Here is a 57671-nt window from a genome sequence, read left to right as displayed (position 1 = left end):
GCAACTAATCCGGATATGAACAAGTTCTTTAGACTCTGGGGACCTGAGAAACCAAAAGATTATACTGCATTAGGTGATGCAACAGATACCACCAATAGAGCGAAAGATGGACGTTACTCTATGGCAAGAAAAGATATCAATGGTACGGATGGAAAAGTACACTTTACGGGTGGACCGTTCTATGGACCGTTTGGTGTCACAGGTATCTCCAATGAGAATGAAACTGATGAGACAAACAGATCAGCCTATATTAATCCAAACTTTGCCGATGCACATTTGAACCCTGCATTCAGTGGTGATGGTTCAGAGTTTAATCACTTTGCAGATCATGGAAAAGCGTTATGTCTCTCTTGTCACCAAAGAAGTGCGGGTGCAGCAGTACCAGGTGGAGAAGATGGTGCTGGAAAATTTATGGAATTATGTTCTACATGGAATGCAGTCACAACAGGTGGTGATAACAATATGGATGACACGATGAGCTCTCCAAAATGTCAAAAGTGTCATATGGAGAAGATCGAAGGTACGGTACTTCACCAATGGGCACGACCTGACAAGCTGTTCACCCTTGCAGATAACCCTGCCTTAACACCACACTTTGACCCGGCAGATCCGGAAAACCTAAGGGATGAAAGTCCGGTAGTTGGTAAATGGTTGAATTCACATGGATTCCTGGGTGCTTCAAAGACAGGTGGAGACAAAGTTGCAGCAGTTGCAAAAATAAAAAGTGGTTTTGATGCAAGTGTTAATGCTTGGCAAGTGGGAGATATTTTGATCGTTTCAACAACATTATCAAATAAAACAGGTCATATGTTTCCAGGAGCACATCCTATGAGAAGAGTGCTTACACGTCTCATTGTTACAGATGCAGAAGGGAATAGACTCACACCAACATCTACAAGTGGTATATCCACATTCACAGATGCTACTAATACATTAGCAACACTTACAGGTAAAACACTGGATAACTCACAAGATCCAACTGTCACAGTAATGGAAAACGGAAGTGCAAACCTTGACTTCCCAGGAAAAGTAGCTGATCTTGACGGTAGTGCTATTGCTTCTCAAAACTTTGCAAGTTATGAGACAGGTAAGGTAACTATTTCAGCTACAGATGGAACTGTAAAAAATCAAACAGTTACTGATGGTAAAACCACAGGAACAGTGTTTAATGCAGCGATCGTAGATGCTTCAGACACGACGAACTTTACACGTATCTACGGACATGAAACAGGTAAAAAATATGACCTAGATAGTGATCCTAATACAGATCCTGTATTTGTAGTGCGTCCTGGATTTGACTCTAATTTAGTTGACAAAGATACACGTTTAAGTCCTAATGAGACAGAGACCTATACCTTTACCTATGATATCTCTGGTAAAACAGGCGTAAACGCTACGTATAAAGTCTACTATATGCAAAAAGGTGCCAATGGTCAATTCATCGTTGATCCAGCAACTGGATTCTTAGACCAGGCAGCAAGCGATGCTGCAAAACATCTGGTAACAGAAGTAGGAAGTTATACTGAAACGCTCTAGTGAAACTTCTTTATTCCACCCTCATATGGGTGGAATGAACTAATAAAAATCTAACATTTTTAAATCCTTACATATCTTACCTGTAATACATAAAACAAAAAGCGATCATACTTATTTTTAAACATGTATCTAGTATTGATAGCAAAAATAGAAAAATGATTGTAATGGAAAGTTAGGTCAATAGAAAAGTTTTAAAAGCTATATGCTAGATAAGTGTAGTTCATAGCATGATACAAACAGCATAATGCTATGATTAATCGACGTCAAACTACGGAATAAAAAAAGCCAAAACAGCACCAACAGTTACAAATAAATATGCACCGATGGACCATAGTTCAATGGTCGTAGGTACCTGTTCTACAGAGAGAAAGTTATTGATCGACATGCCACCATAGAAATAAAATAAAAAGTAACTAATAACAAATCCCAGTATATAAGGGAGAAAGACAATAGCCAAAAGTAAAGAAATTTCTGTATTTTGCTTAATAAGATCTGTCAATTCATTTTTTAGAGTAAACTTCGCGCCTATTTTTTGAATTTTGGCATGGTTATTCAAAAATATTTTCTTTTTCTGAGGGATAGGCTCTTGAGCAGCTTCCTCTTTCATATCTTCGATAAGTTTATCTTGATTATCTTTTGATGTTTCTGTAAGCTCACCCCAATCTAAATTTTCTTCTTCTATGGTCTCATTTCTTACGTACATGATAATCCTCTACTGTAGATATTGCATTTTTAAAAATGCTTCTAAAATGTCATACATTCTATGATACGGGTCATTTTTGTTAGAACAAAAATAATTTTAAATTTAATAAGATTTATGCATAAAAGAGGAAAGAAGAACTGCACATAACATATACATATGAAAATGTAGCAACTTGGCGATCTTATTTCATAAGACCCATAGCTTTCCGTCCCTGCTTCACAACAAGTTTGGCTCAATCAATACTATTTAAAAGTAATTTTTCGTGGTTCATTATATTGGATATTTAATTAAATAAATCTTACGCAACCATCTAATAACAAGTAGCATTTGTAAAGCAAATAATTATATTTATGATCTATTATTTTATCGATTTATATAACAATTTAAGATGCATATCAAACAAATAGCGTTCATATCTACACCTGTCTTCATTATTTTTAAAAAATATAGACATCTATTCTTAAAATTTATAATATATTGTATAATATTAAAAGCGAAGGAAGGTGTATGATAGAGATATTGAAAAAACTATTTGGTAAAAAAAAGGAACAAACAGATGTTCCGAATCCTCCTGGGAGAACTTTCAATAGAGTGCTCACAGGAAGATATTTTGGCTGTGAGGATGTCAATGCAGATGAAGAGACCATTGCCAAAGCAAAGCAGGAAAAAATAGACCAGATCAAAGAACTGGAACTGGTACCGATGTTTATAAGATATGCCTACGAGAGCAAAAAGAGAAAAGAGGTCGATACGGAAGAAGATCATCCTACATCCGTTCATGTTGCATTCCAAAAAGAGGTATTTGCCGAAAAATGGAACATGGTTCATGTTACAGAAATTTCATTCACCGTATTATCTGCTGATTTTGAAGAATTTGAAAGAATGGCAGGTGTGAGCCTCAATGATGACTTTAGAGATCTAACCTCTACTACATTCAATGATACAGAGAGAAGAAAAGAGAGTAGAAAAGCATAATATACACCTTTAGTTGCTTTATCTTAGCTAGAGACTTTTTCTCTAAAACCATCTTTTAGAGTCTGTACAGACACTTCCACTTAAAATCACAAACATCTCTTTAGTTTAAATACATTAAAGTTAAGAATAAACTATTATAATCTATAATAATCACTTTAAGGGCTTTTAGTAACAATACATATTCATATACATAGCTGGATAACATGTTTAGAAAAATCTTCGTTGTATTACTTTTATCTGCAGTGACATCGTATGCCACAGTCACACTTACCGATGAAACAGATAAATATGACCACTTTACACTCCGCTATTTTTATGATGAGAGCAGTACTCTGGGTATTCATGACATTGAAAAGATAGAGTGTACAAAGGTCATACCCAATCAATTTTCTCAAGGATATTATTCGGGAACAGCATGGTTAAAACTCAATGTGACCAATCATAGCGACAGTAAAGATTATGTCCTTTATTTTACAGAACCTTTTTGGTCAACGTTGGACCTGTATACTAAAATGAATGATACATGGACTATACAAAAAAATGGTCTCAAAGTAAGCCTTCAAGAAAGAAGTATTCAAAACTATAATCCCGCCTATAAACTACATATCTTACCGGGTGAAAGTGTGACATACTATATAAAAGGTCAGACACTTTCCGGACATATTGGTGAATTTATGATCTTCACTGAAGACGAGTTTTTTAGACCCAACCGTATCGATATTACTGACATCTACATCATCTATGCTTCTATCTTATTCATTATAATCCTCTTCAGTATGTATAACCTGATCGTCATTAAAAATCGTATCTTTGCTTATTACATTGCATATATACTCTCTTTTATTGTCTTTATCGCTATGAAAAGTGGGTTTTACTTAGAGTTCGGTTTTCCCGGCTGGAGTCAAGGTCTGCATGTCGTAGGTACGATCGTTGTATTCTTTCTGGTACTATTCTCAGGCCGTTTTTTGGAGTTAAAAACACGTATGCCAATGATCGATAAGCTCTTTAGATTATCTGCAGCCATTTTTTTACTGTTTGCACTGCTGATATCACAGGATACCCCTTTTGCCTGTTTAGCATTTAACATCTATTCATCATTGTTCTTTACCCTCCTCCTTGTGGTTGCGGTCAAAGCCTTGTATCAAGGTCTTATCGGTGCCAGATACTATCTCATTGCACTGATCATCTATATGCCTGCTATGGGTATGATGACTTTGACCTTTAATGGTCTCTTGGACAATACAGACATAAATAGATACGCTTTTCTTGTAGGTTCTTTTATTGAGATTATCTTCTTTACAATTATCTTGACCAACAAGTACCGTGAACTGAATCTCAAGAAGTTACAAAAACAAAAGATACTTTTAAAAGCAAAAAAGAGCAATCAAAAGTTTTTAGAAACGAAGATCCAACAAAAAACCAATGACCTTCTTAGTATAAATCAACAATTATTAAAGAAAACGCAAGAGCTTGAGATCACTAAAGAGCAGTTGACCAGAGATATACAGGAACGTACAGAAGCTGAAAAAGAAATAGAAAAACAAAAAGATATCTTACATCACCAAGCCAATCATGATTCACTTACTGGACTTCCTAACCGTGCACTATTTAACATTCGCTTAAAACAAGGGATCAAAAAGGCAAAAAAACAAGAGAAAGGGTTGGCACTCTTTTTTATCGACTTGGATAAATTTAAAGAGATCAATGACTCCTTGGGTCATGATGTGGGAGACAGAGTACTAAAAATCATAACGGCCATACTCAAAAGTTCCATCCGAAAAGAAGATACACTTGCCCGTTTGGCCGGAGATGAATTTACGATCATCATGGAAGATATAACCTATTCAGAAGATGTATCTAAATTAGGACATGCCATTCTCAATATGTTTGCTAAACCCATACATGTTGATGAGCATGTATTATATATAACAAGCAGTATCGGTATCAGTCTTTATCCCCAAGATGCAAATAATGAGAAAGACCTTCTAAAGTATGCTGATACGGCAATGTATAGGGCAAAAGAAAGCGGACGTAACAATTTTCAGTTCTATAGACCTGAAATGACTAAACATGCTCTGGAACAAATGCAGATGAAAACCAGTTTACGTCAAGCCATTGACAACGAAGAGTTTATAATTCACTATCAACCGCAGGTCGATATCGCTACCGATACATTGGTGGGGATCGAGGCACTGTTGCGATGGCAGCATCCAAGCAAAGGTCTGCTAACACCTAAAAAATTTATTTCATTGGCAGAAGAGACTGGTATGATACTTGAAATTGATGACTGGGTAATGCATACAACTATGAAACAGGTTTCCAAATGGTATCATGACGGTTTAGACCCAGGGAAACTTGCATTAAATATTTCCATGAGACACTTAGAAGCTCCTAATTTCATCTATAGAATTCAAAACACTATGGACAGTTATGGTTTCAAACCAGAGTGGCTGGAATTGGAAATCACAGAAGGTCATATGATGAAAAATGCTATGGAGATCATTAATAAACTCAAACAGGTCAGTAAACTGGGAATCAATATTTCCATCGACGACTTCGGAACAGGATACTCCTCCTTGTCTCTTTTAAAGCGTCTACCCATTAACAGACTTAAGATCGATAAATCATTTATTGAAGATATCCCTGAAGATGAAGAGGATCTTACTATTATTAACTCTATCATAGCACTTGCAAAGAGTCTAAATCTTAAGGTCATAGCAGAGGGTGTAGAGACGATAGAACAGATCAATTTTCTAAAAAGTAAAAAGTGTAAATATGTACAAGGACACTACTATTTTTACCCTATGTCTGCAGATGAACTGCAAGAGATACTTTTAACCAATAATGAATAGGAGCTATCAGCATTACAATCTTCACGGGAAGTAATCATTCAGTTTCTTGTTTCAACTTATCATAAAAATAGTTGGTGGCTTGCACAAAACCGTCGACACTCCCACAGTCAAAGCGTTTCCCTTTAAACTTGTAAGCCAATACCATACCTTTTTTGGCATGATTCATCAAAGCATCAGTAATTTGTAATTCACCGTTCTTACCGGTTTTTGTCTCTTCAATGGTTCGAAAAATATCAGGTGTGAGAATATATCGTCCAATGATCGCCAGATTTGAAGGAGCATCTTCAGGGTCTGGTTTTTCCACCATATCGGAGATCATAAAAACATCATCCTGGATCTCTTTTCCATCGATCACACCATATTTATACGTCTCTTCTTTAGGCACTTCCTGAATGGCAACCACACAACATTTATACTTCTCATAGATCTTTACCAATTGGGCTAGAACATTGTCCCCCTCCTCATTCACACAGAGATCATCTGCCAAGATCACACCAAAAGGCTCATTACCTATCAAAGGCTCACCTTTTAAAATCGCATGGCCAAGTCCCAACATCTCTTTTTGTCTGGTAAACGTAAAGGTACATTTATCCATCATCTCCCTTGTACTCTTCAGTAGATCTTCTTTGGAACTTCCTTTGATTTGATGCTCCAGCTCATAAGAGATATCAAAATGTTCTACCAACGCCCTTTTACCACGCCCTGTAATGATCGCCATGACATCCATACCGGCATCACTTGCCTCTTCTACCCCATACTGTATCAGTGGTTTGGTCAAGATAGGAAGCATCTCTTTTGGTGTGGCTTTGGTCGCAGGTAAAAAGCGTGTACCGTATCCGGCAGCGGGAAATAAACATTTTTTAATCATTTTTCTTTTCTCCTTCTTTTAATGGTTTCAGCCACAATATCTCATAGGGTTGCATGATAAATTTTCCTTCTAATATTTGTCGATGAGAAATAATATCCATCAGGACACCTTCTTTATAGGGTGAAAGATCCACTTCAACTTCCGTTTTTTGGAAATTGTGCAGTGCGATAAGAAACTCATTACTCTCTTTACCATAATGTTTTATAGCGAAGATCTCTTTGCCAAGTGCCAAAAATTCGAACTTGGCAAAAGGGTCAAAACAGGGTTCATGAATACGTATCGAAATAAGTTGTTTATAACGTTTAAACAAATTATTTCGTAGACTCCCCTCTTCACTCAGCTCCTCTTTGATATTGTCAAAATTTAATTTCTCACGATTGATGGCTCGGTTTCGTCTCGTTTTTCTTACTGCTTCATGATAATTTCGTGATCCTACAAGTGAATGAAAATAGATACCTGGAACCCCTGGCATTGCCAAAACAACGGCTTGAGAAAGGATCATACGTTTGAGTCGCAATGTATCATCCTCATCAGGACTGGTTAAAATATCTATATAGCTACAGTTTAACTCATAAGGAGATTTCTCCTCCCCACCCACACTACGATACGAAACTAAACCACCATGTGCTTTGCAAGAGTTGACCAAAAAGTTTAATTCATCCTTATCAAGAATATTACTCACTGCTCGTACACCGATACCATCATGACTTGCTGTAAAATTAAAAAAACAGACCATGTCACTTGGAAGTTTTAATGTCTTGGCCCAGGCTGTCAATTTAGTCGTGTCTCCTGATAAAATAGAAAAGGCCAAGAGCGGAGGCAGGGCAAAGTTGTACACCATATGTGCTTCATCAGATCCATTGCCGAAATAGGAGATATTTTCATCGTGTGGTACATTGGTCTCTGTAATGATAATGATCTCAGGAGCCACTGCATGGATCACCTCGCGCATCATTTGTATCAATTCATGGGTCTGTGGTAGATGCACACAGTTTGTACCTATCTCTTTCCAGATAAAAGCAATGGCATCAAGTCTTATCAGCGATGCACCTCTTTCTATATACGAAAGTAATACATCGAGGACTTTTAGTAATACTTTATAGTTCGCATAATTCAAGTCTACTTGATCAGCACTGAACGTTGTCCAAACATGACGAATACTCCCTTCATCATCAATGAACTCGGTGAGCAGAGGAGTAGTTCGGGGGCGTACCACCGCCGATAGATCGAGTGAAGGATCAAGTTCGGTAAAAAAGTCATAATATTCAGGATCATTGGCTAGGAACTTCTCAAACCAGTGACTCAGTTGGCTCATATGGTTGATCACACCATCAAACATAAGACGGTGATCCTGATTCAGTGCTTTAATATTTTTCCATGAACCTTTTAAGGGACAGACGGCCTTGTAATCAACAATTGAAAAACCATCATCACTGGAGTAAGGGTAAAATGGCAAAATATGTACACTGTTAATGCAGTCTTGTACATACTCCTTTAAAAATCGGTGAAGTGTAGCTAATGCCGTTTCTCCTTCATGAAAGATCTGATCACCGTAGGTGATGAGTATCACATCTTTTTCACTCATTACATAAGGTTTACTTTCAACTTTCCCTTGGTACTCCTTGATCAGTGTAACTACAGCATCATATGCCAAAGCGGCATCTGCTTGGCTGTAAATATTCTCAAGAGAATATTTAATGAGGTTCAATCTTTCTTTACTATCTCTTTCTAACATGAAGCATTATCCTTATTGACAGTTGCTTTAAAGCGTTCCGATATCTCTGGACATACAGAACGTATACTGGTCCATGCTGAAAGGGAAGGAACCCCAAGAGGATCAGCAAGAAAACTTTCACATGCCTCTTTGAGTGCGGTATCAAATGTCTCAACGGCATCTATCTCTTTTTTCCTATCAAAATTCAAAGCATTGAATTTCGCTACAGCATCATAGCGTGAGATGGCTTTTCTGCTCTCATGAAAAAATGAGCTTCGTAGTGTGGTGAGTGACTCTTTGGAAAATGTCACCCCACTCTGCGTCATAACCCTGAAAATAGTTTGGGCAATATCTATGGCCATCTTTGCTACACCGCCTTCAAGCTCTTGGGCAGGGTTTTCTCCTCTGAGTTCCTGGTGTTTATGCTCATAACTATCCATGATCTCTGTCTGACAAATACGTCGTACAGAGGTTTTATCATAGACTTCACTCAGTGTTGAGACCTCTAAGCCCCAAGTAGGAGAGATACGAATACCCCTCGCAAGTGTACGTGTAAAGGCAAATTCTCCTGAGAGTGCATACCTGAAACTATCCATATAGTTTAAATAGGCACTCTCTCCATAGGTATTTTTAAGTGCTTTGATCAGCGGCGTATAAAAGAGTCTTGTTACACGTCCATGCAGTTTGTCTGTCACACGTGAGTAGTAGCCTTTGTTAAATTCAAAATCCAATGCCGGGTGAATGATCGGGTAAAAAAGTCGTGCAGGCACTTCACGACTGTAGTTAACAATGTCACAATCATGCAGTGCAAAGGCAAAAGCATTTTTATCTGCAAGGGCATAACCCAACATTGTCCATACATTTCGACCTTTTCCTTTGATCTTAATACTGTTAAACCCCAGATCATTAAACTCATGGTAGAGTTTTTGAACGTTAGGACCATCATTCCAAAGTACATCTACCCTCACATCAAGGGTAGCCATGATCATTTTGACATTTTCAAACTCCTCTTTCGTTGCCCTGTCCAAACCCAAAATGATCTTATAAAGATATTTGACCCCTTTCAGTTCTTTAAGGATCTGTTTCATAGCAGGTGTTTCAAATTCAGAATAGAGCGCAGGCAGAAGTAGTACCATATTGTGTCTTTGTGAGAATTTTTCTAGTTCAGCCTCCATCTCTTCAAGTGTTCTGTTTGAGAGGTTTTGTAGTGTTGTGATCAATCCGTTCTGAAAAAAATCTGCCATTGCATTCCTTTATTTTTTTAATATAATGATAAAATCCATAACATTCGTTCCTGTAGGACCTATGGAAAAGTCAGCATCCAGTGCGTTAAAAAACGTGTAACTGTCACTGTTTTTTAAATAGATTTTCGGATCCAAGCCCTTTTTTTTCATTTTTTTGTAGATATCAGTTTCTAAAAAGGCTCCTGTCGCAGGTGAATTCCCATCGATACCGTCACTTCCAGCGATCAAGATCGAGATCTTCTCCGAGACCAAAACTTTGTTCAGTAGTCTTAGAGCTAATTCCTGGTTTCTACCTCCTTTACCCGTTCCCTTCACCTCTGTGGTTGTCTCTCCGCCAAAAAGCAAACAAAAAGAATCATATTTCTTGTCATATGCTTCTATTTTCTTAGCAAGATATTTAGCAGCCCCCTTAGAGGTTCCATTAAGTGTATTGGTGACTATCTTGACCTTATCCACTTTGGATCTGATATATTTTTTTGCCTCGTTTAAGCCAATCGTATTGTTCCCGATAATATGGTGAGGTACTTTGCCGTTCATCATCGGGGCCGAACCAATAGTATTAAGGTCATCACCGATCACATCACTCAATACTAGAACCACTCCTTTAGCCTTTGTATGATCAGCCAGCTTGCCGCCTTTGATCTGAGATATGGCTTTTCGTACACTATTGAGTGTCTGAATATCAATACCTGATCCCAGTAATGCGGAGGAAATTTTTTGAAAGTTCTCTAAACAGATACCCTCAATCGGTTTCTCGATCATAGCTGAAGCCCCACCTGATAGACAAAAGATGAAAAAATCATCTTTGCCCATTGTCTGCATTGCTTCGATCAATTTATTTGCGCCCTCTATACTCTTTTGTGAAACCAAAGGATGGGTTGAAGTATGATGTTCAATGAAGCTGCATTGACCTTCCTGATGTGAAATGGCTACACCTCCTTGTATCAGAGAGCCTAAGATCTTCTCTGCAGCCTTTGCCATACCCAATCCTGCTTTCCCCACGGAAAAGAGGTACAGTTTGTTGATCTTTTTCAAAGGATAGGCAGTGTTGCAAATGGTGAGATCTTTTTCATTCAGGGTGATATTGTTTTGAATGATCGTATCAGCTTTTACCGCTTTAAGTGCCTGGTTATAGATCTGTGTGAGTAATTTTATATTAGACATATTTTAATACCATCTCATTCCAACCTTTACTGCCTTGGTAGCTTGACTTTTGTATATGGGGTACATTCGTTTCAAGGTAGCTTCCGTCATATTTTTGAATCAAAATGGGTATATCAACATGTTCAAGCATAGCAGTATCGTTTTGACTGTCACCTAGAGCGATCGAACTGACTCTCTCATGATATAGATCTTCAAAAAGTTCTATGGTTTTGATCACAGCAATTCCCTTATCCTGAAATTCACTCATAATGTGATAGAATCGTCCGCCTTTCGTGATTTTTAATCCATAAGTGTGAGCCGACTTCTTTAATGCCTCTAATTTTGTCTTATCTTTGAGAATAAATGGTTCCGTAAAGTCACGCTGTTTTGCGAGGATCACATCTCTCTGGTTCAATCCGGTTAAATGTACAATTTCTTCATCAGACATATCACTCAAACCAGCCATACTACATCTCTCTTTGTAGCGCCTATAGAATTCTAAAATTTTTGTATATGATTTACCAAAGACCATGATTCTCTTATCATCATACTTTTCTAGAAATGACAGATCAAATCCTTGATACCCTTCAGGTATAAAAAGTGCTGCGCCATTCTCAACAATAAAAGGTTCGGATATACCAACTTTTTCTTGTAGATATTCAACTTCAGCTTTCGTTTTACTGGTTGTAAAAATAAGAGGGACCCCTGCTGCTTTGATTTTTTGCAGTGCCTCGAAAGACTCTTCAAAGGAGTAATTATGATGATTTAAAAAAGTACCGTCCAGATCGGTAAATATTAATCGTTTCATACTCATACTATAACATATTAATAAAGTATCATTCATAAATTATTGTTTAATATATATACAATTTAAAATTATTTTTATAATACTATATAATTATAAACAATACACAGTGTATGATCCTGACACTTATTACGCTAATCACAATTCTTGCAATTTACTCTTCAGAATAATTTTTCCTGCTTCTACGCCCGGCTGATCATAGGTATTTACATCTATCAGTTCTCCCACCAAAGATGTAAGCAGTTCATAATAGAAGATCAAAGAGCCGATATTTGACTCTGTCACACTTTGAATAGTGATCGTATCTAAAGGGATATTATTTTGATCCAACAATGCTTCGATCACAGAATCACACTGCATATTGATCAGTTTAGAAAAAGGAAGATTGTTTAGAGTGTCAAGCATTTCCAAATGCGGTAGTGTAATGTCTGGTATTGTGGTATCGTCATGAAAATCTTCGATCTTGATAAAAGTGACCGATTTATCTCTGGTACCTTCCATGATCAGCTGTAAAAAAGAGTGTTGGTCTTCAGGACCGATCAGACCGATAGGTGTAAGCCCTACATGAAAAGCACTGTTACGCTGGTGTTTTCCCAAACTCTCTCCCCAGAGCTGCACATACCATTGACAAAAGTATTTCAGTGTTTCTGAATAGGCAAAAATACAGTTAATACTGTACTGTGCATGATTTTCAGCATAATAGACCGCTTTTTCAAGCAGCATATCATACACATATCCTCTATCAAAGAACCGCTCTTTGATCATTTGTGCACCAGTTAACAGATCCTTGATATCAATACCACATAGTGCCAAAGGTACCAACCCTACCGTTGAAAGCACTGAGAACCTACCGCCTACATTATCGGGAAGATAGAGTACAGAAGCTTCTATCTCTAGCGCATATTTTTCAAGTGGAGAACCCGGATCGGTGATAAAAGTATAAAAAGAGGGATCCTGTTGTAAAGAATAGATATATTTATAGATGGAAAAGGTCTCTACCGTACTTCCTGATTTGGAGATGACCAAAAAATGTGTCTTATTCATATCACATTTGGAGAGCAGTTCATTGATATTTATAGGATCGGTACTTTCAAAAAAATAGAGTTTCCTTGAGAGCTCTTTGACCGGTTTGATGAATTCATAGACCGCCTTGGCACCTAAAGAACTTCCACCGATCCCAATCACCGCGATCGTCTCTATAGTCTCAGGAATACTGCTACAATACTCAAGTATGGGACCAATGTCCTGGTCTGGCAAAGCATAATATCCTATACTCTTTTGTTCTTCCACAATGGCATCAAATGCCTTCTCTTCTGCTCTTTTACTGATTGCACTAAAATAGAGTTTGTTTTTTATCATGTTATATTTTTCCTTTTATGGTCTGCATAGCTTCTATGCAAAGCGTTGTGATCTGTTTAAAATCTTTTTCTTTCATACACTGTTTGGGAACGATCCAGCTTCCACCTGCACAAAGCACATTCTCCAGTGAAAGAAAATCGTTGATATTGCTAAGATTCACGCCTCCCGTTGGGCAAAATCGCATACTCGGAAATGGTCCACCAAATGCCTTGAGTATCTCAAACCCTCCTGCAAGTGTTGCGGGGAAGAGTTTACAATGTTCAAAGCCGTTATTTTTTGCAAGCATCACTTCTGAAGCAGTCGCCACACCTGGGATCAAAGCAACATCCAGTTCCCATGAAGTCTGCATCAATTCCTCACTGATACCCGGACTGAAGACAAATGCTGCCCCATGGTCCACTGCATCTTTAAAATCACTTGCATTGAGTACTGTTCCCGCACCAACATGCATCTGCGGCAAAGCCTTTGAAATGACCTCTATGGCTTTGAGACCTGCCGGGGTACGAAGTGTGATCTCCATAATGTTAATGCCGCCCTCTAGCAATGCCTTGGCAAGCGGGAGTGCATCTTCCTCACTCTCCAGTGCTATGACCGGTACGATAGGTGAAAGTTTCATCACTGCTTCAGATGTCATGCTCGCTCCTTACCGGGAATATCAAAGAGACTTGCACCCTCCTCTGCCATACCTACACTCTGACGTACAGAGACAAAAAGCTCCCTGCCAAACCCGTGGGTATTGGCACTATGGTCCGGTCTTTCAACGGTACGTGCACTTAACTCTGTATCCTCAACTAAAAGCATGATCTCTCCTTTTTTTGCATCAAAACGGATCATATCACCTGTTTTTACCTTTGAGAGCAACCCTCCATCAAGAGCTTCAGGAGAAAAGTGAATGGCTGAAGGCACTTTACCCGATGCACCAGACATACGTCCATCTGTAATAATGGCAACTTTATATCCCTTGTCCTGAAGAGCACCAAGCGGAGGCATGAGTCCGTGCAACTCCGGCATTCCATTGGCTTTTGGACCCTGGTAACGCACGACAGCAATAAAGTCTTTTTCCAACTCACCCTTATGAAAGGCATCCTGTAAAGCTTCCTGGGATTCAAAAACGATCGCTGGTGCTTCAATGAAAAACTGTTCAGGCTTCAAAGCAGAGGTCTTGATGACACTGCGTCCAAGGTTCCCATTGAGAAGTTTCAGCCCTCCCTCTTCACTAAAAGGTGTCTGTGTACTGGACACTACCTCTGTATTGCGCGAAACACGAGGTCCCGGTTCAAATTTCAACATGTTTTCAGCCAAAGCAGGTTCCACTATATAGGTATCCAAGCCTCTACCTACGATCGTCTCCACATCATTATGCGCAAGTCCTGCATCCAAAAGCTGTGAGATCACCACACTCATACCTCCTGCATCTCTAAAATGGTTCACATCTGCCTGTCCGTTAGGATACATTTTACATAACAGAGGTGTCACTTTGGATATCTGATCAAAATCATCCCAATTCAGTATGATCCCTGCAGCTCTTGCCATTGCGATAAGATGGATCGTATGATTGGTAGAACCACCTGTTGCCATCAGTCCTACGATGGCATTAACAAAGCTCTTTTCATCAACGATCTCGGCGATAGGTTTGTAGATTCCTCTTAACTCTGTCATCGTCAAAACCGTTTTTGCGGCATGTGCGGTCAATGCTTCCCGTAAAGGGGTATTGGTATTGATGAAAGAGCTGTTTGGAAGTTGCAGTCCCATCATCTCCAGTAGCATTTGGTTCGAGTTTGCCGTACCGTAGAAAGTACAGGTACCGCTGCTATGATAGGAGGCAGATTCGACTTTAAGCAGAGCATCTTCACTCACTTTGCCTTGGGCAAACTCTTGACGTACTTTTGCTTTTTGTGCATTGCTGATACCTGAAGGCATAGGACCTGCTGGTACGAATACACCGGGAAGATGACCAAAGGCCAAAGCACCGATCACAAGCCCCGGAACGATCTTGTCACACACACCAAGATAGAGTGCACCGTCATAGACATTATGCGAAAGTGCTATGGCAGTTCCCATGGCAATATTATCACGACTGAAAAGACTCAATTCCATACCCGGCTGTGACTGTGTAACCCCATCACACATTGCAGGTACCCCGCCTGCAACCTGTGCTGTTGCACCCAGATCCATCAATGTACGCTTGATCAATGGTGGATAGAGTTTATAGGGCTCATGTGCAGAGAGCATATCGTTATAGGCTGTAACGATAGCAATATTAGGGCTTTCAAGGCCAGCAAGCGATGTTTTCTCACCCTCTTCCATTGGTGCCATTGCATGCGCTAAATTACTGCATCCCAGTTTATTACGGTTGACACCATGTCCTTTGGCTGAAGCAATGCGGTCCAGGTAAATAGATCTGCTCTCTAAAGAGCGTTCACGAATTCTCTCTGTCACTTTTTGTATAACTTCATTCATCGGTAAAATACCTCTATCTCTTTAATCTCTTGGTTCAATACACTGCGTATAGGCATTGTATAGATGTCTTCTCCTCCAATCGCTTCTTCATACACTGCAATTTTCTCTTTTCCTTCAAAATGCAGATAGATATGTTTGGCACTCAAGATCGCATGAAGGGTTAAACTCATTCGTGTATAAGGTGCTGTTGTGGGTTCAATTGTAATACAGAAATTTTCATTTTTAAGATCAAAAGCCTCTTCAAGTTTAATATTCTCCGGGAAAAGGGACGCCGTGTGTGCATCCGTTCCCATACCCAAGATGAGTACATCAAAAGGGGAAAGTATCTCTTTCATCTTTTGTGTACATACCTTTTGTGCCATATAGATATCCGTATCTTTACAATACATTCCTATAAAGTGAGCCTTAGCAGCCTCTTCCTGGAGCAGATATTTTTTGACAAAATGTTCATTGCTCTCTTCTTGGGAAGTATCGACCCATCGTTCATCACAAAGACCTACAGTGACTTTATCCCAGTCAAAGAGTGCTTTTCTAAGTTTTTCAAACAGAGGTTTAGGTGTACTGCCTCCAGAAACAAGTAGGGAGGCTTTTCCCTTTTCGTCAATGGCTTTTTGAAGATTTGCCAGTATACTTTGACTTAATGCCTCTATGAGTGCTTCTTGGTTGCTAAAAAGATGTTCACTCCTACTCATCATGCCAACTCCTGCCGCTTCTTGCGATCAGCTGTACTGCTGCGCTCGGTCCATCGGTTCCCGCACTGTAGCTTTTCATAGGTACCATATCCTCTGCCCAGCCCTCCAAGATCACATCCGCCCATTTCCATGCTGCTTCCACTTCATCTAAACGCATAAAAAGTGTCGGATTCGCACGGATCACATCTAAAAGTAAACGCTCATAGGCATCTGGCTTATGTGCTACCTTTAAAGGGGTATTGAGTTCAAGTTCAACAGGTTTTAACATCATTTGTTCACTTAGACCCGGAACTTTATTCATCAGTTGCAGATGGATACTCTCTTTAGGTTGCAATGCAATAACAAGTTTATTTTCCCAAATACATTTACCTTGATTGGCAAAAATAGAGTGCGGCACACCTTTAAAGTGAATCACGATCTCAGAATTTCGACGTCTCATACGTTTACCGCTTCTAAGATAAAAAGGTACTCCGTTCCATCGCCAATTGTCTATATCTACACGAAGTGCAGCAAAGGTTTCAGTGGTACTTTCTTCCACACCTTCTCCCTCAAGATAACCCGGTACAGGCTTGCCGTCACTTGAACCTTTTGCATATTGTGCACGTACTGTTTTTTGTTCGATGTCCGCAGGTGTCATCATACGAAGCGAACGGAGCACTTTCACCTTCTCATCACGTACACTGTCCGCATCAAGTGAGCAAGGCGGCTCCATGGCTATAAGACAAAGTAGCTGCATCAAGTGGTTTTGTACCATATCACGCATTGCACCATAATCATCGTAATATCCCCAGCGTCCTTCAACACCGACACTTTCAGCCACAGTGATCTGTACATGATCAATATGGTTTGAATTCCACAGCGGCATGAAAAATCTATTTGAAAAACGTAGTGCCATGATATTCTGTACGGTATCTTTACCCAGATAGTGGTCGATACGGTAGATCTGTGATTCTGTAAAATACTTCAGTACTTCAACATTGATCACACGTGAGGATTGAAGATCTCTTCCTATAGGTTTTTCAAGCACGACCCTGCTTTGCGGTGTAACGAGCTCCAAGTTGCTCATAGACTTACAGATCGTACCAAAAAAATCAGGTGCCGTAGAAAGATAATTGACCCTCTGACGTTCCGGATACTCATCTAGTAACGCTTTCAGCCCTCTATAGCTCTCTAAGATGTCAAATTCAATGGTTACGACATGAAGCTGTACCTTAAAATACTCAAATTTTTCCTCTTCAAAAGCATCATCAGATAAAAACTCCTTGAGTTTGGATTTCACCAGATCACAATGTTCATCATTACTCATTGGTACTCTGGTGGCAGTGATAATACGACTCTTCTCATCCAGATAACCGCTATTGCTCAAATGGTACAATGCAGGCATCAACTTCCTGAATGCCAGGTCCCCATGCCCTCCAAAAATTGTAATATCACATAAACTTTCCATTGTATCCATTTGATCCACCTTCCTTTCACGCTCTTCGTAAAATCACTGTTCTATCAAATTCTTAGGCCACGTTTTTATTATAACACGTTACTATCTATCAATCATTATAACCCAATATAATCATATATAATCATTTTTTTGCCTATATTTTATGCAATGTAGATTTTGAAAAAGGTATGCCCTTAAAGTCTATCATGTGCATAATAGGCAGCTCCCAATAATGCAGTTTCTGGATTTAAAGAGACTTTCACCTGCATTGCCTGTAACATCTCATTAAAACGGCCTTTACTTAAAAAACCGTTCATGAAATGGTTATTGGCAAGTATTTGTAAGATTTTGGGAGCAATACCACCGCCGATATATACTCCACCAAGTGACATACTTTTTAAGGCTAGGTTTCCCGCTTCAGCACCATAGATCTCTGCAAAAAGTCTCAATGCCTCCATACAGAGCGGGTTGTGTTCCTTCAGTGCACACTCACTCACCATTGCACTACGGTCTTTCCCTTCGGGTATGTTCAACATAGATGCGGGCTGTGCGGAGAAATCGTTTTCCACTAAAAATTCATAGAGTGTATAGATCCCCGGGCCTGAGAGTATTCTTTCAAAACTCACATGTCCTGGATAGCGATTACGCATCCATTTCAACAGTGCATCCTGCTGCGGTGTCAAAGGCGCAAAATCACTATGCCCTCCTTCTGAGCCGATAGGATAATAGACACTGCCGTCATAATACAACATCGCTTCTCCCAGTCCAGTACCTGCAGCGATCACTGCCCGATTTCCATCCATCTGACGACCTTTGGGATTAAGATCCACAAATTCATCTTCAGGAACATACAACATACCATAGGCTGTAGCTTCAAGATCATTCAGCAGACGTACCTTTTGAATTCCTAAATGATCCTTCAGATCTGATGTCGTGATATCCCAGGGTAGATTTGTCGTACGGCAGCGCCCTTCAATGACCGGTCCTGCGATACCGAAACATGCCGCATCTATAGATGGCAGTGAAGTCTTTTGCCTAAATAGCATGATCACTTCATTAAGATCTGAAAACTCCCTACTGGAAAACTGATGCTGTGCTATGACATTCAGTCTCTTATTTTTGTGCTCAAAAAGTGCGAGATTCGTTTTTGTACCACCTATATCTCCTGCCAATATCATGCTAACTCCCTATACTTCTATACTGTAAGATCATGCAAGGAATCCTGCGGTGATAACAGAAACATAAAGGCTTCCAAGAATGCTTTATCTGTTTCTACAGGTGAACGTTGATAAAATGCTTTCCAAGCTTCTGAACGATGTTCATTATAATGCTTCAAAGCATTATCCTTTTCCCAAGATATTCGTACCGCATGACCTATGAGTACATCCATAATGAGATCATTTTCAAGATGGAGGTCAGGGTTTTCCCTAAAAAGTCTTGCCAGGCTCTCGATCAGTTCAATATTCAACTGGCGGTAATCAGGGGCATAGATACTTTGTAAAAGTGCATCGATCTTCAAGGCAAAACTTTGTTCACCTGCTGTTGATTCCAATGTCAGTTCCGAACCGATCCTGTTTTGTACATTATATTTATCTCCAATGACCAAGCCGCTGCATTGATGTAACAAATACCATATATCCTTATAGAAAACAGGGGAAAGCGGACCTACCATACCCCTTTCATATCTCCATTGCGACCAGTCAGTGACTTTGCCAAGCTCCCTAACGGCCGGACCTTCTTTCATCGATTCAAAGGAAGGTGTACCCGATGCATGTAAATTTTCATGAACAAGAAACAGTGAGACCTCTCTTTTAAATGATTTTAATACCCTATGCAAACGGTCATAAATTGCGTGAGGAGCTAAACTGAGCAACGTTTCATAAGCATCGGCCATATGCAGGTTCTCCTCCCTGCTTATCTGTCCTACAAGCAACTGAATAAAGTACCAGGTACGAATCGTTAGCATATTTTCAAAAAGTTCAGGTTCATTTCTGATCATATATCCAAGATGTAAAATGATCTCCTGTGTCAAGACACTCTCTGCTGTATTATTACCACAATATTCCATGATCGTTTTAACGATATCACTACTTTCATGCGGTTTTGAAAATGTCGCTTTTCCACTGTATGACCGTCCTACTGCAAGACGCTTTTGCCGTATCACTATATCAAGCAATACATCTTCGATACGGTCATCATATTTTTTGGTAAGATCAGCGATACGCCGTACCAGATTCCACTCATGACACACGGTAGCTAATTCATAAAGATTTTGAGCAAAGAGTGACAATGTTACATTTTCCTGTTTCACGGAAAATACGAAATCTGCACCCTTACGTTGCCACATTTCTTCAAGTGCATAGGTTTTATATAAACGATTTTTTTCACCCAAAAGTATCTCTATGAGTACCGCGTCATCCTGATCTCTAAGAGACTGTATTTCCTCTGGACTCAAGTATGTATGGATTTCAGTTTCCTTCAAACAGATGCCCAATCTATTATTTGACACAATTTCTGCAGCTTGAAATGTAAAACCGTGAATATCTTGTATACGTTCTATACACGCTAGACCCAATAATTCTTTCAATGGGCCTGTCTGAAGAGTAATCGTACCACTCTGCTCTTTTTGTATATCATCCAATAGTTCAACCAATGCACCGCGTTCACCATCAGAAAACATCGATTCACGAACAAAAAACGGTATGATAGGGTTGCCTCTTGCATCCCACTGCATAGCAAGGAACTTTAATGATGCCCGAAAATGTTCTACTAATAATTGATTGTCAGCTGAAAAATAAAATCCATGCGGATTAAAATAATAAGGAAGAAAAACGATCTCTTCACTTCCATAGAAGTGAACCCTTGCAGTCGTCATGGTCCTAGCCACCATCAATTCCCTACCACTTAAAGAAAGTTTTTTATTTTGACCCAAAAACGTATGAAGCATGGAGAGTTGATCAGCATGTAAGATCCGTATAGGCTTGATCTCTTCGATCGTTTCACTTTCAAAACCAAGCGCTACCAATTTTTCTTTCACCGAAGCATTTTCAGCGATCACCGGGACCAGAGGTTTTGTATTGAAACTGTGTCCGATACGTTGGTGACGTTTGAGCGGATCTATATCTTCCGGAGTCAAAAGACCGTCAAGCATCATATCGCAGAGCATATAGAGGCTCTGTGCCCATACCAGTGGTATATTTTCATTGGCAACACGTTTTTGACTTCCAGGATCCTCTTTTTCTGCCGTGATACTCTCTTTGGGAACAATATAGAGTTCGGGCAAAAGCTTTTTCCCATCCTGTTCCACAAAAAGCGGTTGCAGTTTTTGCTTCCATTGCTCGATCTCTTCTTTCTCATCACGTATCAGTGCATCCAGCAGTAAATAGGTGAAAAATAGAGGCCATTCTGATTCAATATGTTCAAATTCTCGTAACTCTGAAGGTTCATAGTGTAAACGGGTTGCATCTTCGATACTGCTTTGATGGCCATCGAGCAAAAAACGTTTACACCCGTAATTTCCTGCAAGTTTTTTGATGATCTTATCACGTGTACGCTTGACCAGTTTTGTATCTTCAACCGCATAGGCAGGATACCCGATAATACTCAGTAGTGCCGCATCCGTCTCTTTGGAGTTGGATTCTCTAGGCAGTAATCCCTGTAACGTGAAACGAGAACGTGCGATATCACTGGGAACCACATGGATCACCGCTTCGTGGTTTGGCAGATCGGCAAAAAGATTAAAACCGTCCAAGGCTTCAAGTGCTGCTTTTGCCATGCCTACGGAACTGCCATTGACCTCTGTATTTCCATGATTGATCTTATTTCCGCGCTCCCAGATACCATAATCAGGGGTACAGTAGGTATGGCTGATGTAGTGCACCATATTTTGTACAAAATCAACTTCATCCATTGTATAGATAATATGTAGTCCAGAAGCGGTCATTTGCGAGACCATCAATAAAAAAAGAGAGCTTGCATCAAGCTGCAGATGCCCCCATTCCTCATCTCCGACCACGGCTAAGCCTGTTTTTGTACCATACTTCGCATGCAGTGCATCTATGGGATTGTGTGTTTTTTTAAATGCTTCGATCCTGTCTGACTGTCTCATCATGGCAGTGAGCAGTCCTCTCATCAGTTTGACCACACTCTGGCTTAGAAGATAGGTTCGATGATGGTGAGGATCACATTTTCTATAGGCAAGTGCGAGTCCCCAAACACTCAAAATGCTGTAAACATTGTCTCTTACCCAGGCATCGGTATAATCCCCATGGGCATTGACCGCTGTACTTGCAGGTAGCAACCCTGTGATAGGATCTTGCCGTGAGAGAATGATCTTGTCAACAACTAGAAAATGTCGATCAAGTGTAGCCTGAAGTGTATCTTGATTCATATATCTCACCTTTTGCAGCATACTATTCATGAATATAGATTATATAGCTATAGTACATTTATATTACTTAAGTTAATTATAATCCAATTTTGGAAAAAAGTATAATATTATTGTTTCAATTTTAATCAGTAGATAGAGAGATTTCTTATATTGTCATTTTCTTTGATATCTTTTTATAGCATCCAAATAACCGCTTCATTCTCTAGGTGACGAGCCTTAAAAAAATGATACTGCTGTCTGATGCAACCAAAGTAAATTAGCTACAAATAGACGAATCTCTTGCACTGTCTGCGGCAAATCTATAATAGGAGTTTGATCCTTTATCATATATTTTTATTAGTAAAATATGATTGTAGTCACTTAATGATTACACACTCTACTTCTAAACCTGCCCCTCATCATCATACATCCACTTATAGTATTGGTGTGCCATACGAGTTGAATTAAATTCTCGCACTACATCATTCATAGCATATTTCATAATTTTCACCCATTCATTCATGTCATTATAATACAAGGGTAAAATAACGTTTTCAAGTTTATCCATCATCGCTTTATGATCATAATGATCTTGGTCATGGGTAGGCAAAGAAGCATCTGCTGTGGCTATAGAAAATGCATTTACCCCGTCTTTGGCAAATTCTGGATGCCATCCGTCATTGATAGAAAAATGAATCGAAGCATTCATACTTGCGGACATACCACTTGTACCACTGGCTTCACGTGTTACACGTGGTGTATTAAGCCATATATCACTTCCCTGTTTAAGCATTTTAGAAAGGTTTAACTCATAACCAGTCAGCACAGCCATATTTTTATAGCCATGGCTCAACTCAATAAGTTCATTAAACATATTGATAGCACCCGCATCATTAGGATAAGGTTTTCCTGCCCATATAATCTGTACAGGATATGTTGTATTATGCATTAGCTTATGAAAACGTTCAAAATCATAAATGAGTAATTCTGGACGTTTGTATTCAACAAAACGACGAGCCCAAACTATGGTTAGGGTATCAGTAGAAAACACTTTTCCTGTTTGATTGGCTACCTCTTCAAAAAGAATTTTTTTAAGGTGTTTTTTACGTGCAATAATTCCATAGTCTTCATGCTCATCCAGCGCTCTTAATAATGGTTTATCAACCCAAAATCTACGATTTTGTGCATTGGTAATCCCAATTATCTCACATCGTCCATCAACATTTTTCCACATTTTGTTTGCTACTTTTTCATGTATTTTAGATACAGCATTGGCACGTTTAGATGTTTTCAATGCACCAATTGTTAAACAAAATTTTTCATCATAATAATGAAGTTTATCTTGGATCTCTTTTAGAGAATATCCGTTAAAAAATCCCATTTGGGCTAAAAGATAGACATTGTGTTCTTCATTTCCTGCCTTTTCGGGAGTATGTGTCGTAAATACCACATGTTCACGCACTGCTTCAAACGTTTTATATGTATTTAACAACTCAAATACCAATGGTAATGCATGCCCCTCATTCATATGGTAAACATCGACTTTCTGATTGAGTGATTCGAGTGCTTTCACACCACCGATACCCAAAACAATTTCCTGTGCTATACGTGTTTCTTCATTTGGATCATAAAGTTTATGTGTGATAGTACGGGAAAGAAAATCATTTTCAGGAATATCTGTTGTGAGTAAAACAAGCGGTGCAGAACCAAACACTCTGCTAGGCATGACCAGTACCTTCACTTGGACAGGTTGACCATTGACGTTTACGGTTACTCTAACTTCAGGATCTTCAAGAAAAGAATAGTATTTACGGGTATATTTTAAATCTAAAGTGCGATCTATATGCCGATCCTGGTCATAATACCCATAACTCCAAAGTATACCCACACCAACCATATGCTGCTCAAGGTCGTATGCACTACGCATATGAGATCCTGCCAAAAATCCCAATCCGCCAGAATAAATTTTAAGCGATTGATCTATCGCAAATTCCATTGAGAAATAAGCTACTTTTGTTGCATATTGGCTGTTAATTTCATAATGCACCAAATTTTTCATTCTATTTTTTCCTAAAATTAATTATTACGCACAAACACACACCTATCAACAAGGCGAGAACTGTATCCCCCATTCATTATCATACCATGCAAGTACTTTATCAGATCATAGGACCCCTTTATATTCTTACATCATTATAATTAAGATATAGTATAAAAATGATTACAAAATTGTTTCATTTTTAATCCAATACCTAATATTTAATCTATTTAAAAAACGCTAAAATAAGATAATTAATTCTTTTTAAAGGTAAACAATGAGTCTTCATGCCTATGCTGGAAAACTGGCACCGAAATCAATTCTTGTAAATGTTCCTGAACTCATCAGTGATTACTATACTAAGATTCCCGATACAAAAGACAGAGCCCAGTGTATCAGCTTCGGAACCTCTGGGCACCGTGGTTCTTCACTGCGTAAAAGCTTTAACGAGATGCATATCCTTGCTGTAACACAAGCCGTCTGTGACTACCGTAAAAAAGAAGGTATAGAGGGGAGACTCTTTATGGGTATGGATACCCATGCACTCTCTTATCCGGCACAGCTCACTGCCATTGAAGTCTTGGCAGCCAATGAGGTCGATCTCTATATCGCCAAAGATTTCGGCTATACACCCACACCTGTCATATCCCATGCTATTTTGACACACAATGCAAAAGGCGGACCGCTCTGTGACGGTATCGTGATCACTCCTTCACACAACCCGCCGTCAGACGGAGGTTTTAAGTACAATCCTCCCCATGGCGGACCCGCAGATACCGATGTCACAGACTGGATCGAAACAAGAGCCAATGAAATTCTGGAAAATGACCTGAAAGATGTCAAAAAAATCCCCCTTGAAGAGGCGTTAAAAGCACAAAATCTCACCCACTACGACTATGTGACCCCTTATGTAGAGGATCTTGAAAATGTGATAGATATGGATACCATTGCTGCTTCAGGTATTCTCATTGGGGCAGATGCCATGGGTGGTTCTGGTGTGGCATACTATGCAGCGATCAAAGCGCGTTACGGACTCAACATGGAAGTGTTTCACGATACGCTGGACTCTACATTCTCCTTTATGCACTGCGACAAGGATGGCAAGATACGTATGGATTGTTCTTCCCCTTATGCTATGGCAGGACTGGTTGCGCTTAAAGAGAAGTATGACATTGCCTTTGGGAACGATACGGATTTTGACCGTCACGGTATTGTCACAAAAAGTGTCGGTCTCATGAACCCCAATCACTACCTCAGTGTCGCCATCAACTACCTGACACAAAACCGCCTGGAGTGGAACAGTGGTCTGGGTATAGGGAAAACACTCGTAAGCAGCTCTATGATCGACCGTGTCGCCAATGACCTGCAAAAAGATGTGATCGAAGTACCAGTCGGATTTAAGTGGTTCGTAGATGGTCTGATCAACGGTTCTATCTTCTTCGGTGGAGAAGAGAGTGCGGGTGCCAGCTTCTTACGTAAAGACGGTTCGGTGTGGAGTACCGACAAGGATGGTATCATCATGACGCTTCTGGCCGCAGAGATCTTGGCCGTGACAGGGAAGGACCCCGGTGTGCATTATCAAGAGTTGACCCAAAAGTTCGGGGCTCCCATCTACGCCCGTATCGATGCACCTGCAGATGAGCAGCAGCGAAGTATCCTTAAAAAACTCTCTCCGGATGATGTAAAGGAAGAAGTACTTGCCGGTGAGCCGATCGAAGCGATATTGACCAATGCACCGGGTAACGGTGCTGCCATAGGCGGTCTGAAAGTCGTAGCAAAGAACGGATGGTTCGCACTGCGTCCGTCAGGAACCGAACCGATCTACAAGATCTATGCCGAGAGTTTCATCGATGAAGCGCATCTCAAACTGATACAGCAAGAAGCACAGGCCATGGTCAGTAAACTGTTTTAAGTGCCTCTAGGAGGCACTAGATCTTCTTTATACTTTTTTCAGATAGATCACTCCCAAAGGCGGCAGTGTCAGTGTGATCGAATATTCACGTCCGTGCATTGTTTCTTTGATCGATGTAATCGCTTCTGTATTACCGATATTCCACCCCTCATAACAACTTGACTGGGAATTAAAGATCTCAACATACTCACCTTCACAGGGTACACCTATTTTATAGTTTTCCCATGTCTCATCTGCAAAATTGCACACGATATACACCGTCTCATCAGGGAGATCACTCTTACGCATGAAACTGATGCAGTTATGCTGATAGTCGCCATCGTCTATCCACTCAAACCCAATATGCTTTTCATCGTGCTGGTACAACGCACGCTCATTACGATAGATCAGATTAAGATCACTCAGCATCTTTTGCAGTCTGGCATGATAGGGATCATCAAGAAGATGCCAATCGATGCTCTCTTCGAAATTCCACTCACTGTACTGGGCGATATCCCCTCCCATAAAAAGAAGTTTTTTACCCGGATGTGCCATCATATAGGCATACATGGCACGCAGGTTGGCGAATTTTTGATTGGTGTTACCAGGCATCTTGTTGATCAGGGAACCTTTCATATGTACCACTTCATCGTGACTCAAAGGCAACATAAAATGCTCATCAAACGCATACCATAGGCTGAAAGTGAGCTGATGGTGATGATGCTGACGATGTATGGGATCAAAACTCATGTACTTCAGCGTATCATGCATCCAACCCATATTCCATTTAAACCCGAACCCAAGACCGCCGATACTCGTAGGCCGTGTGACCATTGGCCATGCCGTGGACTCTTCAGCGATCATCATAATATCAGAGAATTCACCATAAAGACTCTCATTAAGTTTACGTAAAAAGGCAACCGCTTCAAGGTTTTCATTTCCCCCGTTGACATTGGGTGTCCACTCCCCCTCTTTTCTCGCATAGTTCAGATAGAGCATGGAAGCCACCGCATCCACGCGTATACCGTCAATGTGGTATTTGTCCAGCCAGAACATCGCTGATGAGATGAGAAATGACTTTACCTCGTTACGTCCATAGTTAAAGATATAACTTCCCCATTCAGGGTGAAAACCCTTTTGCGGGTCTTCATGTTCATAGAGTGCCGTACCGTCAAAATTGACAAGTCCGTGCATATCTACAGCAAAATGCGAAGGTACCCAGTCCATAATGACACCAAATCCGTTCTGATGCAGCACATCGATAAGATACATCAGGTCATGAGGCTCACCAAAACGTGCCGTAGCGGAAAAATAACCTGTCACCTGATACCCCCATGAACCAAAATAGGGATACTCTGTCAAAGGCATGAACTCCACATGGGTATAGTGCATCTGTTTGAGATACGCCAGAAGTTCTACAGCCAGTTCCCTGTAGCTGAGATAGCGATTCCCCTCTTCTACTTTCCGCTTCCATGAACCAAGATGCATTTCATACACAGCGACCGGTGCATCATATGCATTGACTTTATGGCGTGTCTTCATCCACGTATCATCCTGCCAGTCATACCCATCCACACTCCATATACAGGAAGCCGATTTGGAAGGTTTCTCAGAGAAAAAAGCAAAAGGATCGCTCTTGTCATGAACAATATGATGAAACTTCGAGACGATGTGGTACTTATAGGTCAAGCCCTCTTCCACACCTTCAATAAACCCCTCCCATATGCCAGAGTCATCTTCCCGCAGTTTAAGAGGATGTGACTCTGTGGCATAGTCATTAAAGTCACCACGTACACTTACACTCTGTGCATTGGGTGCCCACACAGCAAAGTGTATGCCATCCACACCTTCGTGATGCATTTTATGCGCACCGAATTTTTCATAGAGTTTCGTATGGTTCCCCTCTTTGAAGAGATAGATATCAAGATCACTCAATCTTGAGACATTGTAATGCATAGCATGTGTCATTTGTGCTCCTTGTTTTTAAGGCGACCCTGCATGATATGACGATAGAGGTCTTCATAACCCTGTGCCGCTTCTTCCCAGTTAAAACGCTTTAGCATGGCATTATGCTGGAGTTTTTCAAATCCCGATCTATCCTGATACCAGGTATTGACTGCCCATTGTACAGTCCCTATCAGTGCCTCGGGTGTTGCATTGTAAAACTTAAATCCTGTGCCGCTTTCATGCACACTGTCATAATTCTCTATGGTATCATCCAGCCCTCCGGTCGCATGTACAATAGGCAGGGTCCCATAACGCAAACTGTAGATCTGATTAAGTCCACAAGGTTCAAAAAGTGAAGGCATAAGGAACATATCACTGCCTGCTTCTATTTTATGGGCGATATCATTGCGGTATCCGATATAACAGGCGAACTTTTCAGGATATTTGGCGGTACATTCCGAGAAAAAGTTCTCTGCCCACTTCTCTCCGGTACCCAAGAGTACGATCTGAATGTCCAGTTTCATTAATTCATCCATAGCAGCACTGAGCAAGGTGATGCCTTTTTGTTCCACTAGACGGCCAACCAGACCTATGAGCGGTACTTCGTCTCTCTGTGGAAGATCGAACTCTTTTTGCAATGCTGATTTACAGAGTGCTTTCCCCGATAGATCATCAAGATCAAAGGTTGCAGGGATGAAGCTATCTACTGCCGGGCTCCACTCTTCATAATCTATCCCGTTCAGGATACCGTAGAGTTTATACGCCTTTGCATCAATAAGCCTGTCCAATCCCCATCCAAACTCAGGTGTACGTATCTCCTGCGCATATTTCTGACTCACCGCATTGATGGCATCTGCATGTACGATACCGCCTTTGAGCAGATTGATGCCGTCAAACTCTTCAAGTTCATCTGCATTAAAGTGCTCCCATCCTACACCCAACACATCCATCCCACCTTTATAAAATTTACCCTGGTGCTGCATATTATGGATGGTCAAAAGCGAGCCTGTGTATTGAAAATCAGGATCAAAAGCATACGTAGTGTTGAGCAAGACAGGTATGGCTGCCGTATGCCAGTCATTGACATGGATAACATCTGGTTTGAGATGCAGCTTTTTGGCTAACTGCATGACTGCCTTGGAGAAGAAAATGAAGCGATTGTCATTGTCATCATAGCCTCTGCCATCTTCATCATACAACCCTTTTCTTCCGAAAAACCCTTCATGCTCTATGAAGTAAATAGGTACATCACTTCCCGGCAAGACACCCTCATATACAGTTGCCCATGCTTCAGCCATACTTCCCATTGGAACCCCTAAGGAACCTTCAAGTGCTTTCAAACCATACTTTTCCTTGTCTACAATATAGTAGCGGGGCATTACCACACGGACATCATGTCCAAAAGCACGAAGTGCTTTTGGAAGTGCTCCGGAGACATCTGCCAGACCGCCGCTCTTAGCAAAAGGCACCACTTCAGAAGCTGCTAGTAAGATATTGAATTTATCCACGATAACCCTCTTCTTTCAATTTCTTATATTCTTTAATATACATTTCCCCACTCTCTCTCCAGGAAAAATCACACAGCATATTATGTTTTACTATCAGGTTATATTGTGTTTTTGTGCCATAAAGCTCTAAAGCATTTGTAACAGCAGATAGCAATGCATGATGGTCAGCTTTTTCAAAGACGATCCCATACCCTTTTTGACTTTTGCGATCAAAGACTGCATGATCATGTACGGTATCTGCCAATCCTCCTACACTGCGCACGATAGGCATCGATCCATAATGCATTGCGATCATCTGTGCCAATCCGCAGGGTTCGAATAGTGACGGCATCAAAAAGAAATCTGAAGCTGCATACATACGGTGGGAGAGTGCTTCATTGTAGCCTGACTCCAGATAGATATTGTCATGTTTTTTCGCTAACACTTCGAGTGCGTCATGGTATTTTGCTTCTCCATCACCCAGTACGACAATATTACATTCCATCAAAGCCATCTCAGGTAAAGCATCAATAAGGATCTCTAATCCTTTCTGCCAAGTAAATCGTCCTATAAATATCATGAGAGGTCGTTGAGGCTCTTTCATCTTTATCTCTTTCAGAAACGCACTTTTGTTGGCTTCTTTTCCTCTTAGGTCCTTATAGGGGGACACAAGTATCTTATCACTGGAGGGCGAGAACTGTTCAGTATCTATACCATTGACTATGCCTATCAGTTTAGCGCTGTGGTATTGCAAGAATCCCTCAAGACCACACCCGAACTCCGGGGTTAATATTTCTTTGGCATAGGTAGGGCTGACCGTTGTGACCCTGTCGGCATAGGCTATCCCTGCTTTCATAAAATTCACCTGTCCGTAAAATTCCAGGCAATCCATATGAAAATATTTCTCATCAATACCTAGTCTGGCTAGTGCTTTTTTTTCAAAGATTCCCTGGTAGGCAAGGTTATGAATGGTAAAGAGACTTTTAGTCTTAATCTCTGGCTCATTTTCTAATAAAAGCGGCAGCAAGGCAGTTTGCCAGTCATTAAGGTGTACGAATACATACGGTTCACGTTTCAATATTTCCAGTATCGCATAGTTAAAGAGTGCAAACCGAATATCATTATCGGCATAACCGCCTTGAGAAGGTCCATAGAGGAACGCTCTGTCACACAGCATTGGTGTATAGACAAAACGGTAGGTCATATTTTTATATTTACAAATATAAAGTGTTATGGGATAGGCTCTTTCTCCCATCATGATATCAAATGTTTCACCTACTGCCTCTATACAAAACACTTCACGATCTATGAACTGATAAAGAGGCATGATGACATCAACATCATAGGTTTCATTCAATGCTCTTGGCAAACTGTATGCTACATCCGCAAGTCCGCCGCTTTTTGCAAAAGGATACACCTCACTTGCAGCAAATAGCACCCGTGTATCACTCATTAGCACTCTCCCGTAAAAGCTTCGCCGCATGTTCAGGTGCCACAGGGTTGATCATGATGCCTGTACTCACTTCAAATCCGGCCATATGGTAAAGACGCGGCATGATCCGGATCGAAAAACGGCACATCTCATCTATATGTGTGAGTATATCATATTCAAAGTCTTTCGCCTGTAATGGTGGTGTACTGATGGTTAGATTAAATGTAAAACAACCCAACTGTTTTTTCATATTTTTTAGTATTATATGTAGCAATGATGCAACTTCTACTATAGATGTATCTTGAAGGGTATCGATCTGTCCTAGTGCCTGTTTAGAACTGATGATCACTTCAAAAGGATAGGCACTGGCATATGGACAGTAGGCTGTGAAGGCACCATGCGTCGCTACAATGCGTTCACTGGATGCTTCCTCATGCTCGATCTCTGATTCCAACAACGCACATACATTATGGTTATAGTAAGTAAAGCTGCGCTGATATCTCTCTTTGAGTAGCTTTGGTACAATGGGAAGTCCTATGATCTGTGTATGACAGTGTTGCTGTGAAGCACCTGCCTCACTCCCCTCATTTTTAAAAAGTGAAATATAGGCAATACGTTCATCCTTCCGCAGATCAGAAACCCTTGCTCGAAGTGTTTTTAACCACTCTACCACTGCACGCTCACTCCATTGTATGATGGAGGTATGGTGTTCAGGTGTATCGATGATCAGTTCATGTGCTCCAAAGCCTTCCCAATGCTCAAAAAAACCATAATGATGTTCATACGGAGCTTCGATCTGAACCGCTTTATAAAGGTTTGGTACCACACGCGTTTTCCACCCTTTTTGATTTGGAAGAGAACTATTTTCTCTTATAGCAAAGATCTCATGAGGCGTCATGGATTCATTTCCTTCACAAAATGGACAATGTTCCTCTTTAAGGATCTCTTCCTTCTCTTCTGTGCCGTAACAGTTGGGTCGATGCAGCCGCTCGGGTGCAATGATCACATGCGTGCCATGTACACGGTCATGTCTAATGTCAGACATCTTTTACCTCCAGTGTACCCTTGAGGGACATATCCTTACTGAACGGCACTACCATAGCAAAACTGATCCCCTGTACACTGAGGTCAAATCCCTGTTCACTTTGAGAAAGTGTTTTAAGTTGGAAATAATGGATATCACAGCTTTGATCAAGCGTGATAACAATATTTTGATTGAGTTCTGCATCATAGATCTCAAGTGTATCAGTCGACAACACAGTTCCCTGATCCAGCAGAGGATCCCCATTAATGGTGATAGACTCATAGTCACAAAAGTGAAAATTGTGTTCAAGTACATACTTGAATCTACCTTCTGCCTGTGTAGAGAGAGTTATCTCAAAATCAAATCCGTGTTTATGTGGGATATAGGTCTTCTTCATCTTTGTAGGTAGTTTATGCGGAAAATACAAACCTCCATTCCTGGTAAAGACCATGCTCTTTTTATCCACGAAAAGATCAAAAGGCTGATTGGAGAAATCTCCGAACTCATGAAAATTACAATATTTGAAATTATCCGTACAGAAATTCTCATCCGAAATATGATCGATAAAAGAGTTTTTGAGATACCAGTCATAAATGATCTCATTACGCAAAGCATCATCGATCTCAACTGCGGCATGGTGGATTGTATCGATCCCCTCTTCTGCCATAGGTACCTCTTCTTTAGGTGTCTCTTCGAACAAACGCTGATGATAGGCCTCTTTACGACGTGTTAAAGTATTCTGCCAGTTAAAACACGATTCTCTGCTGTCAAATTCTACCATTTGTCCCCCATGTGCACTATCAAATCGGAAGATATGTTTTGGTGTCACAGCTTTCACCTTGTCATAGCCGTCCAATTCATTTTGATCGGTCACCAACACACTTTTTTTCTTATACCGTATATTCTCTGCCTCGATAATATAATGATAGGCATTGTCTCTGAGGTTTGGCAGATAGAGACCTCCAAATACCCCATGCCATAAGGCATCATTGGTCTGTGCTTTATAGAGCGCTGTATCGAAGTCTGACTTTTTGACCTCCTGGCGTACTTTTGCAAGCTCCATCATACGTTTATGGATACGGTTGCTCTCCTCATACTTCACAAAGAAATTTTTCCAGATACCGCCTTTAAGGAACTTCACACCCTCTTTCTCGTAACGGTCATGTCCCATCTCCTCTTTAAATGCTTCGAGTTTCAGTGTATCATCTGCACGAAGGCTCCACTCCCCCATCTCATAATAGGAGACATTAGGCAGATAAGCAATACCTCGTGTACACTCCTCTTCATAATAGGTACCATAATGCATCGTCTCGATCTCATCATCGGCTAACACAGCCTGCACAAATTTTTCAAGCCACCCTTTTTCATAGACCCATTCATAGGTGCCAGGCCACATACCGAACTTCTCTGCATCATCAAAGATGATCGCTGCAGCGTTCTCCTTCCTTTTGTAGGATTTTATCGCTTTGATGGCAGCATCCACATTTAAAAAAGGGATCGCATAACGCAGCTTCTTGCTGATAGGAAAAAGACCGATCTCATGGCCTCCCTCTTCACTCATATAGTATCCATCCAGGATATTTTCATCAAAACCGGCACACTGAAAATGGTAATCATCCATGACGGTATATTTTATACCTGCACGCTTTAGATCAGGGATAAGAGAAGATTCCCAAACACGTTCTGTGAGCCAAAGCCCCTTTGGTGATTGTTTAAAATCAGATGCAATGGAGTCATTGAGCATTTTGATCTGTGTCACACGGTCTTCTGAAGGTATCACACTCAGGATCGGTTCATAATACCCTGCAGAAAAGAACTCGATAGTTCCACTCTCTGCCAATCTCTTGATCTGCTTATAGAGTTTAGGATGAAATACTTCTATCTGTTCCATAAGCCATCCGCTGCAGTGGACAGCAAAACGGAACTCCGGATATTTACTCATTACTTCAAAAAATGGACCATAACAGACTGCTACACCATGTTTGATGACCCACTCGAAATTGTCGACAGGCTGATGCATGTGAATGCCAAAAAGTAGTTTTGTTTTATTTCCCATCTTTTTTCCCTTCTTTATGTGATATCTTCTTCATAAAGATATGCATTATACGAACCAGTTATGGACATAGGTTTCATCCAGATCGATAAAGAGTGCACCATAACCAGGCATCGTCTGTATGATCTCGCTCCCTTTGAGTATTTCAAAACGCAAATGCACCGTTGTGTAGTCTTTAAAGTGTACTTTTGAAATGGAGAGTTCTATACGCTCATCTACAGCAAAACGTATCCCTTCCTTTTCATAAGGACTATCCAAAGGAAAATTGAAATGAATATGCTCTCCAGTCTCTTCGACGATGACCTCGAGTTTCATGTGCGACATTTTCAAAGATCCAATATCCCCTTCCAGGGCCAGAAAGATCTTTTCATCATCATGGCCGTAATAGATCATATCTATAGGTCCGCGTACCCGGTCCATGGTTGAGTAGAGCTTGCTCTCATCCACACTTCCACAGCCGATCCATTCAAAAAAAGTACTCTGTTTTCCATCAATGGAGGGTGAAATGTGGGCGTGCGGTTTGACCAAGAATGAAACCGAACTCTTCTGTGATATGATCGGCATGAAAAGATCAGAAGGCGGCTGCATATGCATCAGGCGGTAAATCATGATGAGATGCTCCCTGAAGAGCTTATCAAATTCCAATCCGAACTCTGTAACATGATCATCACCATACCACCAAAACCAGTCACTGCACTCCGAAGCCAGGAAGTGAAATTTGACCTTTTCTTTCACTTCATCGGAGATCTCTCCCTCATGGTTATCCACATCACGCCGTGTTTGATAAATCAGTTCCCATGCACGATTCTTTTCACTGTGTCCAGACCAGGTATCAAAATTGCCATGTATCCAGCTCCCTGGTGCAAGTTTCTCCAGTTTCCCAGGATCTAATAAACGTGAGACTTCATCCATAGTGACCGTTCTGCACCATGACGTTTGCAAAAAGCGTCCATAGAGTGCCATAAAAAAGTCATAGGCATTGTTTTCAAAAAACTCCCAGGCATTTTCACCATCTAAAATAACAAACACCGTAGCATTTTTCTGTGCATGCCGGAGAGGTTCTATAGCATGCACAAAATGCTCACTTGCGTCATGTCCGGATTTAAAACGGTAGTTAAATCCTATCATGTCACTGAGTCCATGGTCACGAAATCCTATGGTCACATCATTATAGACGTAGGGTTTATAGAGATTCTCACGTGTATCGTCCCCAAGTGATCGAAAGAGGATCGCTTCATCCGTGGCTATCCAGGCGATCCCCCGCTCCTTGTATATGGCTATACTCTCTTCATCGACTGCACCTTCTGCGGGCCAAAACCCTGTAGGCGTAGCACCAAAGGTCTCTTTATAGAGTGCGATGGAGCGTTCGACCTGCTCAATGGCATCTTCTCTGAGTGACATCGGGTTGTCAGGCAGAGTGGTATGAGAATTGGCACGCTTTGCATTTTCCATATCAAGCAGCAGTGGCAATATAGGATGGTTATAAGGTGTAGTCGAAAGTGAGATGACTCCCTCTTCTTGCAACTGTGCATAAAAAGGAAGAATGGTCGCCACAAAGTCGCACAGTTCCTGAAGCAGGTGTGCTTTGTCTGATTGTGTAAAACCTTTGCCTTTTTGAAACAGTGTTTTTACCAGTTGGTTTTCCTGACGCAGATAATTACCGCACCAAGCAAGCATAAAAAGCATCTCAAAGTCAATAAGCTCTGCATCGCTGAGCTCTTCCTTATGATAAAGCTGACTCAAATACGCTATAGGTCTGATCATCGTCTCATACTGTGTTGATTTACACGTTTTAATAAGCCATTCTCTTTCGTCATGCGCTAGTATTGAGGGTTCTTTCCCCCACAATGAGAGAAAATAATCATTTTTCAGAGGATCTCTGTAAAGATTCAACTGTTCAATCAATGGTGGGGTAATATTGAACGTCGCCTTAAGGCCTTTATATTGACTTAACAGCCATGGCATCTCATAATAGTCTTTTATCGCATGGAGAAATACCCACGGCATACTCATCACTCCATCACTGTCCCTGTAATCGGGTTGGTGCATATGCCAGAAAAAACAGAGATTCAGTGATGGTTTCATTGTCACTCCTTAGACCATTGTTCAATTTTAGCAGAGTACTCAGCCAAGATCGCTTCCCCTTTTTCCTCATTTTCAGACTGGATATACAAGTTAAGGTGATCTCTATACTGATCGGGGATCATAAGAATCCAGTCATTTTTATCTAACCATATCTTGACACCATCGAGTGTGGATGACTCCTTTCCTTTGGTATCTGCAAGGAACATACGCATCATCTTTCCTTTCAGTGCCTGTCGACATTCAATCTTCGTTATTTTATAATAAAAACTCGGCAATGAATCGATCATATCAGAAAGTTTTACTCCATGATGCAATATCATTTCAAGTATTCGCAAAGTTGCAAACATTGAATCCCGATGCGTCGCAAATTCGGTAAAAGCAAAATTACCTTCACCCGTAGCCACAAGATCATACTCTCTCATCTTTTCTGCTTTGAAGTTTGCGTATTGACCCCGTTCTATTTTAAGATTTTCAAAATGGACGATATCTACTGCCCATGTTGGTAAGAAAACGCGTTTTATAGTTCCTGTTTCTTTCGCTTCCATATTTAAAAGTAAAAGAACCACATTTAATGCGTCTTGTTTACCAAGCACAACACCTTTATCACTTACGATATCCAAACGCTGACCATAAGGGTAAAGAATAAATCCTGCATTCAGTTTCAGTGCATTAATAACATCATGCATATCTTGTTTTGATTGTTTGATCAAAGCATTGATATTGGCAAGACGATGTTCATCCCTATGTGCATTAAACATAATATTCTCTACGCCAAGATCATTTATAATATCCGGGAAAACATCTGAAGCCATTCCATGCATCATATCCACTGCAACACGACAATCTAAACATTTAAATATATGTGGGTTCACTAATTGCATCATTCCCTCTTTATAGACTCTATATTCTTTTTCATGACTGGACTCACGAATCTCGCCGATCAGCGAATAGTCTACACGTCGGAAAGTTTCTTTGAAAAAGGCTTTTTCTATTTTTTTAGACATTTCATTATTGATACGTAGTGCTTCACAGTCAAAAAAGGTCATTACCGTACTGGTTGGATCATCAGTTTTTTGACGGAAATGGACACCCGCAATGAACTGATCATGTGAAGATAAATTACAACGTAATACAGCAGAAGGAATATCACGGTAGTCGATCACGTTTATACCTGCAGAAAGAAGTCCTCCCAGAAAAGCACGTTTGAGCATACGTGAGCTTTTATGATAATCTCTAGAAACAACGACACATGATCCCACAGGCAGTTGTCCACCAAAAGCTTCAGCAAGTTTTGTCGCCATTTCACAAGAGAGTTCAACATTGGACTTTCCAAACACCGTCCCATTGACAAAAATAGAATTTTTGTATTTATTTCCAAGTATCAAACTGTGGTTAACGATAGAAGCATCTTCAATTTTTTTATCAGGCCAGATGGTGACATCTTGTTCAATCTTGCTTAACTGACCGATCTCGCATCCCTCTGCCAGGATCATCCCGGCATTGGCTGTAACATTATTACCGATCACATTATCATTACAGATCACACAACCATCCAGCTTGACTTTAGCATGAATCTCCACATCATTCCAGATCACAGTGTTTCTGATCTTACTCTCTTTGCCGATGGTGACATTGTCTCCGATCACGACATTATTGAGCTTTACACCCTTCTCCAGCGTAACATTCTTTCCCAGTACCACCGTACCGATAAATTCAATACTTTGATCAAAACTGTACGTCTCATCGCTGTAAAGCACACCATCAGGAAATTGTGTTATCTCCCCATCAATGTTGAACTTGACCCTGCCGGTTAAAATATCATCATAGACGTCCCGATAGCTTTCGGGGTTTCCCACATCACGCCAGTACCCTTCAGAATATCCAGCCATCAGATCAATGCCTTTACGCATCAATTTAGGAAAAAGGTCTTTACTAAAATCATAGTTTTCATTTTTAGGGATATACGCCAGGATCTCCGGCTCTATGATATAGATACCCGTATTGATCGTGTCACTGAAGACTTCACCCCAACTTGGTTTTTCAAGGAACTTTTCTATTTTCCCCTCTTCATTGGCTATCACGACACCAAACTCCAAAGGATTATCGACCGATGTCAAGGTAATGGTCAATTTGGACTTTTTCTCTGCATGATAGTCAAAGATCTTCTGGAAATCAAAATCCGTTACAAGGTCCCCACTGATGATAATAAAGTTATCATCTCCTATGTATTCCTGTGCCAGCTTCACTGCACCTGCCGTACCATAATCTTCATCTGGAACTACATAGGTGATCTTGATACCAAAATCACTTCCGTCCCCAAAATGCGCTTGAATGATCTCAGGCTTGAAATAAAGCAGCACGATAAACTCTGTGATCCCCAACTCTTTCAGGGTTATCATTGTATGTTCCATCATCGGTTTATTCATGATCGGGAGCATCGGTTTCGGACGTGAGTTTGTAAGTGGCTGGATCCTCGTTCCAAAACCACCTGCCATGACAACAGCTTTCATTTATCCTCCTATGGATTTTTATCTAAAGTAGAACCATATTCATTAAAAAAGACGAACTCATAATGTGAGTAAAGAGTTTTGACTGGCATAGACCGTAGGCACACTAGGACATGCCTCCTCAGTGAGCCAGTCATTTTGATTGACCTTATACCCAAACTGAAAACTATCTCCTGCCCTGAGTATTTTGGTGATATAGTAATCACCATTTTTTTTCTGCTTCATCGGCTCCTCTTTCCATTCATTCCATTCACCTGAAACAGCTACATCCTCAACACTATATGTCGGTGAAAATGTAAATGTCACCCAAACCCTGTTCCCGTTCTTTTTCATTGTAAGCATGATCAATCCTTTTAGCAATGAAACTATTATATCCGAGATTTTAAAAAAATTGACAAATATATTGATTTATATTTAATCAGTATAAGAATTTTTATCTTTGAATTATAAGTAATTGTACCAAGATATGGTTTCATAAAGATAACATTCTTCTAGAGAAGAAGGCAAGTCTCAACAAATAAGGATATAGGTTAAAGTTTGGTGTAAAAAGAGTATTATCAAGATGGTATACAAAAGTATTTTATACGGTTTACTCTTTTGCTAGTTTTCTGATAGAAGTAGAAAGGACTAACAATATGACTGATTTCAGATTTATTTTTAAACTATTTTTGCTTGCTTTCACAACATTACATCCACTCTTAGCAAGTGATACTCCAAGCAATGTAACGTTAGAGCCCTCACATACTAATATATTGGCTGGTACCAAATGGCATCTTATTGAATTTCAATCAATGGATGATGCTCAGGGAATAAAGAGAACAGATGACCCTTCAAAATACACTATGAATCTCCATGAAGATGGTACCGTTACCATGAAACTAAACTGTAATATAGCCAAAGGAACATGGTCGATCAAAGAAGGGCAATCCCCTATCAGTGGCCAATTTCAATTTGGTAAACTTGCTACAACCAGAGCCTTCTGTCCTCCTCCGAGCATGGATGGATTTATATCCATGCAGGTACCGTATATCCGTTCTTATCTGTTTAAGGATGAAAAACTCTACTTGAGTTTAATGGCAGACGGTGGGATATTTGTCTGGAAAAAAGATACTAATGAGTCAATGGAAATGAAAGCCTATCCAAAGCTTGAAACGGCGATCCGATCACTCTATCCAGGTTATAATGATAAACTGATCAACCCTATATACGGTGTAAAGAAAGCCCGTTATGTTTACGGACATGTCGATCTCAATGAAGATGGGAACAGTGAAGTGTTTGTCTACCTCATGGGTTCCATTTTCTGTGGAACTGGTGGTTGTAACCTGCTGCTTTTTACTGAAGAAGAGAATGGATATAGATTGATCGATCAATTCGCAACAACAAGAATTCCCGTCATCGTCTCCAATGAAAAAAACCATGGATGGAAAAATATCACATGGTTAAAATCTGGTGGAGGGTATCCTTCATCATACTTAACCTATATGTTCAACTGTAAACACTATGTTGAAACGCAAAGTACCTCAAGCAAAAAAGTTCCAGAAGGAAAGCCTTATCTTTCAGGAGAACTCACTTTCCATGATGGAATTCCTTTAGAACCTAATAAATAACAATCATAGTTTGCTGTACAGACAGACAATATGGAAGTTTTCATGATAAAAGCAGCGTTTAAAAAACATTTCTTTTTTAATTCTACTACTTTTATCATTGTATATCTATCATTCAGAAATTAATCGTCATCTTCTTCATCAGAGATGCCGTCATTATCATCATCGTCATCCTCATCGTCATTGATACCATCATTGTCGTCATCATCGTCTTCGTCGTCATCCAATCCATCATTGTCATCATCTACATCATGATCGTTTGAGATACCATCACCATCTGTATCATTATCTGCAATACCATCACCATCATCATCCGTATCTTCATCATCTGAGATACCATCATTATCATCATCGTCATCATCATGATTACAGAATTCATCACCATCATCATTGTCATAGACATCTAGAAGACCATCACCGTCTTGATCCATCGGGTCATTCTCAAGTTCAACAGAAAGTAAACCATTTTCTACTTCGATCTCCAATACCTCATCCGAGACACCATCACCCTCAATATCGACAATAAACTCACGATCCATAGCTAGGTCCACATACCCAAGATCAACATCTCCTTGAGCTCTGAACAGTGTGCTATTTCCATCGACTGTAACAATCCCGATCGGTGTTACGACCTTATTATCTGGTTCATTTTCATTCGTTGTCATCACGATACGACAATCCGTATTCAGTGGAACTTCTATCTCAAAAGGGTGTTGATCTGTACCGTTTTGCACAGATGTTGTAGAGTAGTAGCTTCCATCTTCACAAAATACTTCTATCAGTGTACCAGGAACAGTACCGATCACTTTGACTGTCGGTTCTAAAACTGTTTGTTCTGTAGAGGTACTCCCTCCGCATCCCATCAAAGATAGACCTACCAGAGTTGAAACTAACCCGCTTGTTAATACATGTATTTTTTTCATACCTTTTCCTTCAATCATTTTATATGTTATTGAGTTCAATGTTGTTCAAATAAAGAAAAGCACTTATGGAACCTGGATATATTCAGAGATCCCAAAGCATTCCAGCAGTAGCTTTACTACATATTTGACATAACAAAACAGCCCTGAATTAAATATGATGAGTGAACAACCTATCGAAAGGATAAAAGGAAGTAATGAAGTATTCATTATGGCAACCCCGCTATCTACTTGAGACCGGAGGCTTTCCGTCCTTGCTTCGCAACAAGTTTGGCACAACAATAATATTTAATAAATCAGATATATTATACGAAAGAAATATAAAAGTTTTTCACCAATTGGTAACAAAATGATAACATTGATAGGATACTACAGAGCCTAAGAACCATAGGTAAGAAATGTATGTTTACATTCGGTTAGTGTAATGCATATAAACTTCTTCTTACATAGCAACCAAAAACATGAAAAGCCAATTTCATGTTAACTCCTCATTTTAAACTTCTCCCCCCTTGTATTTGGTTGCTATCATACATCAAAATAAGACTCAAAGTCTTACAATCTTAATCAAGATACAATCCTGCACATACAATAATCATTTCCCCATCGATCATCACTTTTTTGACATATGCTGATTTTTGTGATCTTTCTACATCTCCTGGTTTTGGCCATGGGTAATCAACCCAGCCACTGCCTTTTGTTTTGGCAACATGTATAAATTCCCTTACAAAATAATTCCCCTTAGCATCCTTATAGTTGATCACATTACGCCCTTCTAATTTTGGGAAAGCTGCATTCATTAACTCTACACCATTTTCGTCGATCACAAAAACATAGGTATCCTGATAACTATACTGACTTCTCTTGCTTCTCAATGTATCAAATGCCTTAAAGCCATCCTGTTCGATCAATCTCGCTGCTGAATCAACTGCATCTATAATAAAGGATCTTTGAACAGGCATATCATAGGTACCGCTTCCTATAAGAAATATTTTCCCAGAAGAACTTTTCACTCGCATAACATACGTACTTTTCCAACTTGGATCCAATTCACCGGGTTTTGGCCAACGGTAATGAATCCACCCTTTTCCTTTTTTGGATGAAGCTACTTTGATCATCAGTTCGCCAATTGGCTTTTCATCAACATCTTTAAGATCACGTACATTTTTACCCTCACCTTTTACATCAGGTGGATATACATACCGTAACCCATTCATATCCCAGACATATATATATTGATCATCATGAAACCACTTTGTTCCCTTTTGTCTGAATAAATGAAATGCTTTATCACCTTTCTCTTCTATCAATGCAGCACCACTTTTGACAAACGCTTCAAGTGCTTCTGCATCTTTTGCGTGTATTACACTTCCAACACTACTTATCAACACTATGAACTTCAAGAAACGTACAATAAAATGATACATATCCATCCTTTTCCTATATAGCTGTTTTTGGCACACTACCCTTTTATGCACACCTTTGGTCTTAAAAAGGCTACTCTTCTTGCTAAGCCCGCCTTTTCAGTAGCCTGTGCAACAAGATCCACATCCTTATAAGCATCAGGGGCTTCTTCAGCAACGCCGCGCATGGATGCAGAACGGATCAAAATACCCTTCTGGGCAAGCTCCTGTATGACTTGCTTTCCTTTCCACAATTTGAGTGCCTGATGACGGCTCATTGCGCGGCCGGCCCCGTGACTTGCTGAAGAGAAAGCACGTTCCTCTCCCTCTTTGGTACCTGCAAGAATGTACGATCCCGTTCCCATACTTCCACCGATAATTACAGGCTGACCGACACTCCTGTAACGTACCGGTATGTCGGGATGTCCTGGTCCAAAAGCACGCGTTGCACCTTTACGGTGAACCCATAAATTACGTTCCACACCATTGACCAGATGTGTCTCTTCTTTGCAGGTATTATGAGAGACATCGTAGAGTGTCTCTATCTTCACACCTTTAAATAAGCACTCAAAAGCATTTCTGGTCATATGGGTAAGTACCTGCCTGTTTGCCATAGCACAGTTTATCGCAGCATTCATGGCACCGATATACTCCTGTCCTTCAGGTGAATGGATAGGTGCACAGGCAAGTTCCCTGTCAGGCAGTGAGATCCCTAGTCGTGTGGCCGCTTTTGCAAGCGATACTAGATACTCCGTACCGATCTGATGTCCCAGTGCCCGTGAACCGCAATGGATCGACACAACGATCTGGCCTTTTTTGATACCAAATGCTTCTGCTGCTTTTTCATCATAGATCTTGGCAACTTCCTGAACCTCAAGGTAATGGTTTCCAGACCCCAGAGTCCCTACCTCTCCCAATTGCCGTTCCTTAGCCAGCCGAGAGATGTTCTCAGGCCTTGCACCCTGCATCTTACCCATCTCTTCAACAAAACTCAGGTCCTCACCTAACCCATATCCATGATGGATCGCCCATTGGGCACCACCTCTAAGGACATCATCAAGTTCATCTAGCGTGAGTCTGAGTTTTCCCTCTCTACCGACTCCTGCAGGTATCGCGCGAGAAAGCTCATCAGCCAGCTTTGTTAGATCGGTAGAGGTCAGATCTTCTCTCATCAGGTTTGTACGCAGACATCGAATGCCGCAGGAGATATCAAATCCCACACCACCTGCAGAGATGATGCCCCCCTCTTCAGCATCAAAGGCAGCAACACCGCCTATGGGAAATCCGTAACCCCAGTGCGCATCCGGCATTGTCATCGCCTCTCCTACCAGACCGGGCAGTGTTGCGACATTGGTGATCTGCTCCAACACTTTATCATCCATACTTTTCAGTAAGGGTTCTGAACCGTATAAGCGTATACCGCTTCTTTTTTCTCCAACCTTTAGAGGGATGGTCCATGTATAATCATCAATTCTTTCCAATAGGTTCATATTCATGACACTTCTCCTTTACACATCTACGACACATCGGGCTTCCCAATGATCCTCTTTTTCTTCCACGGAGAGCATGGTCAGTGTTGCCCCTTTGACCTCTGTACCCCGTTCCAGATCTTTTCGCCAAGTATCTCCCCATGCTTTCCCTCTCCAGGAATTACCCTCTCTATGCAGTTCAAACTTACCCAGAACAAGATGTTTCATATGTGCTAAAGCCAAAAGTGTATTGAGCCACTCTATCAGAGCAAACTCGTTATCCTCTTCTTCGAATCCAATTTCTATCCACTCATCACACTGCAACAGATCTATATCAGCCATAATGGCAAACATCGCCACTGCAGCTGATTCGAATGCCTCCTCCAGGCTTTTCCCTCTTCCAAGAATACCGATATCCGCATCATGATCAAAGTAACTATATTTTTTGTTCATGTTTGGCCTTCTTTGTTTTGAAAGTTCTTTATTCCAATCATATCTTTAAAAAAAGATCCTTACTTATTCTAGCATTATTTTCGTCTTTTACCATCTCCAACTCTACTATTCGTAACTTTATAATCTTATAAAGGCAGTACGCTCTAACTTATTATCTGTTATGATTATCATAGAATCTGTTACTTAAAAGAAGTACCATCATGAAATATGAAATTAAGTCTAAAGTGGGAAAAAGGGCTCAAGCTCTGTTAAAAGTCATAAGTGAACTTATTACAGAGATACATCCGCATCATCTTCCTTCTGAGTCTATTTCACTTGATAGTCGTTTTGAAGAAGAGCTTGGACTGGACAGTCTTTCACGGGTTGAACTCATCGCAAGGGTTGAAAAGGAGTTCAAACTTTCATTACCGGAACGTAGCTACTCCGAAGCAGAAACACCACGGGACCTTTTGCGTATGCTGCTTGGGGCACAAGAAGCATATGCTATCCTTCAAGATTCGGGAATTGCTTCAATAACACTGGATGAAACAGAAGGTACACCTTTTGAAGCACAAACCCTCGTAGATGTACTGAATTGGCATGTAGCACAGCATCCGGATCGTCCCCATATCAAGTTCTACCAGGATGATGGACAAGGCGATGTCATCACGTATGCTCAGCTGGAAAAAGGTGCCAAAAATACCGCAATACTGTTGCAACAACATGGATTAGAACCTGGTCAGCCGATCGCAATTATGTTACCCAGCAGTCCGGATTACTTTTTCATCTTTTTTGGTATACTGATGGCCGGTGGCATACCTGTTCCCATCTATCCACCTGCACGCCCTTCACAGCTTGAAGACCACATCCGAAGACATGCACGTATACTGGATAATTGCCGTGCAAGCATCCTCATTACCGTACCTGAAGCCAAGCATGTGGCACAACTTCTAAAATCTCTGGTCCCTAACCTTCAGCATATCATATCAACTACAGATTTGAAAGACTCCTCTTCAAGTACAATGCTGCCAAGCATACATGAACAGGATATCGCATTTATACAATACACATCAGGAAGTACCGGAAACCCGAAAGGCGTAGTACTGACACATGCCAACCTTCTTAACAATATTAGGGCCATGGGGAAAGTTGTCAAAGCAGGGCCCAAAGATGTTTTTGTCAGTTGGCTTCCACTTTATCATGATATGGGCCTTATTGGTGCCTGGCTTGGCAGCCTCTACTATGCTGCATTTTTTGTAGTCATGTCACCATTGGATTTTTTGGCCAGACCCGAACGCTGGCTATGGGCGATCCACCGCTATCGGGGTACACTCTCTGCCTCACCTAACTTCGGATACGAGTACAGTATGCATCGCATAAAAGATACCGATCTGACGGGGTTGGATCTTAGTTCATGGCGTGCTGCATTCAACGGGGCAGAAGCAGTCAGTCCTGAAACAGTTGAACAGTTCAATAAACGATTTGCACCATTTGGATTTAACAAAGATGCGATGATGCCTGTTTACGGCCTTGCAGAGTCTTCCGTCGGTTTGGCATTTCCACCACTCGGACGTGGCGTACATATCGACCATATAGACCGCACTACTTTTACCCGTACAGGAAGTGCCTTAAATACCGTACAGGATGACAGTAATGTTTTAAAATTTGTCAGTTGTGGGTTGCCTCTTCCTGGACACCAGCTCAGAATCGTAGATGATACCGGACATGAACTGCCCGAACGTCAAGAAGGACGTTTGGAGTTTCGGGGTCCCTCTTCTACCAGTGGCTACTACCGTGATGTTCAAAAAACACAAACCCTTTTTGATGGAGAGTGGCTCGATACAGGCGATCTGGCCTATATTGCCGACGGAGAACTTTATGTAACTGGACGTATCAAGGACATTATTATACGCGCCGGACGCAATATCTATCCGGATGAACTGGAAAAGATGGTAGGAGATATACCAAATATCCGAAAAGGCTGTGTGGCTGTATTTGCCAGTATGGATCCAAAGAGACAGACAGAAAAACTGGTCATTTTAGCTGAAACACGAAGTGAAGACCCCAATGAACACCAAAGATTGCGCAACGACATCAATACACTATCGATCGATCTGACCGGAATACCGCCTGATGAAGTTGTCTTTGCACCTCCCGGGAGCGTTCTAAAAACTTCAAGCGGGAAGATCAGACGTTCTGCAAGCCGTGAACGCTATGAAAAAGGAATGATCACTAAAAAGCCCCAAAATGTAGTATGGCAGGTAGTCAGACTTGCCCTTAGCGGTATCAAACCCCAATTACGACGTATAAAACACTATATTGGAAGCCTTTTCTTTGCTCTATATAGTTGCTCCGTCTTTGCTTTGGTCACACCGGTCGCATGGCTCTCTATGATACTCTTGCCAAAGTTTTCCATGCGATGGAGTATGTTACAGGTCTGTACAAAATTTCTAGCCTATGCAACTGCCACGCCGCTCAGAGTGAATGGTGTCGAAAACCTTCCACCTGCAGGAACATCTTGCGTCTTGGTCGCCAATCACGCCAGTCTTCTTGATGGAGCTGCTCTCATAGCAGCACTGCCACGTCATTTTCGATTTATTGCCAAGTCCGAGTTCACTAAAGACTTTTATACCCGTCTGCCACTGGAAAAGATCCATACGGAGTTTGTCGAACGATTTGAGACCACTAAAAGTGTTCAAGATACAGAACATCTTCGTACCGTGCTGGAATCGGGTCATGCCTTGTTCTTTTTCCCTGAGGGGACTTTCAGCCGTGTTCCAGGACTTATGCCGTTTCGGCTGGGTGCATTCAGCATTGCAGCTGGGGCAAATGTACCGGTCATTCCCATATCGATCAGAGGTACACGATCGATACTTCGGGATACATCCTGGTTCCCTCATCACAGTCCAGTTCACATAGAGATCGGTAAACCTATCGATCCTGAGAAGATCAGATCCAAAGCAGAGGTAAAAGAGTGGGATGTAGCTATAGAGCTGCGCGACCAAAGCCGCGAATTTATTTTACGGCACTGTGGTGAACCGGATCTTTCATAGATGTCATGCAGCGCTCTTAGAGCCCTGTATTTTTTTTCATCTCCCTCTCACGCAGCAGACGACGCATCAATTTACCCATGACATTTTTAGGTAACTCGTCTACAAATTCGACCGATGATGGGACCTTGAACCGTGCAAGCTTTTTTCTAAGGTATTCGATGATCTCATATGCTTCAGCCGCTTCACCCTCTTTTAGAACTATAAATGCCTTTATCTCTTCGCCTTTGTACTCATGAGGTATACCCACAACCGCTGCATCTTCGACTTTAGGGTGCGTGCAGCACACCTTTTCCACTTCTGTAGGTGATACGTTCAACCCTTTAACAATGATGATATCCTTTTTCCTGTCAACCACATAAAAATAACCCTCTTCATCCATTTTTACAATATCACCTGTATGGAGCCACCCCTCTCTTATCGCTTCATCTGTCATTTCAGGCTGCATCCAGTACCCCTTCATCAACTGCGGACCCTTTATGATAAGCTCCCCCTCTTTTCCGACCTCTATCTCATCTTTTCCGTTTTCAATATCAACGATCCTACACTCTGTATCTGGCATGGGCACACCGATGGAGTTTGGTTTATTTGGGGCATTCATCGGATTGGCATGTGTCACAGGAGATGCTTCTGAAAGCCCATACCCTTCAACCAATTTTGAACCTGTCACTTCCACAAACCTCTTTTGGACACTTTCTATCAGCGGTGCACCTCCGCAGATACATGCCCTTACCGAGCTTAGATCATACTTTGCCACACTCTTATAGCTACCCAATGCTGCATACATCGTAGGTACACCCGGCATGATCGTGATTTTCTCTTTTTCCATCGTTTTAAGAATATAAGACAAGTCTCTGGGATTAGGGGTCAATATCAGCGTGCCCGCACAGCTCATCGTATAACTAAGACAGGCTGTCATACCGAAGCTGTGAAAGAAAGGAAGCCACCCCAACACACGCTCCTGACCTTCAACTGTATCAGTCACCCATGCCCTGCACTGAAGTGCATTGACGACTAGATTATAGTGGCTTAGCATCACACCCTTAGGTGTTCCTGTTGTTCCACTGGTGTACTGCAGTAGCGCAATATCTTCAGGATCAATCCCTATATCAGGTTTTTTATCATTGCTTTGCTGCATCAACTTCTCCAACCAATGATCTGTATCATCTATGCGCACCCTATCCTCTTTCTCTTTTAAAAGCGTAAAGAGGATCTTGGTGAGGAAGGGGAAGTAGTCTTTGACATTGGTAACAATGATGTTTTTAAGCATTGTTTCCTCTTTGATCTGTTGGATGATCGGATAAAAACGACTCATAACGATCACAGTTTTGGCACCAGAGTCATTAAGCTCAAATGCCACTTCTGCAGACTTAAAAAGGGGATTTATCGGAACAGCGATCGCTCCTATCTTTAAAATACTATATAACATAATAATAAATTGGGGTGTATTGGCAAGATAAAGTGCCACACGATCACCTTTTTGAACACCCAGGTCTGTAAGAGCATTTGCAGCTTTATTTACCAGTCTATCCAGCTTGCTATAAGAGATATCATTTCCCAGGTAGGAGAGAGCCCTATTGTGGGGATATTTGGAAGCTGACTCTTCCAAAAAAGTAAAAAGTGGTACTTTAGGGTATTTTAGAGTGGCCGGTACACCCTGATCATATTGTTTTAACCAAATCTTTTCATCATATATCATCTATCTCTCCTTTTTGATCGGAGAAGATGTTCCAAAGAAAAGTACAAGAATAGAAGTAAAAAAAGAATGATCGTTCCATCCACATAACCTCATTTTTTAGTGGCTGTCATATAAAGTCGCTTTTACTCATCATAACTAATCAGAAGAAAAAAAGTCAAGTACGACTTGGAACTTTTATACGGGTAAAATGTTAACGGTAGGAAAAAAACAAAGAGAAGACTCCTATTTCCTGATTCCATGAAAAATCAAAACTATTTCAAACTTTTTCTCTACTATTAAAATAAGGCTTTATGATCCAAACTAAAAAAATAATGATCAATACAAGTGCTATAAATTGTTCGATCTTTTCAATTTTTCCAAAAAGGTGTTCTGCTCCTGTACCCAATATGTATCCTAATAAAATTCCTGACACACTCCATACTATGATACCAAGTGTATTAAAAAGAGTAAATTTTTTATGAAGATACCTATAAGTACCCAGTGTTGCAGGAAATAGTATCGCACCACTATAAATAAATCGCCCACTGAAGGCTAGCCAGCTTCCCCGTTTTTTTACAGAATGTTCAAGCTTTTTTATTCTTTGTTGCAGTAATGGAAACTTCTTTAGTATATTTTGACCATAATATCTACCTACAAAGTACCAAAACTGATCGCCTATAAGTGCTCCGAATATAGCCACAGGTATGGTCTCTTCTAAAGATAACATCCCAAGATAACACAATATCCCAGAGACAATGATCATAATGGTTCCTTCAGTCATCATACCAAAAAACACAATCCATAAACCATATTGTGAAACAAGTGATGTAAATTCTTCCAACATACTTTTTATCCTTATTTTATCATTATACTTAATTGTAGAGAGTAATAAAATATAACCTTATAATACATGCATAATTTGGCTATTTTCATAAGGTTAGTTTGTCTAATTGATTTAGGGATAATTTGGAGCATATTGATTTTTATTGATGAATCAATGTGGATGGTGAGGGATTGGAACTATTGGAACCCCCCCCTTATCCTTCATACCTTATGTGTCTTATCAATATTCTTCTCTCTGTGTCACTACGATTACTAAAAACGCTTCAAAACTCCCAACAAGTACTCGATATCTTTTTCTGTATGATTGGCAGAAACCTGAAACCTTATCTCCTCGTCACCCTTTGGAACTACTGGAAAGTTAAGGCCTGTGGCAAGAATACCATGCTTAAAAAGATGCTTCACAAGTCTGGAAGTCTTTTCGGTGTCCCTTATCATAAGAGGGATAATAGGATGCTCCCCTGGTATGGTCTCATAACCAAGATCCTTTAGCCCCTCTTTAAGATGCCGTGTGAGTCTGCGAAGCTTTTCGAGTAACTTCAGCCCATGGGTGCTGTCGAGGATATCAAGAGATTTAATGGCCGCTGCGGATTCAGAGGGAGTTATAGAATTTGAAAAAATGTAAAAGGGAGCTGTCTCTCTTAGGTAATCTATGACGGTTTCACTGGAAACCACATAGCCACCATTGACGCCGAGTGCCTTTCCAAGGGTTGCAATGTGGATATCCACTTTTATACCTGTCACCTCCTCTGTACCCCGACCGGTTTTACCGAAAGCTCCCACACCGTGTGAGTCATCGACTACCGTAATGATCCCCTCTTCAAACTTTTCTTCATATCTTTTGCAGATTGCAACGATCTCATTAAGGGGTGCATGGTCTCCCCGCATACTGAAGATACCGTCGGTAACGACGATCATTCGTCTGTATTTACCCAAGTATCTCTTGATTGCACCTTCAAGATCTTCCATATCAAGGTGCCTGTATACCGTCTTTTCAGTGGGGTGTGCCAGCCGGATAGCATTGATGATACAGTTGTGGTTCAGTTCATCACTGATGACAACCGTTTCTTCTGTAATAAGCTGTGGGAGGACACCCATAACGGCCGAATAGGCGGCACTGAAGATCATGGCCGCTTCTCTACCGCAGAAGGTAGCCAGTTTCTTTTCGAGTATCACATGTGGCGCAAAGGTACCGCTGATAAAGCGGACGGCACCCGGCCCGGTTCCAAATAACTGGGATGCCTCCTCCTCTGCTTCAATGACATCTTTATCTGTTGAGAGGCCCAGGTAACTGTTAGAATTCATCTGCAAGAAGGGCTTATCTCCATTCCCTCTAAGGGTAACCCTCGGTCCGAAACCATCTTCGGCTTCCATGATCCCGGTAATGATCTTTTCATGCCGTTTACTGACACCCTTTGCATCTATGGATTCCAACTGTTGCTTTAAAGGAATTTCAAGCTTTTCAAGTGACATGGGAACCCTCCTTTCTCAACTGTTCGATCATATCTTTTGTCATCGATCCGATATCATATGCCGGCTGCCAGCCCCATTCGGCTCTTGCAGCGCTGTCATTCATTTTACGAGGCCAGCTGTCGGCGATTGCCTGCCTTAGTGGGTCTACTTCGTAGGTCATGCTGAAATGGGGCAGCTCTTTTTTAATAGTAGCATATAATTGCTCCGGTGTAAAACTCATGGCTGTAATATTGTAAGCATTACGGTGAGTTAGCATCCTCCCATCCGACTCCATAAGTTCCACGACCGCCCGAATGGCATCGGGCATGTACATCATGTCCAGACGGGTTCCCTCTTTCAAAAAGCATCGGTAGGGTTCATTTTTTACAGCAGCATAGAAGATCTCAACGGCATAATCGGTTGTTCCTCCGCCCGGCGGTGTTTTATAGGAGATCAAACCGGGGAATCGAACCCCGCGGATATCCATATCATACTTTTTAACGTAATATTCGCAAAGCAGTTCACCCGCCACTTTTGTAATACCATACAGTGTATTGGGGCGCTGGATGGTCACCTGAGGGGTATTGTCCGGTGGTGTGGATGGTCCGAAGGCCCCGATGGAACTGGGGAAAAAGAGCGCGCAGTGATGATGACGGGCAACTTCCAGAACCGTCTGGAGCCCATTCATATTAACATCCCATGCAAGCTGGGGATTCTCTTCCGCTCTTGCCGAAAGAAGCGCTGCAAGATGGTAGATGATATCAATGCTGTACTTTTTTACAAGCGCTGTGATGGCTTCGGAATCTGTCGTCTCTATGATCTCATAAGGACCGGAATCAATAAATACATCGTCCGGCTTCCTACTGTGTCCCGCAGCAACTACATTGTTTCTTCCATATTTATCTCTAAGTACAGGGACGAGCTCAGAGCCGAGCTGACCTGTTGCACCGGTAACTAATATCCTTTTCATCTTTTATCCTCTTGAATCATAATATTTTTTGCCCTGTCAACCTGGAAGGATTCAGCAAGCCATATCTCTTGTTAAGGTCTAACCTTCTTACTTATTGTAGCATCATTCTAGTGAACCAATAGGAAACATTACATACAGGTTTTCAGACTCTGCCAAATGACTATACAGTCGATATTTTTTCATGACGACACAATCATACTGATCATTGTCTTTACTTCGTTCTATGAATTGTCGTATAATTAAAAAGTAATATGAAGAGGGTTAACATGAAAAAGATTATGATATTAAGCGGTGCTGGTCTCTCTGCCGAAAGTGGCATCCATACCTTTAGGGATCATGATGGTCTTTGGGAAAATCACGATGTCATGAAAGTCTGCTCTACGCAAGGGTGGATTGAAGATCACAAATATGTTACCCGTTTTTACAATGAAAGAAGACGTGATCTTGAATTTAAAGAGCCTAATCCTGCGCATAAGGTGCTAGCCCAACTTGAATATGACTATCGTGGTAGAATCATCCACCTCACCCAAAATATAGATAACCTTATGGAGAAAGCGGGTGCCAAAGATGTGATCCACCTTCACGGTACACTCACTGATCTACGATGTGAAGCTTGTACAGAAACATTTAATGTTGGTTATGCACCTCAAGAGGGCAATGAGCATTGTCCGCATTGTGGCAATACAAGGGTCCGACATAATGTTGTTATGTTTGGCGAAGCTGCACCAGAGTACAGCCACATCCAAGAGGCTATCCGGCATAGTACTCTTTTCATCGCTATTGGTACCAGCGGCACTGTGATCGACATTGTTCCCATTGCAAAAGAGTTTAAACACTCAATTCTCATTGATCCCAAACGTCAGGAGACTGCAAATAAATTTGCCCCTCATACATACATAGATGAGTACTTTGAGCATTTTATTCAGAAAAAAGCGGGTGAAGCAATGGATGAGATGATGGCTATTATCAAAGATCATATGGATAATCGATTATAATTTATGGCGGACAGAGTGAGATTCAAACACTAGGTTAAATGCCTTAAAATATAATGACTTTACATTTTCGTCAATCTGCTAAAAGAGTATATTGTTAAATCTTGTTTATTCATACTTATTTCACACTTTTGTTTTATCATTGCCTTATCTTTAAATAGAGAAAGGAAATAATAATATGAAAAAAATTATGATAGCACTACTTTTTGTAGCAGGTTTGGCATCGGTAGCTTCAGCACATCACATGGCAGCATATGATGACGCAGGTATCTATATTCCAGAAACATCACCTCACTTGGATATGGTATTTTAATTATCCTGACTCCTTCCATGCTCGGGGTAATAACCTGACCTTAAAACATGCCCTCTTCTGGGCATGACTTCTTTACTAGCTATAAAACTTTGTATTTTCATCTTACTATTTTTCATTGATATAAACAACTAAAATTCACTACATATAAAGAGTGATCTCTATGTAATATAATTCTAATAATATTATGTTAAGATATAATCTATATTTATACAATTCAATGAAGTACTATTACTAAAAAGGATTCTCATGGGATTGACATTGATTATTGTGGGATTGGTAATTTCATATTTTTGTTGGGTACAAAAAAGAGAAATAGATTATATTGAGAAAAAAAATCATGAAAATGCAATCGGTACAGAAGGTATAAGTGATAAGAGAGTTAAAATTCATACCAAATTGCTAAATAATGAAAAATTAACACTATCAGAGGGCCTGAATTGGTATTCATATAATATTATGTATACTGCCCTGAAATGTGGTTTTTATGGTGGTTTTCTTTTGAGTTTTATCGGTCTTGTTCTGTTTATCTCAGTCATATTTCATTTTACATTTCGATGAACACACAAGGTAGTGTCATAGTATAATAAAACACTTTATATATACTGGTTAACCTTCAATAGAGTAGATTGGAGCCATTGTTCCTTTATAAATGGTTTGAGACTGTCAGATAGTACACTGAAAAAGGATTGCCCCATGGAAATATTTCAGATAACATTGATATTGGCTACGCTTCTGTGTTCTCTTGTATCAGGATTTTTATTTGCTTTTGCCGTCGTAGTGATGCCAGGTATAAAAAAGTTGAATGACAAAGAGTTTATCCGTGCTTTTCAGGTGATCGATGGCGTTATTCAAAATAATCAACCGATATTCATGCTGGTATGGGTCGGTTCAGTTCTAGTGCTGATCACTTCGGTTGTACTGGGCATAGGAGAACTCGATAGCATTGGAAGCATTCTCATCATCTCCTCAGCATTTGTCTATCTCTTCGGTGTCCAATTACCAACGGCCACCATCAATGTACCGCTGAACAATAAGTTACAAATGCTAGATCTCCACACTGAAAGTGAGTCGACATATAAAGCGGCCCGAGAATTGTTCGAAGTACGTTGGAATCGTTGGAACAAGATCAGGACCGTGTTGTCATGCCTCGTAACCCTACTATTGATCTATCTACTTTTTAGACTATGATAGTATGAAGCCCGACAAATGACAGAAAAACGATCAAAAATGCTCAAATGATTCTTAAATTACTTATTTTGAACGTAAATCCAGAAGGAGAAGAGAGTTAGATGTTTATAGGTCACTATGCAGCATGTTTTGCTCTGAAAAAGGTTGAGAAAAGCGCCTCACTGGGAATGTTGTTCCTAGCGGTACAATTCGTTGACATCCTGTTCTTCCCATTTGTACTTCTAGGGATAGAAAAAATCAATATCATCGAAAATTTCACTCAATCAACTCACTTTGAACTGGAATATATGCCCTACACACACAGTCTGCTTGCATCCATTCTTTTAGCGGGTCTTATCTATATCTTGTATCGAATTGTGTCTACAGGAAAGAAATCAGTTGCACTGATAATGGGGATCGCTGTAATTTCGCATTGGTTTTTTGACCTCATCGTTCATACACCGGATCTACCACTTTGGAGCAATACCTCCACCAAACTTGGTTTTGGACTGTGGAACAATGCCATTGCAACATATACTCTTGAAGCAGTCCTCTTGATCGGGGGACTGTGGCTCTACCTGAGTGGAACTACAGCAAGATCACCCATAGGAAGATATGGCATGGGTATATTCGTAATGATCCTTCTCTTAGTAAATGCCGTTAATATATTTGGGCCACCCTTTGGGAACACTGAAATATCCTTGGCGATATCAGCACTTATAATGTACTTCCTCTTTGCAGGGGTAGCTTATTGGCTTGATGGCGAACGTTCATAACCATTAAGCATTCAGTCCCTTCTATAATTGAAAATCACGATGAACAGCTGACATGGGATATCCCGGCAAGTTCAAAGAACTCAGAGGGCTTTTCTCTATAATATTTTTCCTCTATCTCTTTAGATTGCTCAGCATATGGGTTTGTCATCACTTCTTGCAACTCTTTAATCAGTGTATAGTCCCCCTTGGTGGCTTGTTTATAGGCAGGCACAAGAAACCATTCTCGCAAAGTGTATTTTGGGTTAAAGGCTTTCATTTGCTTAGAAAGATTTTCGCGTGATTCGCTCGTCGTGGCATCAACGAGCGATCTCCATTTTTCCAGCCACTCCGACCAGCTTTTTAAAATCTTTTCATTGAGTACAGCGTCACCGTAAAAGCTTTTAGTGAGTGGAGAGATATCCTCAGGGACCGTAGAGAGCTCGCGAAAGAAGATCGTATAATCGACAGAGGTTTCTATCATCAGTTTTACAAGTTCATTGAAAAGTGATGCATCAAAGGTTTCTAGTCCAAGCTTGGAAGCCCACATCTTTATCATTTGACCCTGCATGACTTGAGGAAAGCCCTCTCTTATCTCATCTAATTGATCCAGAGCATCCTGATTCGACGCCAGCAGTGGTTTCAACGCCAGGCAGAACATAGAAAAGTTACGCTCGGCAGCTTGCGGCTGATTGAGAAATGAGAAGTGAACACCGCCACCCGTCCATGGCTGATATCTCGGGTCAAACATATCGATAAATCCAAATGGTCCATAATCAAGAGTAAATCCACCTGCGGCACAATTGTCACTATTAAAATTCCCCTGGCAGTAGCCCACGCGTATCCAGTTTGCCACCAGTGCAGTGAGTCGACTTCGGAACGCTTTTGCTAGCAGGATCACTTTTTCTTGGAGAGGTAAATTTACATCAATGACCTCACTGTACTCACGATCGATCAGGTGTAACACAATCTGTTCAAGCTCTTTGATCGTTTTTGGATGCTCCTTTTTACGTGCACGCCGTCCGAAAAGTTCGAGTTGACCCACCCGTAGAAAAGAAGGTGCAACCCGTGTGGTAATAGCAACAGCCTCTTCGATCATCACTTCAGGGTCTCTTGAGTACGATCCATTGGTAAACCATGGCCGCCTTACTGTCTCTGTTTTTGAAGTGTACAGACTCAAAGAGCGTGATGTCGGCACACCCAGGGCATGCATATGCTCTTGTGCCAAAAACTCACGAATACTTGAACGCAAGACGGCACGACCATCAGCACCCCTGCAGTAAGGTGTTCTACCGCCACCTTTAAGCTGCATCTCCCATCGATTCCCGTTGATCACCGCTTCGAGGATGGAAATGGCGCGACCGTCACCATATGCATTACCTGTTCCAAATGGACACTGCTCATAGTATTCGGAGCCATAAATGGAAAGTGCATAGCCTGTAGCCCAACCCATACGACTCATCGGTTCTGGCAGCTGCGAGCTATCGCCGGAGAACATACGGATAAAATCCTCTGATGTTGCCAGAGCGTCGCTAAAACCAAGTTCGTGAAAGAAGTTCTCACTGTGCGCAATGTACACAGGCTCTTCGATAGGTGTAGGGTTCACAGGGACATAATGTCCAGAGAAGACTTGTCGCGGTGTGTGATCAACTCCGTCTGAAGTTGCCTCTGGATCAGTGTTTAACGTCTCCATGAGTGAATAATCCACCAACGCTGCAAGATCTTCGAGCGTCTCTACCGTTGCAGAGGTATTGTTTGTATCTTTCATAGATTTTCCTTCTTTTAAAAACGTACAGACATTTTCATATTACAACAGCCGTCTCTATAGTTAATCCAGCTGCTTACTCAAATCTTCATCTTTGTTCGCCACTATATCAAATGAAACATAATAATAGATGAAGCAAAGGATAAATTTGGCAGAGTTAAAAATTGGTTAGTCTGAAAGTATGTGTTTTAGGGGAGTATAAGAAGGTTGATTAAATTAAGTGGTGCGGATGAGAGGACTCGAACCTC

General features: G+C 40.8%; 42 protein-coding genes and 2 riboswitches (1 of these 44 running past the window's edge). Of the genes, 11 read left to right on the top strand and 31 right to left on the bottom strand.

The window, feature by feature from the left end:
• Window positions 1–1536, top strand: partial view of a hypothetical protein gene (locus tag PF327_RS03410; protein ID WP_289401344.1) — the 3' portion only. 855 nt of this gene lie to the left of the window's left edge; the window shows 1536 of its 2391 coding nt (coding positions 856–2391); its start codon lies off the left edge, out of view; its stop codon occupies window positions 1534–1536.
• A gap of 268 nt (window positions 1537–1804) precedes the next feature.
• On the opposite strand, the gene PF327_RS03405 is transcribed toward PF327_RS03410, so the two are convergent.
• Window positions 1805–2239 carry a hypothetical protein gene (locus PF327_RS03405; protein WP_289401343.1) on the bottom strand — a complete coding sequence of 145 codons (435 nt, stop codon included), beginning with the start codon at window positions 2237–2239 and terminating at the stop codon, window positions 1805–1807.
• Window positions 2240–2402: 163 nt separating this feature from the next.
• Window positions 2403–2481, bottom strand: a riboswitch (cyclic di-GMP riboswitch).
• 265 nt (window positions 2482–2746) lie between these two features.
• Here PF327_RS03405 and PF327_RS03400 point away from each other — a divergent pair.
• Window positions 2747–3214 carry a hypothetical protein gene (locus tag PF327_RS03400; protein ID WP_289401342.1) on the top strand — a complete coding sequence of 156 codons (468 nt, stop codon included), beginning with the start codon at window positions 2747–2749 and terminating at the stop codon, window positions 3212–3214.
• Window positions 3215–3417: 203 nt separating this feature from the next.
• Window positions 3418–6066, top strand: coding sequence for an EAL domain-containing protein (locus PF327_RS03395; RefSeq protein WP_289401341.1), 2649 nt, complete (start codon window positions 3418–3420; stop codon window positions 6064–6066).
• A 34-nt stretch (window positions 6067–6100) separates the two neighbouring features.
• Here the strand turns inward: PF327_RS03395 and galU are convergent, their stop codons facing one another.
• From galU to glgP, 13 genes are all read right to left on the bottom strand, one after another.
• Window positions 6101–6934: a UTP--glucose-1-phosphate uridylyltransferase GalU gene (galU, locus tag PF327_RS03390; protein ID WP_289401340.1), complete on the bottom strand. Its 834-nt coding sequence runs from the start codon at window positions 6932–6934 to the stop codon at window positions 6101–6103.
• Entirely contained in the window at window positions 6927–8669 is a 1743-nt protein-coding gene (locus PF327_RS03385; RefSeq protein ID WP_008243099.1) for a sugar phosphorylase, read from the bottom strand. Before PF327_RS03385 ends, galU begins: the two co-directional genes overlap by 8 nt.
• Window positions 8663–9892 (bottom strand): glycosyltransferase family protein, encoded by a 1230-nt coding sequence (locus tag PF327_RS03380; RefSeq protein ID WP_289401339.1) that lies wholly within the window; start codon window positions 9890–9892, stop codon window positions 8663–8665. Before PF327_RS03380 ends, PF327_RS03385 begins: the two co-directional genes overlap by 7 nt.
• A 9-nt stretch (window positions 9893–9901) precedes the next feature.
• Entirely contained in the window at window positions 9902–11056 is a 1155-nt protein-coding gene (locus PF327_RS03375) for a glycerate kinase type-2 family protein (RefSeq protein WP_289401338.1), read from the bottom strand.
• The gene (locus tag PF327_RS03370) at window positions 11049–11843 is read right to left on the bottom strand and encodes an HAD-IIB family hydrolase (RefSeq protein WP_289401337.1); all 795 of its coding nucleotides are present in this window, start codon (window positions 11841–11843) and stop codon (window positions 11049–11051) included. Before PF327_RS03370 ends, PF327_RS03375 begins: the two co-directional genes overlap by 8 nt.
• A 135-nt stretch (window positions 11844–11978) precedes the next feature.
• Complete coding sequence (locus PF327_RS03365; protein ID WP_434481329.1) at window positions 11979–13199, bottom strand: glucose-6-phosphate isomerase; 1221 nt, start codon at window positions 13197–13199, stop codon at window positions 11979–11981.
• A gap of 1 nt (window position 13200) precedes the next feature.
• Window positions 13201–13833: a bifunctional 4-hydroxy-2-oxoglutarate aldolase/2-dehydro-3-deoxy-phosphogluconate aldolase gene (eda, locus tag PF327_RS03360; protein ID WP_289401336.1), complete on the bottom strand. Its 633-nt coding sequence runs from the start codon at window positions 13831–13833 to the stop codon at window positions 13201–13203.
• A complete protein-coding gene (gene edd, locus PF327_RS03355; RefSeq protein WP_289401335.1) occupies window positions 13830–15659 on the bottom strand; it encodes a phosphogluconate dehydratase in 1830 nt (609 codons plus the stop codon). The genes eda and edd overlap by 4 nt, the downstream gene beginning before the upstream one ends.
• On the bottom strand, window positions 15656–16354 hold the full coding sequence (gene pgl / locus PF327_RS03350; RefSeq protein WP_008243115.1) for a 6-phosphogluconolactonase: 699 nt from the start codon (window positions 16352–16354) through the stop codon (window positions 15656–15658). Before pgl ends, edd begins: the two co-directional genes overlap by 4 nt.
• Complete coding sequence (zwf, locus tag PF327_RS03345; protein WP_289401334.1) at window positions 16344–17807, bottom strand: glucose-6-phosphate dehydrogenase; 1464 nt, start codon at window positions 17805–17807, stop codon at window positions 16344–16346. Before zwf ends, pgl begins: the two co-directional genes overlap by 11 nt.
• Before the next feature lie 173 nt (window positions 17808–17980).
• A complete protein-coding gene (gene glk / locus PF327_RS03340; protein WP_289401333.1) occupies window positions 17981–18964 on the bottom strand; it encodes a glucokinase in 984 nt (327 codons plus the stop codon).
• Between the two features lie 17 nt (window positions 18965–18981).
• Window positions 18982–22176 carry a glycoside hydrolase family 15 protein gene (locus PF327_RS03335; protein ID WP_289401332.1) on the bottom strand — a complete coding sequence of 1065 codons (3195 nt, stop codon included), beginning with the start codon at window positions 22174–22176 and terminating at the stop codon, window positions 18982–18984.
• Window positions 22177–22558: 382 nt separating this feature from the next.
• A complete protein-coding gene (gene glgP, locus PF327_RS03330; protein ID WP_289401331.1) occupies window positions 22559–24214 on the bottom strand; it encodes an alpha-glucan family phosphorylase in 1656 nt (551 codons plus the stop codon).
• Between the two features lie 256 nt (window positions 24215–24470).
• Here glgP and pgm point away from each other — a divergent pair, with 256 nt between their 5' ends.
• Window positions 24471–26105 carry a phosphoglucomutase (alpha-D-glucose-1,6-bisphosphate-dependent) gene (gene pgm / locus PF327_RS03325; RefSeq protein ID WP_289401330.1) on the top strand — a complete coding sequence of 545 codons (1635 nt, stop codon included), beginning with the start codon at window positions 24471–24473 and terminating at the stop codon, window positions 26103–26105.
• A 27-nt stretch (window positions 26106–26132) separates the two neighbouring features.
• Here the strand turns inward: pgm and glgB are convergent, their stop codons facing one another.
• Genes glgB through PF327_RS03285 form a run of 8 tightly spaced genes read right to left on the bottom strand, consistent with a single transcriptional unit; the run spans window position 26133 to window position 38961 of the window.
• Window positions 26133–28052 (bottom strand): 1,4-alpha-glucan branching protein GlgB, encoded by a 1920-nt coding sequence (glgB, locus tag PF327_RS03320; RefSeq protein WP_289401329.1) that lies wholly within the window; start codon window positions 28050–28052, stop codon window positions 26133–26135.
• Entirely contained in the window at window positions 28049–29539 is a 1491-nt protein-coding gene (gene glgA, locus PF327_RS03315) for a glycogen synthase GlgA (protein WP_289401328.1), read from the bottom strand. The genes glgB and glgA overlap by 4 nt, the downstream gene beginning before the upstream one ends.
• Complete coding sequence (locus PF327_RS03310; RefSeq protein WP_289401327.1) at window positions 29532–30971, bottom strand: glycogen synthase; 1440 nt, start codon at window positions 30969–30971, stop codon at window positions 29532–29534. The genes glgA and PF327_RS03310 overlap by 8 nt, the downstream gene beginning before the upstream one ends.
• Window positions 30964–31995: a galactose-1-phosphate uridylyltransferase gene (locus tag PF327_RS03305; RefSeq protein ID WP_289401326.1), complete on the bottom strand. Its 1032-nt coding sequence runs from the start codon at window positions 31993–31995 to the stop codon at window positions 30964–30966. The genes PF327_RS03310 and PF327_RS03305 overlap by 8 nt, the downstream gene beginning before the upstream one ends.
• Window positions 31988–34030 (bottom strand): alpha-amylase/4-alpha-glucanotransferase domain-containing protein, encoded by a 2043-nt coding sequence (locus PF327_RS03300; protein ID WP_289401325.1) that lies wholly within the window; start codon window positions 34028–34030, stop codon window positions 31988–31990. The genes PF327_RS03305 and PF327_RS03300 overlap by 8 nt, the downstream gene beginning before the upstream one ends.
• 45 nt (window positions 34031–34075) lie before the next feature.
• Window positions 34076–36112 carry a glycoside hydrolase family 57 protein gene (locus PF327_RS03295; protein WP_289401324.1) on the bottom strand — a complete coding sequence of 679 codons (2037 nt, stop codon included), beginning with the start codon at window positions 36110–36112 and terminating at the stop codon, window positions 34076–34078.
• A gap of 2 nt (window positions 36113–36114) precedes the next feature.
• Window positions 36115–38622, bottom strand: coding sequence for a sugar phosphate nucleotidyltransferase (locus tag PF327_RS03290; RefSeq protein ID WP_289401323.1), 2508 nt, complete (start codon window positions 38620–38622; stop codon window positions 36115–36117).
• A 57-nt stretch (window positions 38623–38679) separates the two neighbouring features.
• Entirely contained in the window at window positions 38680–38961 is a 282-nt protein-coding gene (locus PF327_RS03285) for an early set domain-containing protein (protein WP_008243141.1), read from the bottom strand.
• A 293-nt stretch (window positions 38962–39254) separates the two neighbouring features.
• On the opposite strand from PF327_RS03285, the gene PF327_RS03280 reads away from it, so the two are divergent.
• Window positions 39255–40226, top strand: a complete 972-nt coding sequence (locus PF327_RS03280) for an META domain-containing protein (protein ID WP_289401322.1) — start codon at window positions 39255–39257, stop codon at window positions 40224–40226.
• 119 nt (window positions 40227–40345) lie between these two features.
• Here the strand turns inward: PF327_RS03280 and PF327_RS03275 are convergent, their stop codons facing one another.
• The 4 genes from PF327_RS03275 to PF327_RS03260 all read right to left on the bottom strand — a co-directional run bounded on the left by PF327_RS03275 (window position 40346) and on the right by PF327_RS03260 (window position 44465).
• Complete coding sequence (locus PF327_RS03275; RefSeq protein WP_289401321.1) at window positions 40346–41146, bottom strand: hypothetical protein; 801 nt, start codon at window positions 41144–41146, stop codon at window positions 40346–40348.
• A gap of 207 nt (window positions 41147–41353) precedes the next feature.
• Window positions 41354–41428: riboswitch (cyclic di-GMP riboswitch) on the bottom strand.
• Window positions 41429–41703: 275 nt separating this feature from the next.
• Window positions 41704–42567, bottom strand: a complete 864-nt coding sequence (locus tag PF327_RS03270; protein ID WP_289401320.1) for a cache domain-containing protein — start codon at window positions 42565–42567, stop codon at window positions 41704–41706.
• Window positions 42568–42602: 35 nt separating this feature from the next.
• A complete protein-coding gene (locus tag PF327_RS03265) occupies window positions 42603–44039 on the bottom strand; it encodes an RtcB family protein (RefSeq protein WP_008243149.1) in 1437 nt (478 codons plus the stop codon).
• A gap of 12 nt (window positions 44040–44051) precedes the next feature.
• Entirely contained in the window at window positions 44052–44465 is a 414-nt protein-coding gene (locus PF327_RS03260) for an archease (protein WP_289401319.1), read from the bottom strand.
• A gap of 200 nt (window positions 44466–44665) precedes the next feature.
• On the opposite strand from PF327_RS03260, the gene PF327_RS03255 reads away from it, so the two are divergent.
• Window positions 44666–47497, top strand: a complete 2832-nt coding sequence (locus PF327_RS03255) for an AMP-binding protein (RefSeq protein ID WP_289401318.1) — start codon at window positions 44666–44668, stop codon at window positions 47495–47497.
• Between the two features lie 16 nt (window positions 47498–47513).
• Here the strand turns inward: PF327_RS03255 and PF327_RS03250 are convergent, their stop codons facing one another.
• From PF327_RS03250 to PF327_RS03235, 4 genes are all read right to left on the bottom strand, one after another.
• Window positions 47514–49193 carry a long-chain-fatty-acid--CoA ligase gene (locus PF327_RS03250; RefSeq protein ID WP_289401317.1) on the bottom strand — a complete coding sequence of 560 codons (1680 nt, stop codon included), beginning with the start codon at window positions 49191–49193 and terminating at the stop codon, window positions 47514–47516.
• A 256-nt stretch (window positions 49194–49449) separates the two neighbouring features.
• Window positions 49450–50016: a DedA family protein gene (locus PF327_RS03245; protein ID WP_008243161.1), complete on the bottom strand. Its 567-nt coding sequence runs from the start codon at window positions 50014–50016 to the stop codon at window positions 49450–49452.
• Window positions 50017–50267: 251 nt separating this feature from the next.
• On the bottom strand, window positions 50268–51485 hold the full coding sequence (locus tag PF327_RS03240; RefSeq protein WP_289401315.1) for an aminotransferase class I/II-fold pyridoxal phosphate-dependent enzyme: 1218 nt from the start codon (window positions 51483–51485) through the stop codon (window positions 50268–50270).
• The gene (locus PF327_RS03235; protein WP_289401314.1) at window positions 51475–52434 is read right to left on the bottom strand and encodes an NAD-dependent epimerase/dehydratase family protein; all 960 of its coding nucleotides are present in this window, start codon (window positions 52432–52434) and stop codon (window positions 51475–51477) included. Before PF327_RS03235 ends, PF327_RS03240 begins: the two co-directional genes overlap by 11 nt.
• Window positions 52435–52700: 266 nt before the next feature.
• Between PF327_RS03235 and PF327_RS03230 the strand changes: the two genes are divergently transcribed.
• From PF327_RS03230 to PF327_RS03210, 5 genes are all read left to right on the top strand, one after another.
• Complete coding sequence (locus PF327_RS03230) at window positions 52701–53429, top strand: SIR2 family NAD-dependent protein deacylase (protein WP_289401312.1); 729 nt, start codon at window positions 52701–52703, stop codon at window positions 53427–53429.
• A 175-nt stretch (window positions 53430–53604) separates the two neighbouring features.
• Window positions 53605–53739 (top strand): hypothetical protein, encoded by a 135-nt coding sequence (locus PF327_RS03225; RefSeq protein WP_255344705.1) that lies wholly within the window; start codon window positions 53605–53607, stop codon window positions 53737–53739.
• 246 nt (window positions 53740–53985) lie between these two features.
• A complete protein-coding gene (locus PF327_RS03220) occupies window positions 53986–54297 on the top strand; it encodes a hypothetical protein (protein WP_289401311.1) in 312 nt (103 codons plus the stop codon).
• Between the two features lie 135 nt (window positions 54298–54432).
• The gene (locus tag PF327_RS03215) at window positions 54433–54927 is read left to right on the top strand and encodes an anthrone oxygenase family protein (protein WP_289401310.1); all 495 of its coding nucleotides are present in this window, start codon (window positions 54433–54435) and stop codon (window positions 54925–54927) included.
• 101 nt (window positions 54928–55028) lie between these two features.
• Window positions 55029–55682 (top strand): hypothetical protein, encoded by a 654-nt coding sequence (locus tag PF327_RS03210; protein WP_289401309.1) that lies wholly within the window; start codon window positions 55029–55031, stop codon window positions 55680–55682.
• A 34-nt stretch (window positions 55683–55716) separates the two neighbouring features.
• On the opposite strand, the gene PF327_RS03205 is transcribed toward PF327_RS03210, so the two are convergent.
• On the bottom strand, window positions 55717–57426 hold the full coding sequence (locus PF327_RS03205; protein WP_289401308.1) for a protein adenylyltransferase SelO: 1710 nt from the start codon (window positions 57424–57426) through the stop codon (window positions 55717–55719).
• Window positions 57427–57671: the final 245 nt, after the last annotated feature.

It is taken from the genome of Sulfurovum xiamenensis, assembly GCF_030347995.1.
Lineage (GTDB): Bacteria > Campylobacterota > Campylobacteria > Campylobacterales > Sulfurovaceae > Sulfurovum > Sulfurovum xiamenensis.
The sequence above is the reverse complement of the archived record's forward strand: the minus strand, read 5'-3'. Positions and strand labels throughout refer to the sequence as shown.

What these genes read in the sequence shown, in the direction of transcription:
- PF327_RS03220 (WP_289401311.1), top strand. Translation starts at nt 53,986, where the DNA reads ATGGGATTGACATTGATTATTGTGGGATTGGTAATTTCATATTTTTGT.
- PF327_RS03335 (WP_289401332.1), bottom strand. Translation starts at nt 22,176, where the DNA reads ATGAATCAAGATACACTTCAGGCTACACTTGATCGACATTTTCTAGTT.
- PF327_RS03255 (WP_289401318.1), top strand. Translation starts at nt 44,666, where the DNA reads ATGAAATATGAAATTAAGTCTAAAGTGGGAAAAAGGGCTCAAGCTCTG.
- PF327_RS03310 (WP_289401327.1), bottom strand. Translation starts at nt 30,971, where the DNA reads ATGAGTGATACACGGGTGCTATTTGCTGCAAGTGAGGTGTATCCTTTT.
- PF327_RS03405 (WP_289401343.1), bottom strand. Translation starts at nt 2,239, where the DNA reads ATGTACGTAAGAAATGAGACCATAGAAGAAGAAAATTTAGATTGGGGT.
- PF327_RS03210 (WP_289401309.1), top strand. Translation starts at nt 55,029, where the DNA reads ATGTTTATAGGTCACTATGCAGCATGTTTTGCTCTGAAAAAGGTTGAG.
- PF327_RS03265 (WP_008243149.1), bottom strand. Translation starts at nt 44,039, where the DNA reads ATGAATATGAACCTATTGGAAAGAATTGATGATTATACATGGACCATC.
- PF327_RS03305 (WP_289401326.1), bottom strand. Translation starts at nt 31,995, where the DNA reads ATGTCTGACATTAGACATGACCGTGTACATGGCACGCATGTGATCATT.
- PF327_RS03395 (WP_289401341.1), top strand. Translation starts at nt 3,418, where the DNA reads ATGTTTAGAAAAATCTTCGTTGTATTACTTTTATCTGCAGTGACATCG.
- glk (WP_289401333.1), bottom strand. Translation starts at nt 18,964, where the DNA reads ATGATATTGGCAGGAGATATAGGTGGTACAAAAACGAATCTCGCACTT.
- PF327_RS03285 (WP_008243141.1), bottom strand. Translation starts at nt 38,961, where the DNA reads ATGCTTACAATGAAAAAGAACGGGAACAGGGTTTGGGTGACATTTACA.
- edd (WP_289401335.1), bottom strand. Translation starts at nt 15,659, where the DNA reads ATGAATGAAGTTATACAAAAAGTGACAGAGAGAATTCGTGAACGCTCT.
- pgl (WP_008243115.1), bottom strand. Translation starts at nt 16,354, where the DNA reads ATGATGAGTAGGAGTGAACATCTTTTTAGCAACCAAGAAGCACTCATA.
- PF327_RS03215 (WP_289401310.1), top strand. Translation starts at nt 54,433, where the DNA reads ATGGAAATATTTCAGATAACATTGATATTGGCTACGCTTCTGTGTTCT.
- PF327_RS03260 (WP_289401319.1), bottom strand. Translation starts at nt 44,465, where the DNA reads ATGAACAAAAAATATAGTTACTTTGATCATGATGCGGATATCGGTATT.
- PF327_RS03400 (WP_289401342.1), top strand. Translation starts at nt 2,747, where the DNA reads ATGATAGAGATATTGAAAAAACTATTTGGTAAAAAAAAGGAACAAACA.
- PF327_RS03230 (WP_289401312.1), top strand. Translation starts at nt 52,701, where the DNA reads ATGAAAAAGATTATGATATTAAGCGGTGCTGGTCTCTCTGCCGAAAGT.
- galU (WP_289401340.1), bottom strand. Translation starts at nt 6,934, where the DNA reads ATGATTAAAAAATGTTTATTTCCCGCTGCCGGATACGGTACACGCTTT.
- PF327_RS03250 (WP_289401317.1), bottom strand. Translation starts at nt 49,193, where the DNA reads ATGATATATGATGAAAAGATTTGGTTAAAACAATATGATCAGGGTGTA.
- PF327_RS03280 (WP_289401322.1), top strand. Translation starts at nt 39,255, where the DNA reads ATGACTGATTTCAGATTTATTTTTAAACTATTTTTGCTTGCTTTCACA.
- PF327_RS03205 (WP_289401308.1), bottom strand. Translation starts at nt 57,426, where the DNA reads ATGAAAGATACAAACAATACCTCTGCAACGGTAGAGACGCTCGAAGAT.
- glgB (WP_289401329.1), bottom strand. Translation starts at nt 28,052, where the DNA reads ATGACACATGCTATGCATTACAATGTCTCAAGATTGAGTGATCTTGAT.
- PF327_RS03270 (WP_289401320.1), bottom strand. Translation starts at nt 42,567, where the DNA reads ATGTATCATTTTATTGTACGTTTCTTGAAGTTCATAGTGTTGATAAGT.
- PF327_RS03245 (WP_008243161.1), bottom strand. Translation starts at nt 50,016, where the DNA reads ATGTTGGAAGAATTTACATCACTTGTTTCACAATATGGTTTATGGATT.
- PF327_RS03300 (WP_289401325.1), bottom strand. Translation starts at nt 34,030, where the DNA reads ATGGGAAATAAAACAAAACTACTTTTTGGCATTCACATGCATCAGCCT.
- PF327_RS03240 (WP_289401315.1), bottom strand. Translation starts at nt 51,485, where the DNA reads ATGTCACTTGAAAAGCTTGAAATTCCTTTAAAGCAACAGTTGGAATCC.
- PF327_RS03380 (WP_289401339.1), bottom strand. Translation starts at nt 9,892, where the DNA reads ATGGCAGATTTTTTTCAGAACGGATTGATCACAACACTACAAAACCTC.
- zwf (WP_289401334.1), bottom strand. Translation starts at nt 17,807, where the DNA reads ATGGATACAATGGAAAGTTTATGTGATATTACAATTTTTGGAGGGCAT.
- PF327_RS03295 (WP_289401324.1), bottom strand. Translation starts at nt 36,112, where the DNA reads ATGAAACCATCACTGAATCTCTGTTTTTTCTGGCATATGCACCAACCC.
- PF327_RS03385 (WP_008243099.1), bottom strand. Translation starts at nt 8,669, where the DNA reads ATGTTAGAAAGAGATAGTAAAGAAAGATTGAACCTCATTAAATATTCT.
- PF327_RS03365 (WP_434481329.1), bottom strand. Translation starts at nt 13,199, where the DNA reads ATGATAAAAAACAAACTCTATTTTAGTGCAATCAGTAAAAGAGCAGAA.
- PF327_RS03290 (WP_289401323.1), bottom strand. Translation starts at nt 38,622, where the DNA reads ATGAAAGCTGTTGTCATGGCAGGTGGTTTTGGAACGAGGATCCAGCCA.
- PF327_RS03370 (WP_289401337.1), bottom strand. Translation starts at nt 11,843, where the DNA reads ATGAAACGATTAATATTTACCGATCTGGACGGTACTTTTTTAAATCAT.
- eda (WP_289401336.1), bottom strand. Translation starts at nt 13,833, where the DNA reads ATGACATCTGAAGCAGTGATGAAACTTTCACCTATCGTACCGGTCATA.
- pgm (WP_289401330.1), top strand. Translation starts at nt 24,471, where the DNA reads ATGAGTCTTCATGCCTATGCTGGAAAACTGGCACCGAAATCAATTCTT.
- PF327_RS03375 (WP_289401338.1), bottom strand. Translation starts at nt 11,056, where the DNA reads ATGTCTAATATAAAATTACTCACACAGATCTATAACCAGGCACTTAAA.
- PF327_RS03235 (WP_289401314.1), bottom strand. Translation starts at nt 52,434, where the DNA reads ATGAAAAGGATATTAGTTACCGGTGCAACAGGTCAGCTCGGCTCTGAG.
- PF327_RS03225 (WP_255344705.1), top strand. Translation starts at nt 53,605, where the DNA reads ATGAAAAAAATTATGATAGCACTACTTTTTGTAGCAGGTTTGGCATCG.
- PF327_RS03275 (WP_289401321.1), bottom strand. Translation starts at nt 41,146, where the DNA reads ATGAAAAAAATACATGTATTAACAAGCGGGTTAGTTTCAACTCTGGTA.
- glgP (WP_289401331.1), bottom strand. Translation starts at nt 24,214, where the DNA reads ATGAAAAATTTGGTGCATTATGAAATTAACAGCCAATATGCAACAAAA.